Source organism: Agrobacterium sp. CNPSo 3708 (assembly GCF_028674915.1).
In the GTDB taxonomy this organism is placed as follows: Bacteria; Pseudomonadota; Alphaproteobacteria; order Rhizobiales; family Rhizobiaceae; genus Agrobacterium; species Agrobacterium cavarae.
This window is the reverse complement of record NZ_JAQZSF010000005.1, coordinates 288,049-345,719: the sequence shown is the minus strand read 5'-3', so window position 1 is coordinate 345,719 and position 57,671 is coordinate 288,049. Positions and strand designations below refer to the sequence as shown.

The window sequence follows — 57,671 nt, the reverse complement described above, 5'->3', positions numbered from 1 at the left end:
TGAGGAAGAACGCCTCCACCTGGGGTTCAGCGCAGAGATTGAGTTTTGACCCCGATCACTCAGAACAGAACCCTGTCCTGTTTCAGGCGCCTGACGGACGGCTTATTCTTTTCCACACCTCACAGCCCTCTGGCAATCAGGACGAATGCCGTATTCGCATGGCCGAGCTTGTGGTTGACCCTGCTGATCCAACACGGCTTTTCTCTTCGGAAGGCCAATATCTTGACCTTCCCCGTGGATGCTTTGTGCGCGCACCACTTATGATCAGACGCGATGGCGCGTGGCTGCTTCCGATCTTTCGTTGCGTTCAGCGTCCCGGCCAAAAATGGAATGGCAGTCATGATACCGCTGCCGTCGGGGTCAGCCACGACAACGGCCAGACATGGCGCCTGGAAGAGCTGTCGCAATCGACCGGCTGCGTTCACATGTCGCCGGTGTCGATCGGCAACGGCGCGTCTGCCGCCTTCTTCCGCCGACGCCAGGCTGATTTCGTTTTCCGTACTGAAAGCACTGATGAAGGCCGTAGCTGGACTGTGCCGGCGCCCACCGACCTCCCCAACAACAACTCCTCGATCGCAGCAATTACGTTTTCGGATGGACGGATCGCGTTAATCTGTAACCCCGTCAATCACGAGGCGTCGAGCGATCGCCGGGCTTCGCTCTACGACGAACTCGGGGAAGACGACGGGCGACCGGACGCGGACCCGACAGGCGGCATCGTTCCGGTCTGGGGCGTTCCTCGCGCGCCGGTCAGCGTGTGCCTCTCGACCGATGGTGGCAAGACCTTTCCCCAGCGCATCCTGATAGAGGACGGCTCCGGCACCTGCCTGTCGAACGACTCCATTGATGGACGCAACTTGGAAATGTCCTATCCGTGGCTCCTGTCGGATCCGGATGGAAGCCTGCACATCGCCTACACCTATCATCGACGCGCGATCAAATATGTCCACCTGCCCGCAGGCTGGGACCGCACCGGCACAGGAGACTGACATGAGCGACATTATTGGCATCACCATGGGCGACCCCTGCGGAGTGGGTCCTGAGATTTCGGTTCGAGCCTTGGCAGAGATGTCGGCGCAAGATCGCGCAGCCACACGTATTTACGGCAATCTCGCCACACTTGAAGCCGCACGCAAGGCACTGGGCCTTTCCATCGACTTGACCCCGCATGTGATCGATATCGATGTAGAGGGCGCGCCTCTTCCCTGGGGTAAACTCAGTCCAGCGGCAGGCGACGCCGCTTTCCGCTTCATCGAAAAGGCCGTCCGCGACGCGGAAGCCGGTTCGATTGGCTGCATCGTCACGGCTCCGATCAACAAGGAGGCGCTCAACGCTGCAGGTCATCACTACGATGGCCACACAGGCATGTTGCGCAGCCTGACTGGCTCCAGTGCGGCCTATATGTTGCTCGCTTCCGAGCGCCTGAAAGTAATCCATGTTTCCACCCATGTTTCGCTGCAGGAGGCGATCCGCCGCTCGACGACGGAACGCGTGCTTGCCACCATTCGGGCCGGCGACAAACACCTCAAGCGCATCGGTTATGAAAGCCCCCGCATTGCGGTGGCCGGGATCAACCCGCATTGTGGAGAGAACGGCCTCTTCGGGACCGAAGACGACGACCAGATCGCGCCAGCAGTTGCTGCGGCTAAGACCGAAGGCATCAATGTCGAAGGACCGATTTCCGCAGATACCGTCTTTCATCGCGCCTATTCCGGCGCCTTCGATCTGGTAGTCGCCCAATATCATGACCAGGGTCACATCCCGATCAAGCTTGTGGCCTTCGACACGGCGGTCAACGTTTCCGTTGAACTGCCAATCGATCGCACATCGGTTGACCACGGCACCGCCTTCGACATTGCCGGCAAGGGTATCGCCAATCATGGCAACATGAACTCCGCCATCGCCTATGCCCGCAAGCTGGTTGCTGGCCGAGCCCATCAAGGATAACGCCGATGACAGCTTTCATCACTCTTCACCAGCCACGTCGCCTGCTGGTTGGCGCGGGTACGATTGGGCAAGTCGGCGGGCTCGTCGGCGATGCTCAAGCAACACTCGTGATTGCGACGGCCATCACCGCCGGCTTTATCGATCGTCTACAATTGCGTGGGAAAGTCGAAATCTTCGACGCGATCCCGGGCGAACCCGAGGTGGCAACGCTTGAGGCTGCGATTGCGATTGCGCGCAAAGTCAAGCCGAATGTGGTCATCGGGCTCGGAGGCGGATCCGTCCTTGACGTGGCAAAGCTGGTTGCAGCGTTGTGGGACAGCGAGCAGACGCTTACAGATGTGGCGGGTCCAAACCGCGTCGCCGCCCGAAACACACAGCTCGTCCAAATCGCCACCACGGCGGGCACAGGATCGGAAGCAGGAATTCGTTCGCTGATCACCGATCCGGTCAAAGGCGCAAAGATCGCGGTCGAAAGCCCGCATATGATTGCCGACATCGCGGTTCTGGATCCTGAACTCACCTTCAGCGTGCCGCCAGCCGTGACGGCAGCAACGGGCGTGGACGCCATGGCGCATTGCGTGGAAGCTTTTACCAACAAGCGCGCTCACCCAATGATAGACGGCTTTGCGCGCATGGGCTTTCGCCTCGTTGGAAAATACCTTGCACGCGCCGTCAAGGATGGGTCCGACACTGAAGCTCGCGAAGCCATGATGCTTGCTTCCTACTACGGCGGCATCTGCCTCGGCCCGGTCAATACTGCCGCAGGACATGCCATCGCCTACCCGCTCGGCACTCGGCTTGGCCTTCCCCACGGACTTGCCAATGCCATCGTCTTTCCACACGTGCTCGCCTTCAACCAGCCCGTCGTTCGCGACAAAACGGCAGAAGTGGCAGAGGCCCTCGGTTTCGTAGCAAGTTCGCCGGAAGCAATCTTGGAGAATGGACGGCGCTTCTGCACCGATCTCAACATCGAGATGCAGCTTTCACGTCACGGCGCCAAGGACGACGCTCTCGCCGCTTACGCGACCGAAGCACACTCCAATCGCCGTCTGATGGACAACAATCCGGCTGACATGAGCGTTGACGACGTTCTTTCGATCTACAAAGCGGCCTACTAAAAAATATATTTACTGAAGAAAAAGGGGCTTTGCGAGCCCCTTTTTTATTTCTCGCGATAGCCCCGACCGTTTCAGTCATCCCTCCGCCAACGCTGCGAGAGACGCGCTCGTTTGAAACAAACGAGCCCTCGACCCGGTCAGATGCATGTGCATCAGCTCTTTTGCCTTCGCGCCTTCACCCGTCGCGATAGCATTGGCAATCGCCTCATGTTCAGCAAACACGCGAGAAAGGCCGGCATTGTCACGTTTGACCGATACGCCATGAAAACGCATGCCGACAGCGATATGGTCTTTCAGTGCTTCCATCGCAGTCGAGAAATATGTGTTGTTCGCGGCCCGCGCGATAGCAAGGTGGAACTGGAAATCAGCGTCCTCCCGGTGGGCCTGACGATTGGTAGCGTCACGCATCAGTTCAAGGGCCTCGCGGATCGCGCCGAGCGTTGCTGGCGTGTGACGTGTCGCAGCGGCTTCCGCAGCTGCCGGCTCGAGCGTCAGACGAAACTCGTAGCAGCTCAAGAGATCGGCGACATTTTCGAGCTGCCCGAAGCCGAGCGGTTGTTTCATGCCAACAGAGCGAACGAAGCTTCCTGCACCACGGCGCGAGTAAATCAACCCTTGATCCCGTAGACGCCGCAGCGCCTCGCGTATGATCGGGCGCGATACCTCGAATTCGATCGCCAGATCGTGCTCTGTCGGCAACCTCTCGTCTGGTTGGTAAGAGCCGGACTTGATCGCTCTATGCATACGCTCAAAGACAAGGTCCGCGAGGCTTTTGCGCGCCGTTCCGCTTTGCAGTCCCATTCTTTAGCTCCTGCCGTGAACAATTTGCCTAGCCAGTTTTGCGAGAGTGTCAGGCTCTCCAAAGCCACCAGATTTCAAAATTATACATTGGCCGTTGGCATATGCCAGGCCAAGACCGGGCATACACTCGCCTTCTAGCCGGAAGTGTGTCACGCCCATCGCGGCAAGAGCCGCCTCTGCCGTTGCCCCGCCGCACAGAAGCAGAGTGGACGCCTCGCTGGTTAAACGGGGATGTACACTGTGCGCAAGGCTTCTCGAGACCTCCTCGGACGATAAGCCTAACTCCCCCTCGGTTGCCTGCACCAGCAGCAAGGACGCTGGCGTGATTGGCCCCTCCGGCAAGGTGCCGTTCGGTGCAGGATGGTAGGCAACGCCATCGCACTGGCGGAGCTCTTTCACCTGATCGAGAGTAATCCTGTCACGCGAGCCTATGACAAAGAGGCCCCGACCGACCGGCGGAGATACCTGCCGTCCCCTGGATACCTTTGTCATCTTGCGCGCCAGCGCCTCGGCAAGACCTCGTGCGCCGACAAGCAGATCGACATCGATTTCTTCGGCTCGTTGCAAGGCTGCGTCTAGTTCATTCTCTGTCACCGTGTCAGGAATTGTTGCACGGTGCGCGTGATGTTTCAGGGCGCTGGCGACGGAGAGCGGCTCTGCTACCCCGAAACCTTCCACATTCCCGTTGCGCACTACCCGGCCGAATGTTGGGATCGCGGGAGCCACTAATGCACGAACAAAGGAAACAGCATCGAGTTCCGATGCGATGTGACCTTTCAGCCTTGAGTCCACCTTCTTGAACATGCGGGTGTTGGAGGGAAGACGTCCGACAAGCTCTTGCATCAAGTCAAAGGCATCTTCTGAAGATCCATCGCGAGATGCCAGATTGATCGAGAGAACATCCGGGAAAAGTGCTACGCCCTTGGCGACATCATTCGCTTGCAGGACCACTTCGGTGTGAAGCCCTCGTGCCGCGAAAGGGGCAGCCGTATCAAGTGCGCCGGTAAGATCGTCGGCAACGATGACGAGCACAAATACCATCCTTGTTGTTATCTTTTCGGAATAAATATGGCTTTCTTTTCAGTTCAATGCAATTGAAAGCTTACAACATATCGCTTCTAAAGACAGACTTGTTCCTGGGATCAGGCCTGATTCATCCACTGCTACCATCTGATCGCCGAGCATGATGCGACCGGGAGGAAGAGTGCCGCAAAGGGGCGACTAAGAAAACTTTCGAAGCAATCGGAATCTGCAGCAAATGGGTGCGCCGCTCTTGTTAGAAATGGAGCCGGAAGCCCTTAGGTCTCGTGGAGAATGAGCGCTAAGATGCCCTAACAGGTTGCGGCGGGATTGCGTGATCAAACGCAAGATCTTTGATCGGGGGGGTGTCTGAAAAAGACTTGTAAAAGCCGTGCTTTTACAAAGGATTCTAATTTCTAACTGAAATTTACCTTCGAGAGCAGACGGATGACATTGCGGACGTAGCCCGGCACGCTCAGTTTCAGTCTCGAGGTGTTTTCAACTGCGTGTTCACCGATGCCGAAACTTGCTCTTGAGCCATAAAAGCATCGACGAAGTGCCCGCTAGCAGTGACCCGCCATCAACGGGAACGCCGCCTGTGAATACCTACGAAGCCGTAATGGTCCCCTGCCTCTGCCAGAATAACGGCAATGGCCTTTTCGGCGGCGAGATCTGCTTTGGATGCATAGCCTCCCAAAGCTTTTCGTTGAACACCGTCGCGCGAAACATCGCCGAAATGCGCCTTCAACTCGGCGCCTCCTGCTAGGGCTGCAGACGACGCAAGCTGCATCAATTCTCTAAGTCTCAGGTCGGCCAGGGAAACTCTACATCTGACGTCATCGATTGCGACGGTAGATACTATTATTCGCTCCGCTGTCAGCCCAGTCCCGACCGTTTTCGCGGCGCCAGTCGCAAATCCCGGCATAGGGGTGGGATATATCATTTTCACCATTGCCGCATGACCGGTTTTGGCCCGCGCCCGCAGAATACCCAGTCCCGCGGTAGCCGCGATCGTCTACGCAACCGCTTAGAATGCCGCCAGACAATATGCAAATCACCGCGCTGAAAATCTTCATAACTTTGTCTCCAAGTGAACGAGACTAACCATCTTTGTCGTTCCCAGTTCCATCTTCGCCAATCGGCAAACGTCAGAATACTGGAATGCCAGTCACCGAAAATCTACACCCAAGGAAAGAGCCATACGCAGCCGCCGTAATGCGGGAAACCAATAGCAGTGGGTTCAGGGCGTATTCGGTTCACGCTTCAAGGCTGCTTCAGCAACACCAGCGCTTTTCAAAATCACGAGGACCGCGTTCTTGCTTTGCCAACCACTCAACAAGAAAGACACCCAAGCTATTCTCGGCCCACCCTCTAATGAGCAGTTGGATATATTCCCGACGTAAAACGCAAGTCGGATTGCTTAGTGGTCACTTTCATTTTTTGGACGCAGGATCTTTTGGCGCAAACTCTGAGTGCGTGAAAGATCAACAACATTATCGAGGTCCAGCGCTGGCCGACCTGCAAACAGGCGCTCAAATTCCGCTTTGGCCTCAAGAAAAAAGGCAATTTTCAAGAAATTTTAAAGGGAAAATTTGACGGTTTCTTCAGCTCACCTCAGAGACCCGTAGGAAGCTTTAAATCCTGCAACCGAACGCACTGGGTCGATTCATACTCGATCCGTCGACGTTTTACTCCGTCCGCCTTATCAGTTTGTCTCCACACGAGACGGTGGCTGTCTCATCGAACTTCTACTGAGGCTGTGGTTGCGCGGATCTCACGATCCCAACATAACCCGGAAAAACTTGAAGTTCAGCCTGATAGGCGATATTGCGGTAACCTCGTGATCAACATACGAGGACATCATGGCAACCGGCACAGTTAAATTTTTCGCACAGGATAAGGGCTTTGGCTTCATCACACCAGACAACGGCGGCCCAGACGTCTTCGTTCACATCTCCGCGGTCAGCTTCGGCGGCGCTCTGACCGACGGTCAGAAGGTTAGCTACGATGTCGGCCAGGATCGCAAGACCGGCAAATCGAAGGCCGAAAACGTTACTGTTCTGTGAAAGAGAAATGGCCCCGTCAACCTTGTCGGGGCCACCCGTTTCTGGTCGATTGGTGCCTAATCCAACCGCTCCACGCGGTTAGTAATTGCGTGTATGCCGCCGGAGCACTTATCGTAGCACCAAAGGCCAGCAGCGCTCCTGCGCACGACGCTGTTCTAGGCTCGTTGCAAAATTCGTTTTAGTTAAGCACCGACTGCCGTCGCTAGCCTTCTTCATTAGCTGTATCAGCAACGAACGCGCCACGCTCCAGCGTGGGCTTGGGCACGCCAGTCGTTGGATCCTTTCACGTTTGATGCTCAAGCTCGGCGTCGATTTCAGCGCCAACCATCAAATAACGACTGAAATCCACACTCGGACGATTAGAACGATCAGAACACCGAGGGTGCCGTAGAAACGCCAACCCCACTTCTTGCCATCCGCGCGTCAAAGCAGAACGAGCGACGCCAGCGACATAATGAGTGCCGGGAACATCACGACCGTACCGAGCTTCAGAAATTTCCAGCTACTGATATCGAGACCCTCACGACGAAGGGCCGACAGCCACAGGATCGTCGCCAGTGAGCCTGTGACCGAAAGGTTGGGGCCGAGATCAACGCCAATCAAAATCGCACCTGCGACCTTGTCCGAGACGTGCGCTGCCTGAACCACACTTCCGGCGAGCAAGCCGGCTGGCAGATTGTTGACGAGATTACAGATGACAGCGACAAACGTCCCGGCCACGCCAACGGCATAACCATCAGACACCGAAGCCAAAGACACCAATTGATTGGCCAGAATGGTCGTCACACCCGTGCGGTCAAGCGCTTCGACGATGACGAACAACCCTGCCACCAACGGCAGGACGCTCCAGCTGACACCCTTTATCGTCTCTGCGGGGCTCTGCCGTGTCAGCAAAAGAACGAGGATAGTCGTGATCATCCCGGCAACAAAGGTAGGAACACCGAGGTCAGCATGCAGGGCAGATGCAACGATCAGGACGATCGCGGTGATCACGATGCCCCATCCTGCAAGGCTGGCGCTACGGCTAAGGACTGGTCGGTCCGCAGCGGCAGCGAGGCTCTCTTCCGACAAGGCACGCCTTTGCGTCCAATAGAGGCATATGAATGTTACGACGATGGAAACGACCGATGGCAGCAAGAACGTTGCCAACCAGCGCGACAGAGGCGGCATTTCGCCGCCAGCGAAGATCACGAGATTGGCAGGATTGGAGATCGGCAACACAAAGCTCGCAGCATTGGCGATAAAGGCGCAGATCAAGAGGTAAGGCATCGGATCGCGAACCCGGCTCGCACGGCAGGCTGCATAGACGGCTGGCGTCAGCACGACCGCAGTGGCGTCGTTCGACAGAAACACCGTCACGAAAAGGCCGACCATATAGACGAGCACAAAGAGGCGCTTGGGCGAACCCTTGGCATAGGACGTCGCAATCGCAGCAATCCAATCGAAAAGGCCCTCTTTGCGAGCCAACTCGGACAAAAGCATCATGCCGATCAGGAAGAGATAGACGTCAATCCCTTTAGCAACACCTGCGAGCGCATCGGCAGGCCCAATCAGTTGGAAAAGGAGAAGGAGAACAGCACCAACTACCGCCCAAACGGCCTCCGGCCAACGGAACGGCCTGGTAATCACACCAGCCGCTGTCAGCCCCGCGATACCCCATACGATCGCATTCTGAGTCAAAGGATTCGTCCTTGATATTAGTGAGGCGCAACTGCCAAATAGTGCGAGAATCTGGATCTTCCAGCCGACCCCGATACATCACATCTTCATCATCAGCAACAGGTTCCGCCGACTGCGAGAACAGCCGAAACCCTTCATTAGGCTTGCCTTGAAAACGCGTTAGGTTCAAAAGCAATCTACAACATGATACCGAGCAGGCGCTTTGAACCGCGCTGGATCCTAAAGCCACGAGTCACATCGCCACATAGCGCAATTGGTAATAAGGTTCCGATTTCGCTGATGAACGGCTCATTGGCACCCCCACCGACCTGGGCCAAAACCCCGTAAAATTTCAGCTCACGCTGGCCCAAAATCGGAGAGCACCTTACTGTGCCCAAGCGGGTGAGAGCAGTAGCGCTATAGGCTCAGCCTTCCACATCAAATGCTCCAGGTCGAGGCCCGGGAAGACATCCTCCCCTACCCAATCCACATTTCAGCCATCACGGGGCCGGCTGCCATAAGCAATCAGAAAAGAATCGCTGCCTGCTTATCGTCATGATGGCAGCGCGCTTCGTCGGCAGATCGACGCTTTTTATATGGGAAAAGCCAGACTTCTGCAGATTTCTCAGTTGCCGCTCATGGTCGCTGCTCGGCTCCTGCACGATGCGCTCGGTGCGCGGATCATCAAGAAACATGTAATGTAGAAGCGAAGGCAGCCAGGCCGTGAACCAATCGCGGCCACGGCATGCCTCGTCACCCACGATCACGTGGCAACCACGGTCGTAGTCGCCCGCATCACAGAAGGTGCCGACAACATCTTCCTTTGCCCAGTAAACCTCGAAATATGAAAATGCTCTGCCATCGAAGCGGCCTATCAGTGGCATGATATGCGCGTCGGCGAACATGCCGTTCAGATATCGCCTGTGCTTGTCTTCATCTCCTGCTTCGTGCCAGAACTTGTCCACCCGAGGGCAGTTCATCCAGCGATGCACATCTGGCAGGTCGTTCAAGGTCGCCACATCCAGAGAGAGGACGCCGCCGAGCCAAGGGATGAAACGGGCATAAACCGTTCCCACCGGTTTTGGCGCACGCAAGGGGTGAGACACCCTGCCGTCGTAGACATCGCAACGAGGGAAAGAGCCGTAAGCAGGGGCACTCCAGAGACCTGTGGTCTGCCAGAACATTTCTGCCGACACGACGGGCTGGTCGGAGTTGGACATCAGGTGCATGTAAAGCCCATGGGCCGTGAACTCGTCTTCCAGCTCCGTCCAACGATCGCCCGACAGGGTTATCGATCGAAGGGCTGGTAACGTGGAAAACAAGTATTCGAACGCTGCGGAGGCAAGACGCCAGCGACCTGCCGGCACGGTGGACAGGCTGGCAGACTCAATCTTGCCAGCAGCGCCTTCCGCGAAAAAACGGAAAGCCGCCGTTGTCCCATCAGAATCAGAAATCAGGAGTTGCGTGCCTTGGCGACAAACTTCGACGGGACCGCCTCCATGGAGATTAAAGGCGTGATAGAGGTCTGGCGCAGACCTTCCGGCCAGTCGGTATGGTGCGGCCGCTGTGATCACTTCCTGACGCATATCGCCCTGATGATCCATCAGAAAACTTTCGTCAGCGAAACGGCGAACGTGCGTCCGCGCCCCTTGTAATCGAACACGGCCGCATTTGCCCCGCCCCCGTAAAGGGCGTTGGCACGTGCAGACCATATGGTCGTGTACTCCTTGTCGAACAGGTTCATCACGCCGAACCGAAGCGTCGTTTCCTGCGCCTCGAAACGATAAGCACCGGTAAGATCAAACAGAGTGTAGCCATCGATCTCGCGATTACTATTGTCACTGAGGTTGAAAACATGTTGGCCGGCAAGCTTGACGTTGAAGTTATCCTTCGTCCAGCCGACATAACCGCCTAGCTTGGAAACACTGGCCGTGCCGATGCCTTCCTTTTTCCAGCTTCCATCCGACTTGATCTCGGACTTCACCCAATGCGCCGAAGTGCCAACATCAAAACCATAATCCAGCTTGGCACTGGCACTGGCTTCGATGCCATAGACGCGTCGCTCACGATCGACGACATCGACGGCAAGGGTTGTGTTGTTAAACACGATGGACCGGTCGGAGAGTGAGTAATAGCCCGCCGTCTCGAAGCTGTATGTATCATCGTTGAAGCGGTAACCGACTTCAAACGAGTCTGTCTTGATCGCCTGAAGCGCGGAGTCGGCGACATTAACGCTGTTCAGAAGCACGTAACGCTCACCGACAAGGCGGTAATTTCCGACCCCATAATATTTTGCGGGGTCCGGAAGCTCGAAGCCCTGGCTAAAATTGGCATAGACCTGCTGGGTGTCGGTCAGCTCATAGGTCGCGCCTGCGTTAAACAGGGCAGCGTCGTAGCTGACGTCTCCGCCCGGGATGCTGTCGATGGAGGATCCAACTCCGTTAAGAACGGCAACCTGCTGCGCCGCACCGGCAAAGCTCGAAACGTCGGTTGTGACATATTGATAACGCACACCACCGTTGATCGTCAGCCGGTCCGTCGCTTCATATGATCCCTGAATGAAGCCAGCCAGGGTCGAGACATCGATATCGGGATAAAGCCCGGTAATGCCGATCGTCGTGAAGTCCATTGCGCCTGTTGTCGAGACAGTCGACAAATCGAAGACATTCTGCTTGGAACTTAGAGAATCCCGGTCGGCATCGATGCCGTATGTGACCTTCAGTCCGTCCAGCGGCTCCGAAATCATCGACGCCTTCAGGCTGTAATAATCAGTGTCCTGCGAACTGCCGCCGAAATAGACGAACGGCGAGGTAACGGGGAACGGGTGGAAGCGAATTTCTTCTCTGCGGAAGCTGCCCTGCAGAAGGAGTTCCTGCCCCAGAAAATCATCGTCGGTGTAGGTCGCGTTCACCATAGTGCGGCGTGTGCGAGGATTGAAATCCGACCGGTAGCCATCGCGGGTTTCGACCAAATTTGGATCTCTTATACCCGCGAGTCCAGCTCCGAGATAAAGTCCAAAAGGAGAGTCCTGCGCACTGTCGTAAAATTGGCCCGATAACTCGAAGCGCCTGTTGTCATCGATTTGTACGCCGACAGATCCCATAAGATCGATGCGCTTGTTGAAGGCGGTCGAGGTCTGGGTGATATCAGGCGTCAGCATCGTGCCGGACCCATCGTAAAAGGCTCCGGTCTGGTTTCCGGCAATAGCGAAACGTGCATCCCAGTTTTCGCTGTTATAGGTAACGGCGCCCGCACCATTGCGGTCAATATCGCGGGTGCGGCCAAAGCCGCTGCCAAGGCCAGCTGTTACTTCGCCATGCAGACCCTCCGGCGCATCCTTGCCTTTCTTCGTGATGATGTTGATGACACCACCTGTCGCGTTGCCACCGTAGATCGCTGTAGCGCCGGACAGAACCTCGACGCGCTCGATGTTGAACGGATCGATGGAATCAAACTGACGGCTGAGCCCGCGCGCCGAGTTCATCGAAACACCATCGATGAGAATAAGTGCCGTGCGTCCCCGCAAATTCTGGCCGTAAGCCGTGCGCGCGCCTTCGCTGGCCGGATCGAAGCTGGGAACTTTCTCAGCAAGAATCTGCTGAAGTGACTTGCCGGACCGGGCTTCGGCCTCGATGGCCTCCGCATCAACGACATAGATGGTTCGCGCTGTTCGAGATATCTCCTGGGGTATACGGCTGCCGGTTATCACAATCGGCTCCAACACGGTCGGGCCACTGCTGGACTGCGCGTTCTGTGCCTGCGCGACGTTATTGCCACCTACCGCAACGGCGATAGTCATAAGACTAACGCCGACATTCAATTTTCCGATCATGTCGCCCCCAATGCGCAAAAAATCTCCCGGTTCGCCCAACCGGTAAATACAAGACTATTTTTATCATGTTTTATGCGCTAGGAAGCGGCTGGGCTTGGATGATGACGAACCCGACTTGGATAGAAGCGAACATCAACAGAAAACAAAGGTTTGATTTTTCATGGAAGTGATCCGACCCTTGAAACTTGGAACCCTGTCCCTGCCTGATTCAGAAAGCAGGCTCATGTGCCGAACGATCCTTCTGGATATGCTGGGAGAAGCAACGATCAGCGTTGGGGACGGTGATCTATCGGGCGTGACCGGCCTCGTCTGGAAACATAAAAACCTGTCGCTAGCCACCGTCTATATGCCGAGAACGTCGCTGCGACTGACAGCGCACGGCGTCGGTACGCCGGATATTGTGATACTAAGGGCAGCAGACGGGCCGCTGCTGGTCCATCATCGAAAGCAGAGCTTCGAGATGGCGCCGCGCGACGTGATCCTTATTCCCTCCGACACGATGTCGGAAATCGTTCTGCCCGAGGGCGGGCGCCTCGACTGCGCCCATCTTCCTCACGCCGCTATCACGCTTGCACGAGAGTCCGTCGAGCAGATTTTGTTGCAGCCTTTTTCAGCGGAATGCCTGCCGTTGCAGCTCCTCACCAACTATGCGGGTTACCTGCTGCGTCAGGACCATCAGGACAAAGAGCATGCCAGCATGATGGTGGCGCACTTTTACTCCTTGCTTCCTGTCCTGGTGCAATACGTCGCAAAGGGCGCCCCTTCAGCGGTCCCGCAAAGTCGTCTTGAGGCGATCAAGGCGATGATCGAGGAAAACCTGGCCGATGGCTCGTTTTCCATCGCAGATGTGGCACAGGTTGAAGGGATTACACCGCGGGCGATCCAGAAGCTTTTCAGCCGGGCGGGAACGACCTTCTCACGCTACGTTCTGGAAAGGCGGCTGGTGCTGGCCAAGAACCTTATTCTTGCCGACCACGCCGCAAAGCCAATCAGCCAGATCGTTTACACCGTCGGCTTCAACGATCTGTCCTATTTCAACCGCACATTCCGCAGCCGCTACGGTATACGCCCGACGGATTTGCGCCGTATGTCGGCGCAAATCCCTTGATCATTCCGATGCAAATGATGGGTGGAGATGGCGCGGCTTCTCAAGCCGCATCTCTCTTCCGGTCGAAGTGGACGAGAGGATTGTCGACCATGCCTTGGAAATCCGGTACCGGTCGCTCGTCATCGTCAGCATAACCGTGCGTGAATAGCCGCACGCGGTTAAGGCAAAGGCGGGGATATTCGTCCGCGAAAAGATCGAAGATCGCAAATCGCTCAGCCATGTCGGGGAAGCGAGCCTGATAGCGTCGAATGCTCTCCCCTGCCAAAGCCCAGAAAGCGGCCTCAGACACGCCCGACCGCTTGTCCAGCAGCACGGACATGTAACGGAAAACGCAAATGAACAACGTCGTCTGGATGAAGTGCATCAGGAAATCTGCAGGCAGGCGCAACAGCACATCCTTAACCTCTTCTGGCAGGCTTTCGCTCTCCGGGAAATTGAGGTCGCAGACGATCACATCGTCGATGAAGTCGCGCAGCGCCAACCGCACCGGTAAACCGTCTTTCAGGATCACCGTCGCATTCTGCCCGTGGGCGGAAAAGGCCAACCCGTGACGGGCGAGAAGGTGATAGACGGGAGGCAGGACGACATCAAAGAAACGCGCCAGCCAACCTTCGACGCTGACACCTGCTTTTTCGGCCAACGCCTGCACCACGGGCTTGCCATCGCTACCGGCATGCATGAATGCAGCAAGCGGCATGCCGGTTTCGCCGGGCTTCAGATGTCCCCCGAGGCTATCGCGCCACAGGCATCCAAGCATCTCGTTGAACTGGTAGGGCGCACCTGCAATTGTTGAGAACTGTGGATGCTCATAGTGCATGCCCGCTCGCTCTCCCAGAAGGGCCAACTCGCACTCGTTCGAAAGGAAGGTGTCACTTTCTACAAGTTCGTCCAGCCAGCCGGTGAACGGCGCCGCCGTGAGCGCCCGCTTACCGGGAATGCCGCGATACACTGCGGTGTTCAGGATCGTCATGCACAGTTTCAGCGTCGACTTTGAAGGTTTGCTGACATTGGAGAGGGTGCGGACAGATTGCTGTGGAAGATACAGGTCTTCGCCCTCACCCAGGAAAACGATATGCCCTGAAGAAATGTCGGCGGCAAAGTGCGGCGCAATCATGTGGTCCCACTGCCAGGGGTGAACGGGCATGATGTGGTGCGTTTCAGCAGAGCAGCCAGCGGAATTCAGCTTGCCGACAAATGACGTATAGAGCCGCTCGCCAAGAGCCTCGGTGACCAGTCGCTCATTCGTCAGTCCCGCTTCGCCAACGAACGACGCCCGCTCGCGACTGACCCCGATCCAGACAATCGTCAATGCTGATCGATTTTCCGGTGTGTAGGCGAGGTAATCCGTGTAACCAAGGCCGATACGCCCTTTACTCACCGTGACCCACGGGTGCCCGGTCATCTCGCCTTCCATTTGGATATCGTCGAGTTCGGCAAGCTCCGCACCGGTTTTGTCAGCTCTCGCGGCGGTGTGAGCATCTGAGACAAGAGTGTTGCCAAGTTCCCGGATGAAGTGCGCAACTGTCATCGGCTTGACGCCAAGCTCCGGCAGGATTTCCGCGCAGAAGGCCAGCGGATCGTGAACCGGCGTGCTGACGTGGTCGACGTGCCTGACGATACTCTCAGGCTCGACCGAGAGATTATCAAATACGTATTTCCTGGCCCTGAAACTGTACGACGCCGTCGAAAAGTCGATCCGGTAATGGCCCGGCTTTTCTGACGTTACCGGGAAAACACGCTCATAGGCGAACTCTTCGATCACCTTTGCCAGCAGCCGGCGGGACGTCTCTTTCCAGAGGGCTGGCGCAAAGGCGGGCTCATAAAGCTTTTCAGACGGCGCGGGCATAGACATCTCCTGCGAATGTTGAGGACGGGGCGTGGTCTTGCGGAATTCCGAAATCCTGGAAGGCAGATCGCGCGTTGACCCGGTAGTATTCTGTCTTAAGCAACTGATTGATGATGACAGCGTTGCGGAAAGCACCCAGACCAAGGTCTGGCGCGCCGACGCCGTGCTGGAAGGTTTCGGCATTTTGCACGAAGATCGCGCCCGCGCCGCCGTCGCGACGTCTGGCGCGGAAGTCTGCGTCAACGATCAAATCGCCACGGTCGCACGTTTCCAGTATCTGCTCCTTCAACGCGTCGAGCCATTGTGGCCACGCATGGCGATAGCCCGTAGCCGAGATCACCGCGTCAGCCTCGACGGTGCTTTGCTGACCAGAGAGATTGTGCCGAAGACCGATTTTCAGTCCGCCGGTGAACCCGCTTGATTGGATATCGGTCACGTCGCAGTTGGGCACCAATGTCAGCCCCGGGTCACGACCGCCGATTGATCGCTCGTAGAGCAGATCGAAGATGTCCCCGATCGTCGAAAAACTGATCCCCTTGTAGAGCAATCCCTGATCGGCAACGGTCTGCCGCCGTTTCTCGCGCGGCAGCTTGTGGAATTCGCGCATATAATCGGGCGTGAAGTATTCCAAACCAAGTTTTGAATATTCCATTGGGAAGAAGCCCGCGGAGCGCGTGATCCAGCGAATGGATGCACCTGCCGCCACCTTTTGTGGCGTCAATTCGCTGAAGAGCGCCAATACACATTCAGCGGCACTCTGGCCGGACCCTATCACCGTGACACGACGGGCTTTCGTCAATTCCGCCCTCCGCTTGGCAAATTCAGCGGAATGGAAAACCGGGGCGTTGGTTTGCAGGCACTGCCATTTCGGCAGATAGGGCGACGTTCCGATCCCTACCGCAATATTCCGGCTGCGATAGCTGCGTGTGGCGCCGCTTGCAGAGGAGGTTTTGGTCACGAAAGTGTCGGTCGCAGCATCGTGCTCCACATCCACGACGCTTTCGCCGAACCGGCAGCTATCGAGCTGCTGCGAGGCCCAACGGCAATAATCGTCATACTCCTGTCGGGGGATCAGGAAATTCTCATAGAAGTAGAATTTGTAGAGACGGTCATGAGCAGCCAGATAATTGAGGAAGCTCAGGCGATGCGTCGGGTCAGCCATTGAAACGAGGTCAGCAAGAAACGGCACCTGCAGCGTCGTTCCCGGCAAGATCAGGCCCTCATGCCAACGGAAACCAGGTTTACGCTCCAGGAAGGCCGCTGACACCTGGGGGTGGGAGGACAGAAGGGAGGCGAGGCCAAGATTGAACGGTCCGATACCGATTCCGGCAAGATCGAGTGTGGTCATGGTCAAAGTCCAAATTGTTCGATGAAGCGCTGTCGATGGCAGAACATCAATTTCGCGCGTTTGTCCGGCAGGTCGATTTCCCCCTGCTCCTCAAAGGCGCAGACCGGCGCATAACGCAGCAGACGGCGCGCTTCGACACTCGGTTCGCCCACCACCTTTTCCGTGGCGAGGTCATCGAGGAAAAGGAAGCGGGTAAACGCCCTTATCACCGCTGGAGCGATACCTCTGCCAAAGAACGAGGGCTCCCCCACCAGCATATGCCAGCCGCGATCCTTGTCGGCGGCGGGATAATGGCGGCCGAGAATGTCGTCCTTCGCCCAATAGGCCTCCCAGTAGCTCATGGGCGCACCATCGATGAAACCGATATATGGATCCTGATGCGGGTCAGCCAGATTGACGTCGATATAGGCAGCGATATGGTCTTTCGGCTTTGCCATTTTCCATTGCGGTACGACGTGGGGCTGGTTCATCCAGCGCCACAGGAGATCGAGGTCACGCCCCTTGTCCAGCAGCCGGAAGCTGATTGTCTTGCCGATGTCCGGATCATACCGAGAATAGGCAAAACCGGCGCCAATGGTCAGGTTATCCATGGGCTTGGGCCCGCGCGCTCTGGAACAAGGGATTGTCGATTTGAAGATAAACCGATTGCGTCTCCAGCGGACCGACCAACTCATCCATCTGCGCCAGTCGCGTCTTGAGGTTAGCCTTGCACCGTAGAACGGGTGCGAGCACCTTCTCGACCAAACGCGATTGCCCGCCCTCCTCTGCATTCAGTTTGGTGAGTGCTGCCCGCAACTGCGAAATCAACGCCTCTTCCGCTATCAGACCCTCCCGGCCCAACGCGCCGATCATCCCAAGAATAGAATTGATGAAGGCGTAATAGAGGATTCGCTCATCCACTGGCTCTTCACCGAAAACGGATTCGCTTCGGATTCCGATCCCCGGGATCGCTTCATTCAACGCCGGATGACCGCGCTCGTGGTGGAAGAAGCCCTGGTTGTCACGATAGAAGGCGGCGACCGGATAACCATCAGCGAGTTCGATCAGGATATTCTGCTGGTGCGCCTCCATTGCAATGCCGTGCCGCAGATAGAGAGCAAATACTGGGGTCATCAAAACTGTAAGGAACCGTGAGAACCAGTCTGCGGCCACGGCGTCGACCGAGCGTCCCTCTATGTCGGCCTGCCGCCTGATCAACGCCCCTAGCCTGCTGCCACGCTCCGGCAGATGCTCGCAGAGGGAAGCCAGAAGCGTGACATTGCGATCGGCGTCAGGGCCATAAAACGGGTTCTCGCGCATTGTTACGGAAAGACCGTCAATCACGTTGCCATTGACCGCAACACCCATATAGGCCGGGTCTGGCATAAGGTTCAGGCCGGCATATTGCTGTTCAAGATTGTGCCATAGTTGACTTGCCCGGAAGCGATACATGTCATCGCCCCGCAAAAGTTCGCGGGCGAGATTGATGCGAACGGAATTCGTGATGCCGATACCGAGCGAGAGCTTCAGCATAAAGGGTGCATCGGGCCGGTAAAGCGTACGCACAGAGGATGTGGGAAACCAGGGCTTGCCTACCTCTCCGCAATCCACGATTTTCCCGGCGGCAACCAGGATCACCACATCCGCCTGCTTCAGCATGACGTCCGCCTGCCAAGGGTGTACCGGCAGGAAGGCGAAGTCGCTATCGGGGAGGCCCTTGCGAAGGGTATCCAAGCTTTCGCTTTCCACGGCATCAAGCCACTGCTCGGCAGCGGGAGAACCTTCCGAGTGGCCGGTGTGATAGACCTCGCGCGAAACGGCGAACCAGCGCAGCGGGAAGCTTGCGGCAAATTCCGGCGAGTACCGTTTGCCCTCTTCTTCCGTCATGCCCTCCCGACTTTTTGGGCAAGGGTGTATACCATGACCTGCAATCAGCCCTTGCTCCGCTTCAATGAATGAAACTTTCTCGCCAAGCAGCGTCGCAAGATCGTTCTCGCGGGCCTGAAGGGCCGCCTCGACCAAGAGACGGCTCGAATGAGCACGGGCTTGCAGGTCAGTGCGGCCATCTTCGGACGCTGTTGCCTCAATGCGCCGGATGATGATGTCGATCGCACTTTCCGGGCTGACCGTGTTGGTACCGGCTCCATCGCTCAGCACCAAGGGCTCACCGAAAAGATGATGCCCGGTTGCGGACCGATACAGCACCGGCACTCTCAGGCTGCCGCCATTTTCGGGGAAATTCAGCGTCAGTTTTTGCTTGGCTGCATCGTGCCCCCACGCACATAGCTCCGCATATTCGCGGGCCACGCAATTGAGCAGCGATCGAAGCGCAAGCGTTGCAGCTTTACGAGCGTACATGGTCGTTCTCCAGTTGACGCGCCATCTCTCCAACCGCGTCCAGCACACGGTCAATGACGTCGGGTGTGGAATGGGGGTTGAGAAGCGTCAGTTTAAAGTGGAGCCGTCCACCAAGGACGGTGGTTGCTAGAGCGGCAATACCGCTTCGGAAAAGTTCTGCGCGAATGGCGAGCGTCAGTTCGTCAGATCGTTCTGGCCCCTGTGGCGAAACATAACGAAACAGGACAGTCGACAACTCCGGAAGTTGGGCGAGATGCAGGTAATCACGCTTACGCACAGCCCCAGCCGCCGCCCTAGCGTTATCGAGCGTCTTGGAGATCAGTGCGTCGAGGCCATCACGGCCGATTGAGCGCAACGTCATCAGCACCTTCAGTGCATCACTGCGTCGCGTCGTCTGGATCGACGATTCCACGTAGTTGGGTACATCACCGAAGATCGAAACTTCCGGATTGAGGTAATCCGCCTTCATCGCAAGCGGTGAGAAGTGCCTACGATCACCAAGAAGCAAAGCGCCACAGCTGATCGGCTGGAACAGCATCTTGTGAAAATCAAGGGCAATGGAATCTGCCCGCTCTATTCCACGCAGACGGTGACGATGCTTTGAAAACAACAGGCCGCCACCATAGGCCGCATCCACATGCAGCCACACCCCGTGCATCTTCGCCAGATCGGCGATGCCCGCCAGTGGATCGATGGCGCCAAGGTCCGTTGTGCCAGCGGTTGCCACTATCGCAACCGTCGGCCGACCCTTCGCCAACGCGTCAACGATTGCGCCTTGCAAGTCAGGCACGGACATGCGGCCCGCCTCATCCGTCGCAATGGTCACGACGGCGTCTTTGGCGAAACCGAGGAGAGACGCACTTTTTTGGATACTGAAATGGGACTGTTCCGAGGTAAAGATGACGCCGTTGCCTCGCACTGCCAGCCCCTGTCTCTCTACAGCAAGGTAAAGGGCCGTCATATTCGACTGACTGCCGCCACTGGTGAAACTACCACTCGCCGTGTCCGGCATTCCGGTAAAGCCTGTCAGCCATGAGAGCACCCGTTCTTCGACCAACGTCGCGAACGGTGACTGGTCCCAGGAATCGAGCGACTGGTTGGTGGCGGAAATCAGCACTTCCGCCGCAAGTGCCGGTACAGCCACCGGGCAATGAAGATGCGCCATGGTCGCGGGATTGCCAACGTCCAGCGCATGCTGCACCGCCGGAACGCCGACTTCCTCCAGCGCTGCGAAGACGCCGGTTCCCTGCTCCGGGCAGACATCAAGCGTCGCCAGGAAGCCGCGCATCGCATCAGAATCGACACCGGAGTGAATTTCGGTCCGGACCGCGTTTTCGTTAATCATTGCCACCGCAGCCATCATCGCCTGACGATAAGCCGCACGTGCTGCGCCCCCCGGGCCGAGGATCGCAGCGGACAAGGCGTCGTCCGCCATCTCGACCTGCTTGCTATGCAACAAGGTGACATTCATGCCGCGTTGCGTCCAAGGCGCAGGAAGGCGTCGGAGAGGATGTTGGAGGCCTGATCGATCTGTGCGTCGGAAATCGTCAAGGGAGGGAGCAACCTCAAAACGCTGCCATACCGACCGCCGGTTTCCAGGATCAAACCCTCGCGGAATGCGCTGCTCTGGATCGCTTTGGCAATATCGCCGCCATGGGGTGGATGGCCGAAGCTGTCCCCTTTGCGGGTGGGGTCGATTACCTCCACGCCAAGCATCAGGCCTTCTCCACGGACCTCGCCAATATAGGGCGTATGGCTCTGGATGCGCTCCAGATTTGCCCGCAGCCTGCGGCCTGCAATCGCTGCGCGTTCGACGAGCCCATCGCGCTTGATGATTTCTAGGGTTTTTGATCCGGCTGCCATGGCTAGCTGATTGCCTCGGAATGTACCGGCATGCGCACCTGGCTTCCACACATCGAGCCCTTCGCGATAAATCATGACCGACATCGGCAGACCACCGCCAATCGCCTTTGAAAGGACGATGACATCGGGCACGATGCCCGCTTTCTGGAAGGCGTAGAATGTCCCGGTGCGCCCGACGCCGCTCTGTACTTCGTCAAGAATGAGCGGAATGCCGAGTTCGCTTGTCACAGCACGGATCTTGCGTAGCCATTCGGCAGGTGCCGGGATAACACCACCCTCGCCCTGAACCGCCTCGAGAATAACCGCCGCAGGAAGATTTATACCGCCTTCGGGGTCGCGTAGCGCCTTTTCGAAGTAGTCTGCCGCGAGCGTCGCGGTCTCATCGCCGCCACGTCCGAAGGGGCATCGGTAGGCATAGGGGTAGGGAAAGAAGTGCGTTCCCGGCACCAGTTGGCCGATGGCGGCCTTTGGTCCAAGCGATCCCATCAAAGACAGCGACCCTTGAGACATACCGTGATAGGCGCCACGAAACGCTATGACATCCGTGCGCCCCGTGGCGGTCTTGGCAAGTTTGATCGCCGCCTCCACCGCATCCGTTCCGCTCGGTGAGCAGAACTGAATTTTCGCCTGCTCTCGAAGGCCGGAGGGCAAGGTTTCGAAAATATCGGAAACGAACTTGTCTTTGATCGGGGTCACAAGATCGAGTGTGTGTAACGGCAGGCCAGAGGCCAGCACATCCTGGAGGCTGGCAATGACTTCAGGATGGTTGTGTCCAAGCGCAAGGGTCCCGGCACCGGCGAGGCAATCGAGATAGGTGCGTCCTTCCACATCAGTTACGAGGCACCCCGAGGCTGATTTCAGCGCAAGGGGAAACCGTCGCGGATAGCTGCGTGCGTTGGATTCACGACGTGCCTGACGCTTGAGGTAAAAATCGTTATCGTGCCGTGGGAACGGGTCCATTATATCAACTCCAATGGAATTGTTGTGGATTCGCGTCCGTATCAGGCACCTGCCGTGACAGGTGCCCTCGGACAGCGCCCGAGCTTTCGAAGGAACCAGACCGATAGTCCCATTCCCGCAAGCGACAACACCGTTGCCATCGAGAATAGAGCCGAGTAACCCATCCGGTCGGCGATAAAGCCAGCTGCAGACGCCCCCGCCATGTAAACGATCAGTTCAGCGCAGGTGAGAATGGTGAAATCCGTCCCCGGTTGATCATCCGATGAGTTCTTCATGAAGAAGGAATAAATGGCCACCAGCTCCATGTAACGGATCAGCGTCTGGAATGCCGAGGCCGACATTGCGACCCACATACCGGGCCACACGCCGAATGCGTTCAGGGCAAAGGCGAGGAAGCAAAGGCTTCTGAGGCCGCCCAGCAGGATAAGTGTTGTTGTCAGGCCAAACTTGCGGATGATGAAAGCAGCGATCGCCACACCAATCAGGCCCGCAGTGGCTGCCGCTCCACCGGAAAGGTAACCGATCCAGTCGGTCGGAACCTTGCTGTCAACCAGATAGGTGCCTTCCATACCTCTAACGAGACCTTCACTTGCCCGGTATGTCAGAGCAAAACCAAGGATCAACCAGGCATTAGGGCGACGGAAGAACCCGGCTAGGCTGGCGCGCTTCTTCTCTTTAGCCGCGGGCGCTTCGGGCTGCATCGCCATGGCGGCCAGGAGCGGCAACAACGATAGCGCGGCGACCAGCAGGATCATCGTGCGCCATCCCGCAACATGAAAGACGACGAGCGCCGCCGTGCCACCGATGATAACGCCGAGCGCAACGGCCCCCGCCTGGACGGCGTTACCCATCGAGCGGTTCCGATCCGTCAGCCGTCTGACAGCGTAACCGTCCGTCGCAATGTCCTGCACGGAAGACACGAGCGTAATCGATATGCAGATTGCGAACAGAACGGCAGCGTCGCGCGGCTCCACCAGCGCCATCGAAGCAATCCCCGCGCTGACGAGCAGCTGTGTTGGGACCACCCAGCCGCGGCGATGGCCGAGCTTAGGAAACGGAGACCACCGATCTACCAAAGGCGCAACCGCAAATTTCAAGATAAGCGGCAACATCAACAACGAGAACAGCCCGATAGCTGTGCGCGATGCTCCGCTTTCACGCATGATCGGTGGCAATGCCACGAGAAGCAGATAGGTTGGTATCCCCTGAGCAAGGTAAAGCCCTCCCAGCACAACCATTAACCGCCGCTCGAAAGAAGATGTCGGGGTAGCGTCACCGGAGATCGCGTCGTCGATTTGGGCCATGCAAGAACCGCATTGATGAGCCAGGAACACCGCAGACCGTTGAAGTTTTTCAGCGTCTTAAACGCCGGTCTGTTCCAAAGCATTTAAACAGGAGTATTTTGATCATCTTTATATCATCTTCAAGGACATGCTTGGATATGAACGAACTTGTTTAGGACAATTGCGAACAGGTTTCGACGTGTCAGAACTGAAGCTGGCAGTTCAACAACAATTGCGTCTATGGACAGATTTGCGTCCTCCGTCAGGCTCTTATCTCGATCGCGTGAAGTCTTGTTCCACTAATTTCTAGAGCACGGTGACCCGCTTCGACCCGGGCCTAAAGGAGGATGCGGTCGCCCGCTCTCGCGAATTGGAGATTGCTGCCAAATCGAGAACTTGATACTGAGACACAAGTTTTATCCTGGAGCACAACCAGCAGCGGATGGAAAACAGGCTCGAAGATTTCTCTGGTGTGGGCGTACTGCGTTGTCGTTACCGCGGGTCCGGCGTCATGGTCTCAGTGCTCAGGCGAGTGCGGATCGTTTTCTGTTGTTACAAGAAGCTGCTTGACCTCTTCGCCGCGCCGATCGGAGGACCTTATTTTCTCTGGTTACTGGGACGAAAGGGAACATTTTCCTGATGGCAGACCGTTGTGTACCGTCAAAGGCCACCACATGGTCGTCGACTCCCGGCACGAAGGAAGAATTCCTTCAGCGTGCGCTTGCTGCGCAAGCGGCATATCTTCCTGAGGTCCGCGCAGAGATCGGACCGGAAAGTGCCGAATGGATCAGCGCCCAAACATTTTTCTCCGACCAAACAGCCATCAAGGAGTTTATCCTTTTCGAACAATCGCGATATGCAGGCGTCGATCTCAAGACAGCCGGGGCGCTGATGATGAACGATTACAGCTACATCCTGGCCGCTGCAACCGTTCCGCTATTCACCGGTTTCGGCCTTATTCCCGACCTCTCACCCACATTTGTCGGACTTCGTTTTTATACGACCGAAAAACTGCATGAAGGAAAGATATACCGTGCTCGACGTGCCCACGTTCAGTTAGTCGAATCGCTCTTTTGGTACGGTCAGTTGGACAATGACATTGATGGCGAGAGGTTCAGAACCGAGCTTGAGAAGCATTTTCATCCCGTTGTCGAGCAGATCCATACGAAGACGGGGCTTTCACGTGCCGCACTTTGGCGCTTAGCGGGCGACGCGATCGCCTACATCTTTCTGGACACGGGACGCCGGTTTGACACCGTCAAAACGGCGAAGGCAGCGGCGATGCGCATTCTCAAAGTTTCTGGCTCGTCGTTAGCCAATCGCGAGCTTCATTACTTCGAGTTGGCAGAATTCGACAAACATCAACTGGAGGTTCGCGAAACTTTCCTGCAGCGCGGTGGCTGCTGCCGATTTTATCAGGTGGAAGGCGGCGCATATTGTTCTACCTGTGTCTTGAAAACTCCCGCAGACCGAGACGATGAACTTCGTCGCGCCTTCCGCAACCAACTTGGCATTGCCTAATCGATCCATTGCACCACCCGTCACGACGCCAGCGACCACCACCAACCCGGCCTTCCACGAATTTTCTTGCGCCCACCGCATCGGATCACTCCCTAGCGAAGCTGGCTCCTTTGCCGGTGAAGCAGCAGTCACCTGGGCCGGCGCGCTTCCCCCTCAGCCTGAGCAATCGCTAACGCAGCGCAGATGACGCTAGAGCTCACTCCACACCACAGTCCCATCTCGCTTCCTAATAAGCCGGAAATCCCAGACCTTTAACCCCGCTCTTGCCGCGGGAGAACCTCTGCGCAGCACCTTTCAAAAGATGGGCATGCGTGTGCTACTCTCGCATTGGGCGCTTGCGTCTCGAAGTTATTTTACAGGCCGGCCAGGATGAAGCGCATCCACATATCGAAATGTTGTCGCGATGCGCAATACCCCTAAACGATAGTGGCAATGGCTTCGTCATATTGGACTACGGTCGATCAATCAAAGCGCCTAATCCAACTCAACGTCTCTTCCATGTTGTCATATGGCTCGGGCAAGGCAATCAATCCGAGCTTGTAGACTTCGAACCGCACCATTTTCAGCGCTCCCGAAACTCGACGATAGTAATCGAGGACGATCCTGCGGTCGTTGTCTCCCAGTCACGGTTCGTCTCTCGCCTGGACTATCACGCCGCCGTTGAAGTCAAAAACCGGGCACGAGCTTCCTAATTTAGCTTCGAGTACCTGCCTTCCGCCAAGGCGCTCGATAATTTTATCGGACAGAATGGTCAGCCAGTTGATCGATTTGATATGAAGACCATCGCTACAAGCGGCCTCGACCCGAAACAAATTGGGGTCAGAAAAATCCAGGCCGGGAAATCGTCTCAGAGCCGGTAAGGTAGCCGCTCCCCAGAACTCCCGGAAAAGAAGCCGTGTTCGAACAGAACGCTAAAGCCGGCACCGCCGTGAACGGCATCGACCATAGAGCACCAGCGGCCAACGAGATCGCGAAAATAATGATATCCTTTTTCAACGATGAAGGAGCATGGAAAGTAAGCGCAAATGCTGGAATTTCCGTGCGGAAAAAGACGCTCGGGACCGCTCGCCGTGAATGAAATCGCCAAAGCCTGGGGCTTATCGACAATCTTCTTGTCAGGATAACCGAACACCATCGCGTCCATTGGCTCATCAGGTGAAATAGTGCTGGCCTTCTCGTCAAAATAATCGAGATAGGCCTCACCATCGATCATTGTCAGCCGGTTCGCGTCGACCTTGAGATAGTGCGATAACTGACCATGGAATAGGGCATGGTACTCCCTCAGTATTTTGCAAAGCGCCAGACGCGTCGCTACCGCTTGGCTATTCGAAAGGTAGAGCTCGAAAGCAAAACCCACTTTCGCGACAACGACGCCGTTGTTAAGCAACCCGACTTCATCAAGCCTTTTTGCATGATCAGATGTTAACTGTATCTCACTCATCGTTTCATCTCTCTAGGCGCGGCGATCAGGGCGGGCCGTGCCGGCCACGCAGGAGATAGAGTTCCAGCGCGAAAGAGATTTGAGAAATGACGGTGCTGCCAGCTCGACTTGTCCAGTTCTCTCACGATCTCAGATGAAATTTACATTTCGCCCATGACTAAACAAACGGCGATTTTTAAGCTGATATTTTTAAGATCCATCAATCGAACCGTTTGACCCAATTGATTGTCTCCTCCAAGGAATCTAGAGGCGGTGGCGCGTCGATCAACGGACGCTGGTGTTCGTTAAAGCGTATAGGCTGCATTACTCGGGAAACGTGTTGATACGCTTTCGGTATCACCCCCCTATTCACATCGCCCAATTCCGGTCTCTCACCCGCCTGAACAATAATTCCGCCGCTGTAAGGGTAAATAGGACATGATTTCCCCAAATCTTCTACAAGTTTCGCTTGTCCGCCAAGTTCGCTTACCAAACCGTTGTCAATAAACGTTAACCAATTTATGGTTCTTATAGCTCGTTTCCGTAGACGGTTCATGCGAACGTACCAACGAGAATGTTCGGGTACATCAAAACCAGGAAACCGTTTCGCAATCGGAAATGCAATTAGACGATCAGAAAGTCCCTGCCGTCCTTCGTTGAGCAGGATCGAAAGACCGGCGGTGCCATATGCGGGTTTCAGCTTTTCGCACCAACTGCCGATGAGCGATCGATAATGTTCATAACCAACTGCTTCTGGCCAGCTGGCGGGCATGTAAATGCTGATGCTTGAAAACTCTCGGGTTTCGGTTTCTCCGATAGCTTCAGCGTAATAGAGGGTGGGATCGTCGAGATCGCCTCCGTAGGGATACCCGAACAATGTGGCTTCGAAACCATCATCATTCTTCACATCGTCCGGCTTGCGTGCGAGTTCCCTAATATAGCTATCATAATCGACGCCACGCAAAGTACTCAGCTTGCGTCCATTATGTGGAATGTAGTGGGTCAGCTTCTCATTGAATATTTGTTTGTACTCGAGGATGACGTCCGCCATGGCCTCGCGCATTTCGAGGCTGGTTGCCTTTTGCAACGCAAAATCGATGTAGTGCCCGAACCGCAGCACGGGAACACCACGATCGGATGCGATGCCGACGGTGTCTAAAAAACTCCAGTCTCGGGCATCTGCGCTAAGCGCTCTTTCATCTGTCATTATTGCTTTCGCCTCACTAACGCTATTCGATCTGAAACTAGTATTCAATGGGCTGCAGCGGCCCGAAGCCGACAGGATCGGGAAGCGGTCCCTCGTTGATCGGCCTTTCCGGGTATTCTATGGGCGGCATGTCAATCTCCGACCCAGAGGCAAGCCGCGGCCACTTTGCAGTCCAACTCTTACCGATCGGACTTACCGAATGCGCTGGCCCATCCGGACTGACTAGATCAGCACCGCCTTAGGCTATTGCGCCAGCTCAGCTGGCAGGAACGGAAGGCTTTGTCCCTATCCAGCTTCAGAACCTTTCCCTGCACTCGAAGTCGTCTAGTGCCGAATGCAACAGCAAGCTTGGAACGGCCAGCGAGCTCAAATCCGACCTGAACTTTTTGACCGATCGCTCGTGGGCCGCGGTATTCCGACTGTGTAACACAAAGTAGACACACGGACTAAACGGCGAGAAGTCAGCCTAACTTACCAATTCTTCCGCGCGGTCATCGCCATAATCGGGACGGACGCTGATATCGCCTTGGCTTCGGAAATCCGGCTGAAACCGTCTTCTGCTATTGCAAATCGCGCACGCACGGCCACCAACCATAATCCAGGCCGCCTCTGTCACGCACGAACTATCCTAGCTCCGCAAATTGACCACGCTTGTCGATCTCCCACGTGGCTACCCCTGAGTTCAGATCGACCATGGCCGCTTCGAGACTGATGTGACGTTCGGCCGTTTGTATTATTCTCACTCCCCGCACAGTGACCCGGCCATCCAACCGCAAAACAAGCGATGACTTACCATTCCTGATCGTCATCGCGCCTGTGGCCTGATCTATCTCGATCATCGCCGCCAGCGCCATCATCTTTTTCCACGCATTCGTATCACCAAGCGTCTGGCGCGAAGCGTACGTCTTCCTGTCGGGTATCTCGGTCATGGCTTTGACATCCTAATCGTCGAGTTGAAGGGATGTTCAGTGTAAGTGGTGAAGGATCGACTGCATCACGAGATCGTAGCCCGTGATGCCGCCAAGCCGGGCGAAGAATTGCTCCGTCTCATCAACCTTTGGGGAGTAATGAGTCACCATCAGCACGGAATAGCGGACACCACCAGATGCGAACAGGCTGAGACGGATTTGTGCCTGGCCGCCACCGCCTGCCAGCTTATCAACGATGTAGGCGTAGGAACGCCCTATGCCGCCGCTGCCAAGCCCAGCCAGATCACCCTTCGTGGCAAGAGCCGGATTGGCAAACAATTTTTCGTTTTGTTTTAGCCAACCGCCAATGAGTTGATCGGCAACGGAATCGACCGCCTCGGCATTAGGTGGCGCAGAGCCTGCAGATGCCGCAATTATGATTACCGGCAGAGGATCATCGTCGCTATCCTGCTGGAGTTGCAACGTCCCCGGGAGGTCTCCCTTGAAATTATTGGAGGCAACGGAAAATTCTGACGGATAGTCCAGCGCAATGGTCCCTCTTGAGCCCAGCGGAAGATCAACCGCTTCAATCTGGCTTGACGCGAAACCTTCCTCTGGTCCCTCATCGAAGCCAAGTGAATTCGCCATGATCTCCGCCTGATTGGCGAACTGATCTCCATATTCAGTATCGCCTTCCATGAAGAAGCAGATCAGCATGTCTTGCCGAACCTGGCAGAGCGAACGCGCCGTCCTCTGCACCTTGCTTTGGTCCAGCGTCTGGCCACGAGCATCCGCGGAGGTTAAGGACGCATGATCCGCGTCGGTGATGCCATACCCATTTTCCATCAGCAACTGCTCGCTGACAGAAGGAGCCTCAGCGGCGAAACCAGGCCTCAGCACCGAGACCGTAACCTCGAAATTGTCACGCTCGTCGGGAACAAAAACCTGCGCCAGTTCGGCGCGTCCCGGAGCCTTGACGGCGTCGATTTTGCCCTGGAGCGTCGTGAGCGAATTTTCCTTAACTAGGAATGAAACCTTGACACCATTGCCCAGATCCAATGGCAGTCTGACATAACCAAGTTGTCTTGCGTCCTGATCGTCCAAGGTCCTTGGCCCGTCCAGTTGCTGTTGCTTTGCTTGTGCCTGCTCGGCGCCGGCGTGTGAAAAAAAAGAAGGGATTGTGAAAAGCGTGATCAGATATCTCGTTAGCACTCGACGCGGCAGCATCACCATCCAAATCTGGCCTTTCTTTTAACACATCCACCGAGACCGGGCGCAACTTCGAAGATGTAGAGTTCGCCACACTCAAACGGTTAGCCTCGTTCAATAACAGGCGGATTGTCGAGCCCATCGGAAACATTCCACCCCCGCCGAGGCCAAAGAACGATACGGTGCCTGAATAGCCCCGAGATTTGTAGACGCTTTCTTTCCTAAATTGAGTCAAGAAGCATCATGAGCAAATCGAATTTCAGCGAAGAGTTGAAGCGCGACGCGGTGCGCCAGACACCTTTTCTGAGCGGACAATCGCACAGCCTTCCATCTGAAGGCATTCAAGCTGCGCCTGCAAATCCTGACCAATTGTACTCACGCGGGCGTAACCGATGCGGGCCATGGTAACCTCAAGCTTTAGGCCCTAGGCTACCTTGTCACAAATATGCGCTGTCAACCCAGATGTTACAGCGCAAAGTGTCACACCGCTGGCGTAACACGGGGGGTATACCTCGATGTAACAGCTAGTTACTCAAGCGCCTGCCCTGAAAGATCAACGGCTATTCGAACGTAAGCCAAGGAACACCTTGCACTAGTTTTCCTCCGTGCGCGCATGAGTCGCCCATTCGGGCAACCTTTTTGCCCTCTATGCGGGCGACTGAAGAGCCTTCCGTGATCTTGTCAGATGTCGTCGGCACACCGCTACACAGACAGGAGTCGCCTACCGTGGCTACAGGAACACCATCAACGCTAACAAAACTTTGCTGGGTTGAAACGACAGGGCCGCCGATATGCGGTCTTGGCCCCGGATCAACCATGGGGCACACATGCATATGGCCCTTCAAAGTGACCGCACGGGAAACCATGTAAACTTCCTTTTCTAAATGTTCGCTCCAACGGCATGATTTAAGCGCGAAGCCGCTGGGGAGGCATTTAAACGGTGTTAGCATCAGCCCCCGATGGAACGGACCGACTGGGGCGGGTAGGCGGCATCATCCATAAGCTGTAATTCATGTGCTTGCGCCAAAATCGCCATGTGTGGCACGGCGTCATATATTGAGAGACTAGTTATGTCCCTGCTCCCTCCTAGTGCGAGAACAGGCTTGAAACCGTAAACTTGATCTATGCCGAGCTTGCCTAGTTTTGAACGGGCTCGTTTGAACAATTTTTTCACGTCGGCATCGTACTCATCAAAGCTCGGATCATCGAGCATCATTAGTTGGCTAGTAACAGAAAGGTTCGGGTCATGAGATTTCCCATTCACTAGAGCCGGACACGAAACTCTGCCTTTCACGAGATCGATGATTACGTCTTGATGCGCTTCATTCCAAGCAATGATTGTCCCGAAGGCACCGAAACCGAGAGTGTATGTTTGCTCAGCACGTATTTCTGGATCATTATCGAATACCAGCTTTAGAATACCGCTATATCGGTTAGGATCGCAAAACTGGAAATATCCATCTAGAACGATGCCTGTTCCGTTTTGTTGCCAGAATTCCACCATTGCGTCAGGAACTTTCCCACGATAATCTTCGGCATTAATAGTCTCGCCGCCTTGCGGAGCGCCGAAATCAGCGACAATCGAAGCTAGTCTGGTCTGATAATCTTTCACGGAACCTCCAGATAATAGAATTGCCAAAATACTATGACGTCGGTACGCCGCCGGGGCTTCCCTGACCCTCATCGGCGCCGCTATTAGCACCACCAGATTGTCTATTTGAGTTCGGCGTTTTTTCGTCTTCACATATTTTTAGATCTGCGTTGGTTTTTTGACCTTTCTCTTTCGCATTGTTCGCATGGTCCTTTAGTTGTTGTAGTCGTGTTTTATCAGAACCCTTTGCCGTTTTGGACCATTGCGAGCCTATCGAGCGATTTGCTGACCGCGGACCCATACCACCATTTTCTGGTGAAATTCGTCCAGTACCTCCCGCAGAAAGATCCGGCGTATGGATCACGTCCATCGTCTTAATATCGTTTGCGGCGGCGGTCCTGGCAGCTTCTCTCGTCATTTCGCCGTTTTGCTTGAGTATTTCAGTCGCTCTATTTCTAATCCATGCTTCACGAGCGTTAGCTCGATCTAATGCGTCCTGCGTACCACGACCAATTTTCTCGTAATTATCCATATTTTTGATAAGTTGGTCGGGAGGAATATCGTTTATCGCATCTCGCTGTTCTTCGAGTTGTCGCTTGAATTCTTTAATCTCATCCGGTGTCGAGCCTGGAGGCGGATTGAAGCAATCGATCTCACCACAATCAACGCAGGGCTTAGCTACGGCTTGATTTTGAGTGTCTGCCTCAGCGGCCGCGTCTGCATCCTCCATGTAACTAGCCAACGCTTCGGCAGCCGCACGTCCCGCGTAGCCGCCAACCCTTGACCCCACTGCACGCCCAATCCAAGCTCCTACAGGGCCGCCAAATACACCGCCGATAACACCACCTAGAGCGCCGCCAGCAAGTTGGCCGCCTGCTTGTCCAATCGTTCCAGCAACGGCGCTCATGTTACGGCACCTATGATATGAGTGTTAGACGCAGTCGCTTTATTCTTTGGTGATAAAGTTCTCACATCTGGACAGTCGACATTTTTAGCAATTAATTTTTTGACAGGGTCAAGTGGATAAGAAACATCCATGATCTTGCTTTCCAAATCGGCAAATGTCGAACGAGGCAGTCTTCATAGTCTAGAAAGCACTATTTCGGACTTGATTTCGCTCATCTATTTGCGCGTCAGATTGCTGCTCTATTAGAACGTCCTCACAGAGGAACGAGATATTGCCGCCATAGCTGCAACTGATTGAAACTAGTTTCCCCGTGTTCATATAGCGTTGATATCTGGCAATCTGGGCGACGACTTCCTCTCGATCACTGATCCTTCCTTCGAAAAGGTGCGACCAACCTACTTCGGAGTTAGAAATGTATCGATCCGGAACCTTATCGAAATCCCATACGAACACGTTTGAAACGATCGAGCCTTCCCATAGGCCGGACACGTTTAGCATATGCAGGCTGGACGTTTTGATGATCGTGTTCATGCCGCCGGACTTAAGCTTGAACAAAAGAGTTTTTGCCGCACCACTCAATGTAAGGTCAGCGACTAGACTGTCATGGATTCCACTTAGTGCCAGTCTCCCCGATGCATCTGTCTCTAAAGCCATTGTAATCTCCTGAATTTATGAGCTAGGAATATCGCGCCAAGGAACCGGTGGGTCGCCAGCGTGGGGGGGGCGAGCAAACCCTCGATCTGTATGACTTGGTGGCCCGCCGCCCGGTGGTCTTCCCCAGTCATGCGAATGATCACCAGCACCTATACCAGACTCATTAGGGTGGCCAGCGTCTCGGTCGGTTAGTGGGAAGCCGTCGTCGCCATAAGTGCGGCTGTTGTCGGGGCCGTGTACGGTAGAGCCGGGTTTCCCTTTAAATGGTGGATTTTTTTCACTCTTTTCGACCTCTTCGCAATCTTCACAGGGTTTTGCCGCCTCTTGATCCTGAGTTTCTTTGTCGGCGGCTTCGTTAGCGCTCTCCATGTAGCTGGCAAGAGCTTCGCCAGCCACACGACCCGCCATGCCACCAACTTTCGAACCAATGGCACGGCCTATCCATGTTCCAATCGGCCCAAAAACGCTGCCAATGGCTCCTCCTAGTATACCACCACCAATCTGACCGCCCGTTTGTCCGATAGTTCCAGCAGTGCTCAAACGGCGGCATCCTTTATGATCCCAGAGCGCAGCGCGTCTACCGTATGCCCTATAAGCGCTTTGACTTGGTTATCTGGCGTAGTTTCTTTTTGTTGAATAAAGCTCCTGACCTCTGGTAGCTCTGCTGCTCTGCCATCCGACAGCACCATCACAGATGCCCACCGGGCTCGGCCACGCTCGGTTTTGATGCCGAGGTCGTCAGCCGGCACCTCGCTTGCGAGAGTAGCACCCCAGAAGAAATCGTCGTTTAGGCCGGCAAAATGCGGAGGCGGATTTGCTTTTAAAAACCGGGCTATCCTCAGCCGGGAAGAGTGCAGCATTGCAGCTTTCAGCTTTTCCATTTGATCCTGTTCAATGCGCAATGGGCCGGACGGGGCAGCGGGCAGGTCTGCTGGCGCTTTTACTCTTTTTACCCCGCCATAATCTGGTGCGTTCAACACGACGCAATCTGCTGGACCGAGGAATCTGGCAAGCTGCGGCCTCGTCAGAATTGGGAGAAGAGCACCGAGAACGTTAGGGTCCCAATGGCGGAACAACACGCGTTCGTACTGAGATAAGTTTGTTGTAGGCAGATCGCCACCGGTCTGCTCCAGTGGGATCAAGACCTCATTGAGAGTGCGAAGATGGCGATAGAGCACTTCTATTCCTGAGGAGCATGACCAATAGACAGCACACGCGTGTTTTGAATCCAACCAGCCGATGTAAGAGCGAACCGGGATAGCCGCGAGATCAACCAACCATGGCCCTGCCAAACGAAAATCGGCTGACGCACCTTCGAGAAACAATGACCGGGCAACGATATTTTCGTCTTGGAGCATGCGCGGTAGATTATCGAATGCGCCCCCATCGAGAACGACGGAAACTGGTCCCGTCATAGTCTCCACGGCTTGTCGTGTTAGCTCAGCGGTTTCGTTCGGATTTGGGAGATCAATTATAGGAGTATCAGTCATCATCAGATCCTTACGAATGGAGTGGAGTTCCTAGACATTGACTTCAAGCAGGAGCCGCCTTCACCCGGTCCGCCTTTCCTGAAGTTGATCTGGTTGCCCTCAATATCGATCTTCAGCGCGAAGAGTTTGATGCCACTTTTCGTGAGAGAGATGTAGCCGCCCGGCGTGGAGAGCCTAATTTCGTCATCCCCGAATATCTCCCAGATATTTGCTTCACCGTGATACTTTTCCTCAGACACAAGATTGTAGAGCTTGCCGACATTGACGGTGATCTTCTCACCGACACGCGTATACTGGCCCTTTCCAACCTCGACATATTGCTCATTGCCGATAGTCAGGTTCTGCTGTTTTCCAACCTGCCGGACTTCGGTCTGGCCGATATTTGTCACCTTGCTGACGCCGATTTGCTCAGCCTTGGCTACACCAACCGACGTGGATTGAAACGCTCCGATGATCGTGTTCATAATGCCGGGCAGCGGGAACAGGCCTGAAGCATCGCTGCCGACGCCTGTACCTGACCCGGCAAGAGCGGTACCTGCGTCGGCCCTTGGGCTTGGCCCCGATACGACACCCTCGCGCGAAGACAAGCCTCCGGCTCCAAGGAAGCCAAGCGCCGATGAGGCAAGCGTGGTGGCAAAGGCCGCAACACCCGGACCACCGCCACCCGCTATCTGCGCCGCCTGACTGAGTAACCCCGCCGTCTGCCCAGACAGCGCCTGCACACCCGCCATAGCCATCATCGCCATCGGCCCTGTGCCACCAACGACGGTGTTTACCGATCCACCGATCTCGTGCTTCTGGTTGCCCGATACCTCCACCGCCCGGTTGCCACCGATGGAAGCGACCTCATGCCGGTCGATGCGTTTGGTGCGGTCGTTCAGAACACGAGTGGTCTGATCCTTCTGGGCATGGAAGAACTGGTTCTCCCTTCCCGCCTCATCCTCGAAGGTGATCTCGTTGAAGCCCTGGCCCTTGTGCGTGTTGGAGCGCAGCACCATGCGGGTTTTGTTGGCGGGAAGGTCGTAAGGCACGGAGTTGGCAGGGTTGTTGACCACGCCTGTCACCAGCGGTCGATCAGGGTCGCCATCGACGAAGGCAACCATCACCTCCATGCCGATGCGCGGGATGACCTGCGCACCCCAAGTGCCGCCGCCCCAGGCCTGGCTAACACGCACCCAGCACGTATCTGTCCCATCCTTCTTGGCCTTGCGGTCCCATGGGAACCACAGCTTGATGCGGCCATATTGGTCCGGGTGGATTTCCTCTCCCGCCGGGCCTGCAACGATCGCTACCTGTGTCCCCTCGATCCGTGGGCGCTTGGTCTGTCGATGCGGAGTCAGCGGCACGCGCGACGGGATGGCTTCGAAGCTGTTGCGGTATTCGGGCTCGTTGCCGTTTGTCTCATAGGAGCGATCGACGATGGTGTGGGTCGCCTTGATGATCACATGCTCTTCATACTCATGCTCGGGATGGGCTACTTCATAAGGCGTAAAGCGTCGTCCGGCTTCGAGGATGCGGGAGGTGGATGCGCCGAAGACGCGGTCGTGGTCGGCTTCGATCGCCTGGGTTCGAAGCTTCTGGGCGCGTTCGGCTTCTGCCACCGTCTTGATGCGGGAGGGATACTCGTAAAGCTCGCGCTTGGTCGCACCCGGCATCTGCACCAGAGATGGCGTCATCGTTCCCGGCACCATCGAAGGTGTCTCGAAGTTCCAGTCGGCACCGGCACGCTGGCCCGGCACGTAGAAGAAGCGGCGCGCCCAGTCATTGATGTGGTTGCGGTCCGAAGAGCCCTGCGCCAGCCTCACTCTGCCTTCACCTTGAGCGGAAGGAGATGGTCCAAGCCAACCATTGGCGCTATCGGCCACATGCAGCTTGTGGGAGCCATCCTCATGGCTGAACCAGTAAAACAGCCCGTCCTCTTCGAAGCGTCGCAGGAGGTAATCGAGGTCCGTTTCGTTCCATTGAACGCTGTAATGCTGCGGTGGCGGCGGTGTGATGATGCCGGATGTGTCGGGTGCAGGAATGCCGTGTTCGGAAAACAGCGTCTCGGCAATCTCAACCACCGTCTTGTCCATCCAGATACGGCAGTCGGAGCGGCGCGAGAGCAGCCACATTTGCGGGCGGATGGTCATGGCGTAGGAGCGAAGGCCGCGAGTGATGGGCGGGCCTTCATGCAGCTCCGTCACCAGACCGTTGAATGGTCGGCGCACTCCGCTTCCTTCTTCGCCATCGCCCTGTTGCACCTCCACAGAAACATCGATCAGACGGCCGATCAGTTCCTCGGGCTTGACTGACTCCTTCTTGGCGCGGACGCTGAGGTTGATCTCAAAGAGTTGCGATACGCCTTCCTGGATCACCATGCGTTCGGGAAGAAGCTGGTCTTCACCCAGCGGGGACTTGACCTTCAGAACGCGGCTCGCCTGGATAAAGTCAGACGATGAGGGCTGGTCGGTCATGGTCTCTCTCCGCGATCAATCAAATGAGAAGCGACACGCATGGACTGTGGCTTTCACTATGACCTGTTGTGAAGCAAAGCGGCTCAACCCTGCTTCCAATACCTGGAACTGCCTGTTCGCCATCGAACGAGCTCACACAATTTGCTCAAACACCGCGGTAGCGTCCGTCAACGACGTTCCCCTACGAGATATGCGTATTTGAATTTCGTCGCGTTGTTTGGAATGGCATCCGCTTTGGGCCCAAACATCACGTCCGAGGTGAGAACGGTACCAATCTCCTTTGTCGTGGGCGCGGTGCCAAGAAGATATATATCCCTCGACAAGAACATCTGATTGCCGAAAGAGTTTGCAACAGCATAGTTTACTTGAAGGGCGAATGCGCTGTGCCCGTGCTGAAGGAGAGCCTGGCTGATCTTTGCTTCATTGGCCCGTATCCACTTCCGCAACCACACGGAAATCGCACCTTCGTTCAGAGCAGCTGCAGCCTGGCTGAAGACGGCAGCAGCAGCCCCGCCAACTGCGGCCCGCTGATTGAATTGTCTAGGGCCGTCCGGGAGGCTCATATAGGAGAGATCTGGTCCCCTACCCATTTTTTGAGGGGCAAGGACCTCATCTTGCCGAACCGGCCGGACGATGAAATTATCTGTAGAAACGGAAAAATTGGGCATTCAAGACGCCTCCCTTGTGGACGGTACAACCGATTTACGCGGCTCCATCAGCGCTTTAGCGCTATTGGCCCGCATGGCCCGGATGGGGTGATCCGGTGCCCTGTGGAAGGGCACCGGATCAGTTTCCTCAGGCGGCCTTGGTCGTCGCCAGATCGTAAGATGCGATCATTGGAGACTGCGGCGAGTTGTTTTCGTCTGCAGGCGTATACTTCACCTCGATCTTCGTGAAGTTCAGCTTGATCGTCTCGACGGGACGGTCACCGCTGGAATCGACCGAATAGCTGGCGATCAGCGTATTGGTAAGGAGATACTGAATATAGGTATTGCCGGGATCCCCAGTCGTTACCAAATGAATGGTAGCAGTTTTACCCTGGCGGCCAGCGCATGCTTCTTGAAACAGCTTGGTGGAGGAGGAGTCGCTGACCTTCGTGAGAATGACTTCCGAAATGGTCGGCTCGGATGCTTCTCGATTTGCTGCAGAGCCCGCAGCGGTGTTCATGTTTCGCGTCACATTCCAGTGGATGGCTTCGATGTCCATCCACTTGCGATGTTCCTGATGAGTCGCATCACCCTGAATACCGTCCAACTGCAGATAAATTGGCATGCTGTAAGCTCCTGTTTGAAACGACCTCTTGCTCCGAGGCCCTGTTACCTTTCAACCTGACGCCGCACACGCCGGGTTGCCCCTTTGGATGCGACAACTTCATCCACCCCGGCAGCATCTGCCGAAGCGAAATCGCCCGTTTCCCCAGCCGCTTCGGCATGAACGCCGAACCGCGTACCGTCAAAATCGACAGTGACCATGCCTACCTTTTCACCGGCAACAACCCTCTCAAGGAAGAAGCTGGAAAGGGGTGGCAGGAGGTCCTTGCCCATCATGATTTCGATTGCGCGTGCTCCGATGTCGCTGGAGCCCGCCTTATTGACCAATGCCGCCCGCGCCGTTTCGGAGAGCGACAACTCCGCGCCGTAGGTCGCCCTGACCCGATCGCGGACTTTTTCGATCTGAATGTCGACAATCCTTGAGAGCTGTTCGGCTCCCAGGGGCATGAATGGCAGAATGATCGTGCGACCAAGGAAGGCTGGCTTGAACTGCTTCGTCAGTTCCGGCATCAGCAGCGCTTCTAGGGCCTCGCCTTCGGGCATCGTCTCAGGATCCGCAGCGAGCGCCGACAACAATTCCGATCCGGTATTGGCGGTCAAAACGATTGTCGTGTTCTTGAAATCCACATCGCGGCCTTCGCCGTCTCGAAGAACACCTTTGTCGAAGACCTGGTAGAAGATATCCTGAACACCCGCATGCGCCTTGTCGATTTCGTCGAGCAGAAGAACGCCAAAAGGACGACGTCTCACGGCCTCTGTCAGCACACCTCCCTCACCATATCCCACATAACCGGGAGGCGAGCCGAGGAGCAGCGAGACTTTGTGCTCCTCTTTGAACTCAGACATGTTGATGGTCGTGAGGTGGTTGCTGCCGCCGTAGAGGAAATCGGCCAGTGACAACGCTGTCTCCGTCTTGCCGGTACCCGACATGCCGACCAGGAAGAAAACCGCGGGGGGACGTCGTGGATCGGATAATCCTGCGCGTGCAGCACGCATGGCGTCGGCAATTCTATTGATTGCCGCGTCTTGTCCAATGACCCGCTGCTTCATCCGATCATCGAGTGTTCGCGCACTTTCGATCTGGTCTGCAAGCAGCTTGCCAAGCGGAATGCCTGTCCAGCGCGATACCACCGATGCTATGACCTCACGGTCGACCACGGTGGGGACAAGTCTATCGGCCTCAGACTTAGAAGAGGCAAGCCTTAGAGGCGCCACGTTCGACTGGGTAAGCTTCTCATCTGTTTCTCCCGATGCAAGAAGTTCCCGCATCTCAAGATCATAGCGCGCCTGCAATTCGTCGATTTGCTGCCCGACAGAAGCGATCGTCTCCTCTATGGCTACCATACGCGCAGCCAATTCATGACTGGCTGGTTCACGCTTCAGCCAATCCAGCTCAATCATGAGAAGGCTTTGCTCGCTTGTCAGGGCGCGCAGCTTCTCCGGCAAGGTTTGCCGGGCGAGAGAAACCGCCGCTGCAGCCGTATCCAGCAGGCTGACCGCCTTGTCGGGGAGCTGACGCGCAGGCAGATACCGCGCTGAGAGCTGCACCGCCGCAACGATCGCATCGTCTCGAACAATCACGCCATGATGTTTGACGAAGGTGTCCGCCACACCTCTCAACATGCGGATGGCTGTCGCTTCATCCGGCTCGCGAACATGCACGGGTTGGAAACGCCGGGTCAAGGCAGCGTCTTTCTCGAAATACTTCTTGAATTCGCTCCACGTAGTAGCGGCAATCGTTCTCACCTCTCCACGCGCAAGCGCGGGCTTGAGAATATTGGCTGCATCGCCTTGTCCTGCAGCACCGCCGGCGCCAATGAGCCCATGCGCTTCGTCGATGAATAAGATGATTGGCTCAACCGATTTCTTAACCGCGTCGATCACGCCGTGGAGCCGACGCTCAAATTCGCCTTTGACGCCCGCTCCTGCCTGAAGGAGCGAAAGATCAAGCGTCAGCAGCCTGACGTTCTTCAGCTTTTCGGGGACATTGCCGGAAACGATCTCAAGTGCGAGGGCTTCCGCCACAGCCGTCTTTCCAACGCCCGCCTCGCCAACAAGGATGGGATTGTTCTGCCTGCGCCGCGTGAGGATATCCACAATCTGGCGCAGCTCATCATCCCGCCCGATGACCGGATCAATCCGGCCACCTTGTGCGTCAGCAGTCATGTCCTGAGTATAGAGACGCAGGAACTCGTTCTGCTCGGCAGAGCGCACCTTACCGTCCTCAAGCAGTTCTGCCTTGCCTATGGGAGCGTCGTCCTCGGCACTCCGCAGTCTCTGAAGAGCGTTGCGATCCATGCTTTTTAAAGATGGCAAAGTGGACCGAACGAGGGTTCTAAGCGATTCCTCCTCGTTGAGTGCCAAAAGAAGATCGGCCAGAACGACGTGCTTACGGCCAGCCTCAAGCGACGCTAGCAGCCAAGCTTCTCGACCCGCTGCGAGCACGTTCTGCGACAGCGAGAGATCCTCTCCATTGCCGACAACGGCGTCCTCAAGGCTACGATCGATCTCCGCCAGAAGACGCTGACGCGGAATGCTCAACTCGTCGAGGACACCAACAAATTTCTCAGATTCTACAACCGATTTCAGCCAATGAGGAACGTCGACGTAACGGTGACCCATCCTCACTGCAACCGAAGCAGCAGCTTCCAAGGCTACGCGCAGCTCAGGCTCAAGCGCTCCGATGAGGCGATTGAGATCGATATGCGACATGCAAGTGCCTCCTGCCCTTGGTCAATCCACAACGTTGCGTAGTACAATTAAGATGATGAAACCGGCTTGTCTAGCCAGAAGTTGATTTTTTTATTTCGCAGCTTAAAACGTAGATGCCGCAATTTAGACACATTTTGAAGAAGTCTGTCTAAAGTCTGATTGATGAATATCCTTACGTTACGGAAGATGGTGTCATAAAACTATTACATTTACTAGAGGAAAAACTGCATTTGGACGCGACATCGGACATAGGTACTTTAGAGTTTTCGGGAGATTGCGAAGAAAATATTCGCGTCAATACGAGAACTCGTGAACTATATTACAAGATAAAGGACGAAAGAAACCAAGCGCGTGCAGAAGAACGTACTGTATCGCCTCAAGAGGTTTTGAAAGTCTCCAGTAACTGGGAGAACGTAAACAATCTTGGATTGCAGATTATATATTCGGAAAGCCTCGATGTTGAGATCTTGGCCTGGCTGATGGAAGCAAAGCTGAGGCTCGAGGGCTTCGCTGGTTTGCGTCAGGTTTACGAGATATGCGAGCATATTTTTCACAACCATTGGGAAAATATTTATTCGATCGACGACGATAGCGAGGAAGACAAGTTTGCTCCCTTTGCCGGATTAAACGGTATCGGGAGCGAGGGCTCACTCGTTCAACCGTTGCGGCTCACGTCCCTCGTTCCGGGAAAAAAGTTTGGCGAAAACAGCCTGTGGGACTTTCAGCTTGCTCAGCGACCAAATGAAACGGCGCTTAAAGAAGAGCTTTATCGGGCCGCCACGGAAGCAGGGAGCACCGCGATGACGGCTCATCTTGCGGAGGTAAATGGCTGCCTTTCGGTCTTCGACCGGTTGATGCGGCTTTTGACGGAGCGTTGTGGTCAGTACGCGCCGCCAAGCTCTAATATCCGCAATGTGCTGATCGAAGCGGCAGCCGCTATCCGTGCTCTTGGTGGCCGCGATGCAGATCAAACCCAGATCGATGGGACGGAGCCCGCGGCAATCAACGACGATGCATCCGCCCCCATCGCAACACGCCCCTCGCCTTCTCTCAACCCAGAGGGCATTGGGTCTCGCGATGAGGCGTTTGAAACTCTTCTTATGGTTGCGCGTTATTTCCGTCGAACTGAACCGCATTCACCAATTTCGTTGGCAATCGAGACATTGGTTCGCAGGGGGCGCATGGATTTTTCAGAACTGCTCGCCGAACTTCTTCCCGAAGCTCAGGCCCGCAATGCTGTTCTCACCGCAGCAGGCATCAAGCCTGGCGGTGAGAGCAATGGGAACCAATGAACCGGGTACAGATGCTGTGCTCTTCTCAATCAACCATGCGGATACGCATGAAGGAGGTCTAGATGGCAAGTGTTCATGAAAAGCTGGAGCGAGTTCGTAAGCCGCGCGTCCACATCAAATATGAGGTGGAAACGGAAGGCGCCATGGTGGTCAAGGAGTTGCCCTTCGTCGTGGGTGTCCTCGGCGATTTTTCGGGCAATCCCACTCAGCCACTCAAACCTTTTGGCGAGCGCAAGTTCGTCCAGGTCGATCGGGATAATTTCGACGAGGTGATGCGTCGCATGACGCCCGGCCTGAATATCTCGGTTCCCAACACATTGGAGAAGGATGGTAGCGACATTCAGGTCAATCTGAAGTTCGAAAGCATGGAAGACTTCGAACCCGGCTCCATTGTTCAACAGGTGCCGGCACTAAAGGCGCTTCTGGATGCCAGAAACGAACTTCGCGATCTCCTGTCAAAGGCCGATCGCTCCGAAGATCTTGAGCGCATGCTGGAAGACATCCTGCAGAACAAGACAGACCTGGCAAAGCTGGTTTCGGAACTGAAGGAAAAGAACGGTGCTGCTGAGTAATCGCGCGCCATCAGAATTTTCGAACAGCCCCACGACCGGGGATTTGAACGGTTCAAGCGGCGGCATCGGCCGCAAGTGGAAGGATTGAGATATGAGCGCCGAAAGCCTGCTGAAAAACGAAACACAGGCCACAACCGCCGAAGACCACGGACTGCTGTCCAAAGTCGTTGCCGCCACCAGGCAAACCGAACCGGACCGCGCGCAAAATCTGCTGCGCACACTGACCGACCAAGCCTTGAAGGGAACGGTCAAATACGACCGCAATCTGACGGTCACGCTAAATCACGCGATTGCCGAACTCGACAAAACAATTTCGGAGCAATTAGCGGCGATCATGCAGGCACCGGAATTCGCCAAACTGGAGGGCACTTGGCGCGGGCTGAACTACCTGGTCAAGAATTCCGAGACGAGCGTAAATCTCAAGATCCGCGTGATGAATGCCGGTAAACGGGAAATCTCCCGGGACCTGGAAAAGGCAGTGGAGTTTGATCAGTCGCGCCTCTTCAAATCGATCTATGAAGACGAGTTCGGTACGCCGGGCGGCGAGCCGATCGGCGCTATCATCGGCGACTACGAGTTTGACAACTCCTTTGATGATGTCCAAACGCTTCAAGGTGTGTCCGCCATTGCGGCCGCGGCATTCGCGCCTTTCATCTCGGCCGCGAGCCCGCGAATGTTCGGCTTCGAGGACTATCGCGATCTCGCGCGTCCACGTGATCTGGAAAAGATTTTCGACACAGTGGAATATGCAAAATGGCGCAGCTTCCGTGAAAGCGACGATTCCCGCTTCGTGACGCTCGCCCTGCCCCGCGTGCTGGCGCGCATGCCCTATGGCCCAAAGACTAACCCGGTTGACGAGTTCAACTACGACGAAACAAGAGGAGCGCCGAATGGCGACCTGAAACACGACGAATATTGCTGGATGAATGCCGCTTACGTCATGGGGACCAAGCTGACCGATGCTTTTGCCAAGCATGGCTGGTGCACGGCGATCCGCGGTGCGGAAAATGGCGGCAAGGTTGAAAATCTGCCCATGCATGTGTTCTCCAGTGATGACGGCGATCTGGACCTCAAATGCCCGACCGAAGTAGGCATTACCGACCGTCGCGATGCCGAACTGGGCAAGCTCGGCTTCCTGCCGCTCTGCCACTACAAGAACACCGATTATGCCGTGTTCTTTGGCGCCCAGACGGCCCATAAGCCGAAGCTTTACGACCGGCCGGAGGCAACTGCCAATGCCGCCGTGTCGGCTCGTCTGCCCTATATCATGGCGACCTCTCGTTTCGCCCATTATCTCAAGGTCATGGGTCGCGACAAGATCGGCTCCTTCATGGAAGCTTCCGATTGTGAAGTCTGGCTCAATCGCTGGATTTCCAATTACGTCAATGCCAACGAGCAGGCGGGCGAGGAGAGCCGTGCCAAATATCCGCTGCGTGAGGCAAAGGTGACCGTTCAGGAAGTTCCAGGCAAACCGGGTGCCTATAACGCGGTGGCGTGGATGCGCCCATGGTTGCAGATGGAAGAACTCACGACCTCGCTTCGCATGGTCGCCCGCATTCCGTCCAAGAACTGAACCAGGCTGGACATATGCCTGCCATATGTCCACAGCATTCCTCGGAGCGTTGCTCATGGCGCCAAGGTCCTTCACGGACACCCGCAGTCTGATCGATCAGCTCATCGCCTTTATTGACGAGGCGCTGAACGAGCAGGTCAATGCGATTTTGCACCATCGCGAGTTCCAAGCGATGGAAGCCAGATGGCGCGGGCTTGCCATGATCGTGCGTGAGGCATCGCGCAGCGATGAGGTAAAGGTCAAGCTGTTGAATGCCAGCTGGAGGGAGCTTGCCCGCAATCTCGAAAAGGCAACCGACTTCGACCAGAGCCAGTTGTTCGAGATCGTCTACAACCGGGAATTCGGCATGCCGGGTGGCGAGCCGATCGGCCTGTTGATCGGAGATTACGCCTTCTCGCCGGATACCAGGGACGGTGTCGACTGCGTGACGGCACTTTCGCAGATCGGCATGGTCGCAGCCGCTGCCTTCTGCCCCTTCATCGCCGCCGCTTCTCCCGAAGCCGTCGGATTGCAGGATTTCTCAGAGATGAGCAGGGTCCATGATTTTTCCTGGCTTCGACAGGAAAAATCCCGGCTGAGGTGGAACGCGCTGCGTGCCCGTGACGACTCCCGCTTCATCGGCCTCGTCGCCCCGCGCATTCTGTTGCGATCGCCCTATCGGCCTTTTTCGCGACGCCGCAGCGATCCCTTCCCGTTCCAGGAACAAATCGCCGAGGACGGCGCGACACTTCTGTGGGGCAATCCAGCCTTCGCCTTCGGCACGGTCGTCGTGCGAAACTTCATCGATAGCGGCTGGTTTGCCGACATACGTGGTGTCACGCAGGACACGGTTGATGGAGGAATGCTATCCCCCTACCAACTGCCACCGCTCGACTTCGGGCTGGAAAGCAATGGGCTCTCCGCGCAGCCACCGGTCGAGGTGCAACTGTCGACGGGCCAGGAGCAGCAATTTTCCGATCTCGGACTCGTCCCGATCTCCACCACGTATTTGTCCAGCGTGGCAATCTTCAATGCCAACCAATCGCTGCATGCGCCAGGGCATTACTCAAGCGAAAGCGCACGACAGAACGCCCGCATTGCCGCCATGCTGCAATATGTGCTCTGTGCCTCCCGCTTCTCGCATTATCTCAAAGTCATCATGCGTGACGATATCGGTCAACTTAGCGACGCAACCGCGATCGAACGCAAACTCGAAACCTGGCTGTCATCCTACACGCTCGGAAACGATGATGCTGAGGTGGCGCTGAGAACACGTTACCCACTTCGCTCGGCTGGCATCAGCGTCTTCGAGATCCCCGGCAAACCCGGAAGTTTCTCCTGTACCGTGCGTATCCAGCCGCACTTCCAGCTGGATGATGTTTCCACCAGCTTCCATCTGATCGCCGAGACGGCGGTACCGTCTGCGTCCCCATCGTGGACACCGGCCGAGCCTAAGAGGATCTCCGCATGACATTGCGCGCCGACATTTCCGATCTTCTTGACGAGAACCAGGTCGCGACCGCCCTTGAACTCGCGAGGGATAAGGTCAAATCGTCACCGTCCGACAAGGAGGCCAGACACCTCTACATCGATCTTTTAATTCTGGTCCGCGATTACGAAAAGGCCGACGCGCAGTGTAACCTGGCTGCGACCTTCTCGCCGCAGGACAGTGTCGGATTTTCGCTGTTGCGCCAGCAGTTGCGCGCCATGGCGGCGCGGGAGGCGTGGTTCGAAAACGCCGCCGTACCGGAATTCCCTGGCGGACCAAGTGAACTCGATCAACTGGCGATTAAGGCGAATATCGCCGCACGTGAGAGCAACATTATCGAAGCCGCTGACGCCTTGAGCGAGCTGGATGAGAAACGAGGCGACGTATCGATCGTCGTCAATGGCAAAAAGGCCAGTGATATCCGTGACCTTGACGATCGTGTTCCGCATGCACTTGAAGTTCTGACCAATGGCGGCAGGTATCTGTGGATCGGGTTTGACCGCATTGAAACTCTCACGATCGGGCCGATGACGCGTCCGCGCGACCTCGCTTATCGCGATGGCGAGCTGACGCTCAAGGATGGAGCCGTGGCATCGGTGCTTTTGCCCGCGATCTATCACGGGGCGGACAAGGCGGCTGTTCTGCTGCTTGGCCGAGAGACACGCTGGGACGAGGAAAGCAGCCCACTTGTCACGGGTGAGGGTCAGAGATGCCTGTTGATCGGCGACGACCTCGTGCCATTCCACGAAATCACAAGAATTTCCGCGGCACGCCAGTCAAGTGAAAGGAAATCCGCGCGTGGTTGATCCGCTGGAGCAATATCGGCCGAAGCAGAGAACCCTATCTCGCTCCGTGCTGGACAGGCTGCTGGACGATGCGCCCGACATGGAGGCCGATCCGCTTGTCAGCCTCTCGGATCAAGTCAGGGAGATGCGTGAAGTGATACGCCGCGACCTTGAGGCACTTCTCAACACCCGCCGAAGTCCCTCGGGCCCACCGGGCGCGCTTAAAGAACTTAATGATGCGCTGGTTTCCTATGGCATGGACGGCGTCTTGTCGGCGAATCTTGTGACGGATGCGTCCAAGGATAAGCTTGCGCAAAGCATCGAGCGTCGCATTTCCATGTTCGAGACCCGCCTCTCCGATGTACGGGTTACGATCCTAAAGAACCGTATGGAGGGCGAGCGCGCCTTGCGCATGAGGATCCAGGCGACGTTTCGGCTGCATGAGGGGATGCCTCCAATCAGCTTTGAATCGAAAATCGATCCATCGACACAGCGTTTCCTCGTGGAGACCACCAATGGCTGATGGTTTTCTCGACAAATACAACGATGAGCTCTACGCACTGAGAAAGCGGGCATCACGCTTTGCGGCGGCCTTTCCCAAAATCGCCGGACGGCTGCGCATGACAGGAGATGTCGCCGACGATCCCCATGTCGAGCGTTTGATCCAAAGCTTTGCCTATTCCGCCGCGCGCGTGCGCCAAAAGCTGGATGATGAATTTCCTGAGCTTTCCGACAGTCTGCTCGAAACGCTTTACCCCCATTATTTGGCGCCGCTGCCGTCCATGAGCGTCGTACAGTTCGAGCCAGGCGCTACACTTGCGACGGTTCAGAGGCTCGCGCGCCATAGTGAGATTCTGGCAGAGCCCATTAATGGCGAAAGCTGCCGCTTCCGCACCACGCAGGATGTTGAAATCACGCCTCTTGCCATCTCTGGAGCAACGCTTTCCGGCCAACCTATCGATGCGCCGTTTTCAACCGCGTCGGCAGGTGCAGCGAGCTGCTTGCGGATCTCACTGCGTACCACCTCTCCGAGGCCCTCTACATTTCAGGAAATGGGGCTCGCGAAGCTACAACTGTTCATTTCCTCGGCTTGGCAACAAGCGACAGCGCTCTATGAATTGCTCGCCAATAATTGCGTCGGAATGGCGCTGGCACGCCATGCGGATGATCCGCAGGCGGTTTTCCTTCCTGCGAACAATCTAAAACCTTCCGGCTTTGCGCGCGACCAAGCCATGCTGCCCTATCCCCCAAACAGCTTTGATGGTTACCGTCTCCTCACGGAATTCTTTGCGCTACCGCAAAAGTTCCTTTTCATAGACATTGACGGGCTCGACCGCTGGCCCGGTGGCGACTGCGAGCTCTACATCTATTTGAAGACCGCAGATGCTAGGCTTGAACGCATGGTCTCGGCCAAGGATCTGGTGCTGAACGCATCGCCAGTCATCAATCTCTTTCAGCAAAGCTGTGAGCCTTTGAGCCTGGACGGTACGAGGACGGAGTATCGGCTCTTGCCGGACGCGCGCCGTCAGCGCACGCGCGAAATCTACTCGGTCGAGAATGTTCAACTCACAACCCGCGACGGGCAGGTCGAGAAGACATCACCGTTCTTTGGCCGCACGCAGAAAAGCAACGGTTCGAATGTCTTCTGGCAAACCTACCGCCGTTTCGATGAGGATGATGCTTCTTCCGACACCGATATTGCCTTTGTCGACGAGAAGCGCGGACCGCTAGGGCCAATCGATATTGTCGCCAGTGTCGATACGCTGTGCATCAACCGCGAACTGCCGAGCCAGTTGCCCTTCGGCGGCGGACACCCCTACTTGCAACTCTCTGCAGGTAACGAGGCAGTTCAGTCGATCCATGCGCTGATGCCGCCGACACCCGCCATCCGCATGAACGAGCGGACCGCTCGCGAATGGCGCCTGATCTCTCACCTCCTGCTGAACCACCTCTCTCTGTTCGACAATGGCGGTGCGCCGCTAAAAGACATTCTGTCGCTCTATGCCTTTCGGGATTCGCCCGAAACCCGTCAGCTGGTCGATTCAATTTCCAACGTCGAGGCGCAAAATTCCCACGCGCGACTTGGTTCCGCTATGGTGCCCGGAACGGATGTCACGGTGGAGTTTGATCCATCGCTGATCGACAGGGCAGCAGCCTATGTCTTTGCCAATGTTCTTAACCATTTCTTTGGCCTCTATACCTCCATCAACAGCTTCACGCGCCTGACCGTGACCATGCGTGGCCATTCCGAGCCGATTGCCCGATGGCCTGCGCGGGCGGCAGATCGCCCGCTGCTTTAGGAGAGCCCGTGCAAACCCAAGCTGAAAGCCTCAAGCAAAAACAGGAAGCGCTCCTCAGCCGCGATCCCGGTCGTTTCGATCCACCCACGGCGTTTCGTGTGGCACAGCACATCGCCGACGGCGATAAACTGACTGTCGGCGCGCACGGCGGGACGAGCCCGATCACGGCTTTCGTCGGTGGCTTCCGCAAAAAGGGTGCGGATGCGGACCTGCGCTCCGCACTTGCTCCTATCGTCGGACCGCTCGGCTCATTGCCTCCGGCCTATAACGAACTCCTTCAGCGAGAAGAGCGCAATCGCTCCAAGGCGCTTGCAAGCTTCTTCAACCTGTTTGCTACCCGTTTCAGTGAACTCTTTGTTTCTGCGACGGAAAAATACCGGCTGGCACGCGGACTTCGCTGGTCGGACAATCACAAAGCAAATGCATTTCGCAGGACGCTACTGTCCCTGACGGGCTTCGGCACAATGGGTACTGCACAAAAAGCCGGCGTGAAGCAGGATGTGCTGCTTCGCTTCAGCGGCCTGCTTGCTAACCGCACCAGAAATGCAACGGGGCTGACCTCGATGCTTTGTGAGTTCACGGGGCTACCTGTTAAGGTCAAACAGTTCCGGCGCCGGTGGGTATCGATTCCAGGCCATGAGCAGAGCCAGTTGGGCCAGCACGGCGGGCTCCTTTTGGGGCAGAACACGACAGCCGGAAGCAGCATTGAGGACTTTGCCGGTGGTTTCCGGATCGTCATCGGGCCGGTCGGCTACGCCGATTATCTGGCGCTATCGCCCGGCTCCCACCGTCTCTCGGAAATCTTCGCGTTGACGCGGCTTTTCACCGGCAGCGCACTCGAGTTCGATGTGCAGGTGATCCTGAGAAAAGAAGATATCCCCTTTTGTCAGCTCGGCCAGACAGAGACGCCCGCACGGCTTGGCTGGAATAGCTGGGCGCGCATAGCGCCTGCGGACAAAGACAGCGCAGATGCGATCGTGACCGAACGCGAGGGTATTGCGCTCCATCGTTTGGGGGCTAAAGCATGAAACTGGTGCTGAAGGAAAAGCAACCGGATGGCCGCTTCCAGCCGTCGCGCTGGAGTTTCGAACACGGCAAGCGCATGCTCGGCCGATCCAACGACTGCGACTGGCAAATCGTTGATGGCGAACGGCGCGTCTCCAAGCTTCACTGCACCCTGATGCGCGAGGGGCAGCGCTTCTCCATCATCGATCAGAGCGCGAATGGCACAATGGTCGATGGTCGATTGCTGCTCGAAGGCCAATCGGCGCCCTTAAACAACGGCTCGCGGATCGATATCGGCAGCCAAACCTTCGAAGTCGCCATTATGGGCGAACCGGACATGGATTTCGGCGATCCTGACCAGGCGTTGAGGGTCAGCGACGAACAATTGACGATCTCCGCCATTCTTTCCGATATCGCGCCGGCGGGGCGCTCGGCCAGCGGAGTGCTTGGTAACGCTATCGCCAATGACGACTGGCAGGATGACATCAATCACAGCGTCCCCAAAAAGGGGAAATCGATCTCCCGCAATGTGGAGATCGGCTGGAGCGGGCCGCCCTCGTCTACGGGCATTGGAGCCATCCTGCCGGACGATTGGAATGAAGCGCCGGCGGAAAGCAGCAGGCACGAGCATACGGATGCCCTGAACACTCCGGTGAAGGTTTCACGGCCCGTCACCCAAGAGCGTGACGACTTCGACACCATTTTTACCGAGCCTGATCAGGTGCTCTGTGCCGAACCCGTGGAGTCCGTTGCCTTACCGTCAGACAGCGGTCTCACTGAACTCATCTCACAACTGGAGCTGGCGTGTGCAGACAGCCTCGCAGCCCTCGGCATTGAGGATGAGCTGGATGGCCACGTGGAACATACCAGTGTGGCTGCACGGCTCGAGACACTGGTGCGACAACAGAGACTTCTTTCAACCTCACTGGACAATCTGATGCGTGTCTCCACGCAAAGGCTGGAACCGAGATTGGTGGAGGCGAAAGCCGATCTCGGCAATGATCTACGCTCGAAGATCGAGCGCAAAGACTGGCGAGGCATTCTTTCCGGGCCAGACTATTGGGCCTTTTACAAAAAGCAATTCGAAGAAAACGGACGCCAGTTGTCGGTCCGGCAATTCCTACAGCGCGCCGCGCTTGGAGAGGCCATGGAGCTGGACGATACGACGAGCAAAAAATCACAGTATCAGGGGGTGAGCAAGCAAGATGAGGCATGAGAACCGCGTTGCCTGGAGCGAAGGAATGTTCCTTCGCGTTCAACACTTCCAGCAGTCCGATCGCTGGACCGAGCGATTGGTGCGCAACACGACGCGCAACCTTTCAGCCTATCCCTGGGGCGTCGCGGAAGTCGGCGTGGACCGCAGCGCGCTTGCGATCGGCCAGTTCGCGCTTTCGAATATTCGAGGGATACTACCTGACGGCACACCATTCGAAGCTCCGGGAGATACCGACCTTCCTCCTCCCCTGGAATTGGACGAGACGGTCAAGAACGCCACCCTTTACCTCGCGCTTCCGGCCCGCCGACCTGGTAAGGCCGATATGTCGTCGATTCCGAGGCCTGAGACCAACAGTGTTCGTTTCGTCGCCTCGAGCTACGAGGCGACGGACGCCAATGTGGATACCGATTTCGTCGCGCCGATCGATGTCGGTCGCCTCAGCCTGAAATTCCTCAAGACCGGCGACGATGTCTCCGGCTATGATCTGATAGGACTGGCGCGCGTCATCGAAGTGCGATCCGATCTTGCCGTCATTCTTGATCCAGATTTTATCCCGCCTAGCCTCAATTGCGCAGCGTCATCCCGCCTGAATGAGTTGATGACGGAGCTTCTCGGCATCGTTCGCCATCGCGCCCAGGCAATCTCCGAACGGATCGGCGACCCAACGATCCGTGGCACAGCGGAAGTCGGCGATTACTTTCTACTGCAAATCCTGAATCGCGCCGATCCGCTGCTGGCCCATCTTGCGGCTAACGCCACGCGTATGCATCCGATCCGCTTCTACGAAGAGTGCCTCCAGCTCGCCGGCGAGCTTGCCACCTTCACAACGGAGAAGAAGCGCGCCACGGATTTTCTGCCCTACCGCCATGACGATCTGAAAGCCAGTTTTGCCGCTGTCTTCGATGACCTGCGAGCATCGCTCTCTGCGGTACTCGAACAGGCCGCCGTCGCAATCGAGCTCGTCGAGCGTCGCCATGGCGTACGGGTTGGAACGATCCACGACCGCGGGCTTCTCCGCGATGCAGGCTTCGTGCTTGCGGTGCGGGCCGACATGCCAGCAGAAGACATTCGCCGCCGGCTGCCAGCGCAGATCAAGGTCGGGCCGGTCGAGCGGATCTCGGAGCTGGTCAATGTTGCGCTGCCCGGTATTCCGGTGCGCTCGCTGCCGGTCCTGCCACGCCAGCTCCCTTATCGCTCCGGTACCATCTATTTCGAAATCGATACCAAGGCACCCTTGTGGAAACAACTCGAGACATCCGGCGCAATCGCTCTGCATCTGGCAGGCGATTTCCCCGGACTTGAGATGGAAATGTGGGCGTTACGCGAATGAGTGACCAAAAGTCCTCCTCATGGCAGGATCTGCCAACGGTGGTGGAAATCACCGAGGAAAGCCGTCAACGCAATCAGAATTCCCGCAATATGGCGGCGTTGCTTGACGACATCATCGAGCCCACCGACCCGGCCGAGCGACCGCACGGCGAAAAGGGCGCATTGCCGATCGATTCTCTGCTGTCGAACTTCCGTTTCGGCGGAGAGGAGGTGCCGACGCTGGTGCAATCTGCCGCGCCACTCCTCAACCTCGCCCACGTGCTTCGTTTCAGCGATGTGCAGCCCGATCCGGACCATCTTCGTCGCGCTTGCCTCGAAGCCATTACGCGCTATGAACGCGACCTTGCGTCTGCTCGGATCAGCCCTGAGCGTGCCAGAGCCGCCCACTATGTCGTCTGCGCCACTGTGGACGACGTGATCCTCAGCAAGCCCTGGGGTGTCAGGGCTGGTTGGGCGCGCTCAGGCCTCGTCTCCACCTTCCACAACGACGTGACGGGCGGCGATCGGGTCTTCGATATTCTGGATCACTTCCATCAGTCGCCTGGCGCCAACAAGGACCTGCTGCTGCTGATCTATCTGTGCCTTTCGCTTGCATTCGAAGGACGCACCCGTGTTTCTCCCAAAGGCGCACTGGAACTCGCCCGCATCCGTGACAGTCTCTATAAGACCCTGATCGGCCAATATGGCGTGTTCGAACGCGAACTTTCCCCCCACTGGCAGGGCGTAGAAGCGCGGCATACGCCCTTGAAAACCATGTCGGCGCTGTGGACCTTGCTTTCACTTTTGGCACTCGCCTTTGCACTTGGCTATCTCTTCTTCACGCTGTCACTCAACGACGCCTCCGATGCGACATTCGAGCGCCTTGCCAAGCTACCGCCAACCCAAACACCGAGCGTGCTGATTGCAGCACCGCCTGCCCCGCCCGAACCGCCTCAGGCTAAGGAGGAAGCACCGAAGGTCGCCGAAGCACCGCCAGTGATAAAGCCGCCTGAGCCAACTAGGCTACAAAAGCTGATGGAGTTCCTCGAGCCGGAAGTCCAGCAGAAGCTGGTGACGCTGGCCGAAGTGAACGGACGTCTGAGGGTTCGCATCAACAATTCCGGCCTCTTCGAGACGGGCAGCGCCGAGGTGAGCCCGAAGTTCCGCGATCTGATCCAGCGCATCGGCGGGGCATTGTCGGCCGAGAAATTCCGCGCCGTGGTCATCGGCTACACGGATAATGTGCCAATCAAAACCGTTCAGTTCCCGTCCAACTGGCACCTATCCGAAGCGCGCGCAAAAGCCGTCGGCGATCTTCTTGCCCAATTTACCGGCCCGGAAGCAATCCTGACCGAGGGACGCGCAGACAGCGATCCGATCGCGGACAACAATACGTCCGAGGGACGGGAGATGAACCGCCGCACTGAAATCATGGTGCTGACCAATCCAGACGAGAAACTGAGCGACGCCGGCATTCTCTCGCCAACCATCACCACGACACCGGGACAGCAGCCAGGAGCCCAGCAATGAATCCGCTGAGTTACTTTTATACAATCCGGGCTTATGTCGAAAGCTATGCCTCGCTCGTCGGGCGTCGCTTCATCTCGCTTCTGTGGGCCATTGCCCTTTGCGTCGTCATCTGGTTCTACGGCTATCTTGTCGCCTTCGGCAATTTCAAACCGTTCGGCACGACGCAGGCGCGGCTTATCGCCATCGGCGTCATTCTCCTCATCTGGGTCGTATATATCACCATTGCTCTGTTGCGCGCCCGCAAACAGGACAAGGAACTGATCGACAGTCTCGAGCAGGAGGCGTTGGCCAATCGCAACGCAGAAGTCGGCGAAATCCAGACGCGGCTTAAGGAAGCGCTGGCGCTTCTACGCCGCATCACCAAAAAGCGCTTCGGCTATATCTACGATCTCCCTTGGTATGTGATCTTTGGTGCTCCGGGCTCAGGCAAGACCACAGCACTGACAAATTCCGGCCTGCAATTTCCCTTGGGTGACGCAATTGGAGAAAACGCGGTCCGGGGCGTTGGCGGAACGCGAAACTGCAATTGGTGGTTCTCCGACGAAGCGATCCTGATCGACACCGCCGGTCGCTATACGACGCAGGATGATCTGGATGGGTCTTCAAAAGCCGGCTGGGAGGGGTTCCTCAATCTGCTTCGTCGCTACCGCCGTTCGCAGCCGATCAACGGCGCATTGGTGACGCTATCGATCCACGATCTTCTGACCCGCGATCCGGAAGAACAGCGGCAGGAACTTCGTTCGCTGCGCCAGCGCCTGTCCGAGCTCGACGAATATCTCCATGCGCGCGTCCCTGTTTATCTCGTGCTGACCAAGGCCGACCTTCTGGATGGTTTCGTCGAATTCTTCGATGGCTTCAACAAGACTGACCGCCAGCAGGTATGGGGCACGACCTTCAAGCTGGACGAGAGCTACACGTCTCAGTCTCTGCCCCAACGCTTCCTGGAAGAATTCGAGCTTCTTCAACAGCGTGTGGATGCCATGCTCATCGAGCGGCTGCAGCAGGAGCAGAATACAGAGATCCGCGGGCGCATCTTCCGCTTCCCGGCAGAACTTGCCAAGTTGAAGGATCGCTTGCACGAGGCATTGACTGAACTTTGTGCCAGTTCCCCCCTCATCGAGGCACCGCTTCTGCGTGGCATCTATTTTGCTTCGGGCACCCAAGAAGAGACGGACATCGCAACGACGCGGACGCGACGAAGCTACTTCCTGTCACGCCTGTTCAAGGATGTTATCTTCCCGGAAGCAGCGCTCGTCATGCGCGACAAGCGCCTGTCGGGGCGCCAGCATCTGGTTCGGCGTCTGGCCTATGGTGCAGCAGCAATTGTCGCCGCGATCGTCTTTACTGGTTGGATCAGTACCTATTACTCAAACACCCAGGCGCTTGCCGAAGCGGATCAGAAGCTCGACACCTATGAACGGCTGGTGCAGGGCATTCCGGTGCGGGATGTGTCCGACGCGGATTTTCTGCGCATCATGCCCGCTTTGGACAATCTGCGGGATGCCAGCTCTGGCTTTTCCAAGGACCGTCTGTGGAATATCAGCTTTGGCCTCGATCAGAAGGACAAGATCGCCGGACGCCAGAGGGATGCCTATCAACGCGCCCTCAACGCCCTTCTTCTGCCGCGCATGATCGTGCAATTGCAGAAGCAGTTGGAGGACGAGAAGGATGTCACGCGAACATTCAATTCGCTGAAACTGTACGGCATGCTGGGCGGGATTGGCGGTCTGGATCGCGATTTCATGACGATGCAGGCTGAAGACATGTTTGCTTCTCTTTATCCTGGCGACGGGAGAGCGGCAGCGCGCGCCTCCCTTAATGATCATGCCCGCGCCCTCGCCAATGGGAATCTCGCTCCCATCGAACTCGATGCCCGATTGATTGCGAAGGCACGTGAGACGATCAAGGACCAGGGCGTCAGCGCACGTGCTTACGACATCCTCGCAGGCTTGCCGCAAGCGCGGGCTCTGCCGGAGTGGACACCAGCCGCAGCTTTCGGGCCGCTCGGAGAGCGCGCCTTCGAGCGCCGCAGCAAGACACCCATGGTGGACGGCATCGAAGGTCTGTTCACGGCGGATGGCTATCGCAATGTGGTAATCCCGCAAGTAGCCTATGCCTCGCGCGTGGCGCTCTCCGAAGCCTGGGTTCGAGGCTCGGATGACGCCGTGCGTGGCGCGACTGTGGAACAGGTGGCTGAGGCCGCGTTGCAGATCTACTTCGACCGTTTTGAAAAGCGCTGGGCGGATGTGCTCTCGGACATCCGGGTGAAGCCATCGCAAACGCTGGGTGATGCCGTGGAGACCACGCGGATTTTGGCAAACGACCGGAATATCGTCGTGGAGGCAGCCAAGTCCATTGCCGATGCAACCGATCTACGGCCGAATGCCGGCGCGAACCTTACCACGCTCGCCTCCACTGCCGATGGCGACGCAACGGCGACGATCCTTTCGGCGACGGTCAATGCCGTCGATCCCTATGCGCGGCTGCGGGATATGCTGGCTGAAAAATCTGCGGCCTCGGTAGCGGACGCACAGTCGGCAGAGAACAAGACAGCCGGTACTCCATCCGAACAACTTCTCGCCAATCTGAAGACACTCAACGAACAGCTGGCACGCTCTTCCACCACCTCGGACGAGGTGGCGAAGGTCTTCGATGTTGACAGTCAATTGACCAAGTCCAATCAGGACCTGCTGCAACAGGCGCGGCAACTGCCTGCCCCGCTAGACGTCTGGATCGCTGGCATCGCGGCAGATGTGGGATCACTTGCGGTGAAATCCGCACGCAGCCGCATCGCCGATCTTTGGGCTTCGGACTCTGCGTCGCTGTGCTCGTCGGTCGTTGCCGGACGATACCCATTTGACCGGGCATCCTCGAGAGATGTGGCGATGGCGGACTTTACCAGGCTTTTCGGACCGAAGGGTGTCTTCCAGACTTTCTTCAAGCAGCGGATGGAGCCCTTCGTCGACAAGACAACGGCGCCGTGGAGCTGGAAGGGCACCTTTGGCTCGGCGGGGATTCCAAGTGAAGCCATCGCCCAGTTCGAAAATGCCGACAAAATTTCTCGGGCATTTTTCCCGAATGGCAGCGAGGTGCCCGTGGTTTCGATCAATGTGAAGCCGGTCTCGCTCAGCGAGCAGTCCAGTGCTGTCATGCTGGAAATTGAAGGAGAGCGGGTGGTTTACTACCACGGTCCAATCCAGGCAAAATCGATCCACTGGCCTTCTCAGGAGAATTCCGCCAACCTGTCTCGCATCGCATTTCAGCCAGGCGGCTGGCAGCAGGCGAAGACCGAAAATGGCGATTGGTCTCCCTTCCGGCTGTTCGATGATGCGACAATCGAGCCCCAGACGGGCGACATCCTCCGGGCGCGCTTCGAAAATGAAGGGCAGACCGCGGAGTTCGACATTCAGTTCGGATCTGTCCTTAACCCCTTCAGGTTGGATGCGCTGTCGCAATTTTCCTGCCCGACGCAATTTTGACCAGAGGTGAGAAGACCAATCAAGGAGAGGAACTTCATGCGCAATGACGGCAACAACCGAAGACAGATCACGCCTGGCTGATGACTAAGCCAGATCCAAAGCCGGCCGTTGCGGCGTCGGACAGCGACCGTATCGGCTTTTTCGGCAAAGTACCAAGCCACGGAGATTTCATTTCCGAGGGCCTGGACCGTGAGTTCATAACAAGACTGGATGAGTGGCTAAGAGCTGGCATGCACGCATGCGCCGACCAATACGGTGCGCGTTGGTCCTCCGTTTTTTCCAACGCGCCGCCGACGCGATTTATCTCCGAAATCGGCGTGTGGGGCGATGCCGCCTATGTCGGCGTCTTGCTGCCGAGCCGGGACCGCGTCGGTCGAAGATATCCGCTGGTGGTTCTGGCGCAACTTACCAGATTTCGACTGCACCCAAGAACGCTTTATCTCGACGAAACCTGGTTCATGGCTGCAGAGGCTCTGGCTGAAACCTCGATGTCCGAGGATTTCGACATGAACCGCTTCACCACAGCGATAAAGCGGCTTCGCCTCCCCAAACCCAAGGAGGACGATGATGCTCCAGTTCCGACACACAACCGCGACAGACCGACGAGCC

At 56.5% G+C, this 57,671-nt stretch carries 46 protein-coding genes and 1 pseudogene (2 of these 47 only partly in view); 19 read left to right on the top strand and 28 right to left on the bottom strand.

Annotated features, from left to right (window positions below; genetic code table 11):
• The 3 genes in view from PVA19_RS13420 to PVA19_RS13410 are tightly spaced (at most 5 nt apart) and all read left to right on the top strand, a layout consistent with a single transcriptional unit that may run on beyond the window.
• Nucleotides 1-989, top strand: the 3' portion of a protein-coding gene (locus PVA19_RS13420; protein ID WP_274102884.1) for a sialidase family protein. Its footprint begins 202 nt before the window's first position; only the last 989 of its 1,191 coding nucleotides appear in the window; the start codon falls outside the window, past its left edge; the stop codon is at nucleotides 987-989.
• 1 nt (nucleotide 990) lies between these two features.
• The gene (gene pdxA, locus PVA19_RS13415; RefSeq protein ID WP_274102883.1) at nucleotides 991-1,947 is read left to right on the top strand and encodes a 4-hydroxythreonine-4-phosphate dehydrogenase PdxA; all 957 of its coding nucleotides are present in this window, start codon (nucleotides 991-993) and stop codon (nucleotides 1,945-1,947) included.
• A gap of 5 nt (nucleotides 1,948-1,952) precedes the next feature.
• Nucleotides 1,953-3,065: an iron-containing alcohol dehydrogenase gene (locus PVA19_RS13410; protein WP_274102882.1), complete on the top strand. Its 1,113-nt coding sequence runs from the start codon at nucleotides 1,953-1,955 to the stop codon at nucleotides 3,063-3,065.
• Nucleotides 3,066-3,140: 75 nt separating this feature from the next.
• Here the strand turns inward: PVA19_RS13410 and PVA19_RS13405 are convergent, their stop codons facing one another.
• The 3 genes from PVA19_RS13405 to PVA19_RS13395 form a co-directional block, all read right to left on the bottom strand.
• Nucleotides 3,141-3,866, bottom strand: coding sequence for a FadR/GntR family transcriptional regulator (locus tag PVA19_RS13405; protein WP_062426885.1), 726 nt, complete (start codon nucleotides 3,864-3,866; stop codon nucleotides 3,141-3,143).
• A gap of 3 nt (nucleotides 3,867-3,869) precedes the next feature.
• Nucleotides 3,870-4,898 (bottom strand): four-carbon acid sugar kinase family protein, encoded by a 1,029-nt coding sequence (locus PVA19_RS13400; protein WP_274102881.1) that lies wholly within the window; start codon nucleotides 4,896-4,898, stop codon nucleotides 3,870-3,872.
• 568 nt (nucleotides 4,899-5,466) lie between these two features.
• Nucleotides 5,467-5,634 (bottom strand): hypothetical protein, encoded by a 168-nt coding sequence (locus tag PVA19_RS13395; RefSeq protein WP_274102880.1) that lies wholly within the window; start codon nucleotides 5,632-5,634, stop codon nucleotides 5,467-5,469.
• Between the two features lie 1,114 nt (nucleotides 5,635-6,748).
• On the opposite strand from PVA19_RS13395, the gene PVA19_RS13390 reads away from it, so the two are divergent.
• Nucleotides 6,749-6,952, top strand: a complete 204-nt coding sequence (locus PVA19_RS13390) for a cold-shock protein (RefSeq protein ID WP_062426870.1) — start codon at nucleotides 6,749-6,751, stop codon at nucleotides 6,950-6,952.
• A 423-nt stretch (nucleotides 6,953-7,375) separates the two neighbouring features.
• Here the strand turns inward: PVA19_RS13390 and PVA19_RS13385 are convergent, their stop codons facing one another.
• From PVA19_RS13385 to PVA19_RS13375, 3 genes are all read right to left on the bottom strand, one after another.
• Entirely contained in the window at nucleotides 7,376-8,632 is a 1,257-nt protein-coding gene (locus tag PVA19_RS13385; protein ID WP_274102879.1) for an arsenic transporter, read from the bottom strand.
• 479 nt (nucleotides 8,633-9,111) lie between these two features.
• Complete coding sequence (locus PVA19_RS13380; RefSeq protein ID WP_274102878.1) at nucleotides 9,112-10,215, bottom strand: GNAT family N-acetyltransferase; 1,104 nt, start codon at nucleotides 10,213-10,215, stop codon at nucleotides 9,112-9,114.
• Entirely contained in the window at nucleotides 10,215-12,443 is a 2,229-nt protein-coding gene (locus PVA19_RS13375) for a TonB-dependent receptor (protein WP_274102877.1), read from the bottom strand. The genes PVA19_RS13380 and PVA19_RS13375 overlap by 1 nt, the downstream gene beginning before the upstream one ends.
• Nucleotides 12,444-12,666: 223 nt before the next feature.
• On the opposite strand from PVA19_RS13375, the gene PVA19_RS13370 reads away from it, so the two are divergent.
• Entirely contained in the window at nucleotides 12,667-13,551 is an 885-nt protein-coding gene (locus tag PVA19_RS13370; RefSeq protein ID WP_274102876.1) for a helix-turn-helix transcriptional regulator, read from the top strand.
• A 40-nt stretch (nucleotides 13,552-13,591) separates the two neighbouring features.
• Here PVA19_RS13370 and PVA19_RS13365 read toward each other — a convergent pair whose 3' ends face one another.
• From PVA19_RS13365 to PVA19_RS13335, 7 genes are read right to left on the bottom strand one after another with little or no spacing between them, the layout of a single operon-like run.
• Nucleotides 13,592-15,397, bottom strand: a complete 1,806-nt coding sequence (locus PVA19_RS13365) for an IucA/IucC family protein (RefSeq protein ID WP_274102875.1) — start codon at nucleotides 15,395-15,397, stop codon at nucleotides 13,592-13,594.
• On the bottom strand, nucleotides 15,381-16,745 hold the full coding sequence (gene basC / locus PVA19_RS13360; protein WP_274102874.1) for a putative histamine N-monooxygenase: 1,365 nt from the start codon (nucleotides 16,743-16,745) through the stop codon (nucleotides 15,381-15,383). Before basC ends, PVA19_RS13365 begins: the two co-directional genes overlap by 17 nt.
• Nucleotides 16,746-16,747: 2 nt before the next feature.
• Nucleotides 16,748-17,335 (bottom strand): GNAT family N-acetyltransferase, encoded by a 588-nt coding sequence (locus PVA19_RS13355; RefSeq protein ID WP_274102873.1) that lies wholly within the window; start codon nucleotides 17,333-17,335, stop codon nucleotides 16,748-16,750.
• Complete coding sequence (locus PVA19_RS13350) at nucleotides 17,328-19,082, bottom strand: IucA/IucC family protein (protein ID WP_274102872.1); 1,755 nt, start codon at nucleotides 19,080-19,082, stop codon at nucleotides 17,328-17,330. The genes PVA19_RS13355 and PVA19_RS13350 overlap by 8 nt, the downstream gene beginning before the upstream one ends.
• Nucleotides 19,069-20,553, bottom strand: coding sequence for a pyridoxal phosphate-dependent decarboxylase family protein (locus PVA19_RS13345; protein WP_274102871.1), 1,485 nt, complete (start codon nucleotides 20,551-20,553; stop codon nucleotides 19,069-19,071). Before PVA19_RS13345 ends, PVA19_RS13350 begins: the two co-directional genes overlap by 14 nt.
• On the bottom strand, nucleotides 20,550-21,905 hold the full coding sequence (locus tag PVA19_RS13340) for a diaminobutyrate--2-oxoglutarate transaminase (RefSeq protein ID WP_274102870.1): 1,356 nt from the start codon (nucleotides 21,903-21,905) through the stop codon (nucleotides 20,550-20,552). The genes PVA19_RS13345 and PVA19_RS13340 overlap by 4 nt, the downstream gene beginning before the upstream one ends.
• Before the next feature lie 41 nt (nucleotides 21,906-21,946).
• Nucleotides 21,947-23,209, bottom strand: coding sequence for a RhtX/FptX family siderophore transporter (locus tag PVA19_RS13335; protein WP_274102869.1), 1,263 nt, complete (start codon nucleotides 23,207-23,209; stop codon nucleotides 21,947-21,949).
• Nucleotides 23,210-23,827: 618 nt separating this feature from the next.
• Between PVA19_RS13335 and PVA19_RS13330 the strand changes: the two genes are divergently transcribed.
• A complete protein-coding gene (locus tag PVA19_RS13330; RefSeq protein WP_274102868.1) occupies nucleotides 23,828-24,709 on the top strand; it encodes a (2Fe-2S)-binding protein in 882 nt (293 codons plus the stop codon).
• A 623-nt stretch (nucleotides 24,710-25,332) separates the two neighbouring features.
• Here PVA19_RS13330 and PVA19_RS22430 read toward each other — a convergent pair.
• The 15 genes and pseudogenes from PVA19_RS22430 to tssH all read right to left on the bottom strand — a co-directional run bounded on the left by PVA19_RS22430 (nucleotide 25,333) and on the right by tssH (nucleotide 40,534).
• Nucleotides 25,333-25,521: a type VI immunity family protein gene (locus PVA19_RS22430; RefSeq protein ID WP_443111637.1), complete on the bottom strand. Its 189-nt coding sequence runs from the start codon at nucleotides 25,519-25,521 to the stop codon at nucleotides 25,333-25,335.
• Between the two features lie 35 nt (nucleotides 25,522-25,556).
• Entirely contained in the window at nucleotides 25,557-26,150 is a 594-nt protein-coding gene (locus PVA19_RS13325; protein WP_274102867.1) for a hypothetical protein, read from the bottom strand.
• A 199-nt stretch (nucleotides 26,151-26,349) separates the two neighbouring features.
• Nucleotides 26,350-27,336: a type VI immunity family protein gene (locus tag PVA19_RS13320; RefSeq protein ID WP_274102866.1), complete on the bottom strand. Its 987-nt coding sequence runs from the start codon at nucleotides 27,334-27,336 to the stop codon at nucleotides 26,350-26,352.
• A 623-nt stretch (nucleotides 27,337-27,959) separates the two neighbouring features.
• On the bottom strand, nucleotides 27,960-28,265 hold the full coding sequence (locus PVA19_RS13315) for a hypothetical protein (protein ID WP_274102864.1): 306 nt from the start codon (nucleotides 28,263-28,265) through the stop codon (nucleotides 27,960-27,962).
• A gap of 36 nt (nucleotides 28,266-28,301) precedes the next feature.
• Nucleotides 28,302-29,477 carry a hypothetical protein gene (locus PVA19_RS13310; protein ID WP_274102863.1) on the bottom strand — a complete coding sequence of 392 codons (1,176 nt, stop codon included), beginning with the start codon at nucleotides 29,475-29,477 and terminating at the stop codon, nucleotides 28,302-28,304.
• Nucleotides 29,478-29,733: 256 nt separating this feature from the next.
• Nucleotides 29,734-29,856, bottom strand: a pseudogene (locus PVA19_RS13305) (recombinase family protein); the annotation flags it as partial.
• A gap of 157 nt (nucleotides 29,857-30,013) precedes the next feature.
• The gene (locus PVA19_RS13300; RefSeq protein ID WP_274102861.1) at nucleotides 30,014-30,319 is read right to left on the bottom strand and encodes a PAAR domain-containing protein; all 306 of its coding nucleotides are present in this window, start codon (nucleotides 30,317-30,319) and stop codon (nucleotides 30,014-30,016) included.
• 83 nt (nucleotides 30,320-30,402) lie between these two features.
• On the bottom strand, nucleotides 30,403-31,065 hold the full coding sequence (locus PVA19_RS13295) for a GAD-like domain-containing protein (protein WP_274102860.1): 663 nt from the start codon (nucleotides 31,063-31,065) through the stop codon (nucleotides 30,403-30,405).
• Nucleotides 31,066-31,096: 31 nt separating this feature from the next.
• Nucleotides 31,097-31,951 carry a polymorphic toxin type 15 domain-containing protein gene (locus PVA19_RS13290; protein WP_274102859.1) on the bottom strand — a complete coding sequence of 285 codons (855 nt, stop codon included), beginning with the start codon at nucleotides 31,949-31,951 and terminating at the stop codon, nucleotides 31,097-31,099.
• A gap of 180 nt (nucleotides 31,952-32,131) precedes the next feature.
• The gene (locus PVA19_RS13285) at nucleotides 32,132-32,605 is read right to left on the bottom strand and encodes a hypothetical protein (RefSeq protein WP_274102858.1); all 474 of its coding nucleotides are present in this window, start codon (nucleotides 32,603-32,605) and stop codon (nucleotides 32,132-32,134) included.
• 536 nt (nucleotides 32,606-33,141) lie between these two features.
• Complete coding sequence (locus PVA19_RS13280) at nucleotides 33,142-34,095, bottom strand: DUF4123 domain-containing protein (RefSeq protein WP_274102857.1); 954 nt, start codon at nucleotides 34,093-34,095, stop codon at nucleotides 33,142-33,144.
• A 2-nt stretch (nucleotides 34,096-34,097) separates the two neighbouring features.
• Complete coding sequence (gene tssI / locus PVA19_RS13275) at nucleotides 34,098-36,551, bottom strand: type VI secretion system tip protein TssI/VgrG (RefSeq protein ID WP_274102856.1); 2,454 nt, start codon at nucleotides 36,549-36,551, stop codon at nucleotides 34,098-34,100.
• A gap of 167 nt (nucleotides 36,552-36,718) precedes the next feature.
• Nucleotides 36,719-37,219 carry a hypothetical protein gene (locus PVA19_RS13270; RefSeq protein WP_113189914.1) on the bottom strand — a complete coding sequence of 167 codons (501 nt, stop codon included), beginning with the start codon at nucleotides 37,217-37,219 and terminating at the stop codon, nucleotides 36,719-36,721.
• Between the two features lie 127 nt (nucleotides 37,220-37,346).
• Nucleotides 37,347-37,823 carry an Hcp family type VI secretion system effector gene (locus PVA19_RS13265; RefSeq protein WP_062426859.1) on the bottom strand — a complete coding sequence of 159 codons (477 nt, stop codon included), beginning with the start codon at nucleotides 37,821-37,823 and terminating at the stop codon, nucleotides 37,347-37,349.
• A gap of 44 nt (nucleotides 37,824-37,867) precedes the next feature.
• Complete coding sequence (gene tssH / locus PVA19_RS13260; RefSeq protein WP_274102854.1) at nucleotides 37,868-40,534, bottom strand: type VI secretion system ATPase TssH; 2,667 nt, start codon at nucleotides 40,532-40,534, stop codon at nucleotides 37,868-37,870.
• Nucleotides 40,535-40,764: 230 nt separating this feature from the next.
• On the opposite strand from tssH, the gene tssA reads away from it, so the two are divergent.
• From tssA to tagF, 13 genes are all read left to right on the top strand, one after another.
• Nucleotides 40,765-41,826 (top strand): type VI secretion system protein TssA, encoded by a 1,062-nt coding sequence (gene tssA / locus PVA19_RS13255; RefSeq protein ID WP_274102853.1) that lies wholly within the window; start codon nucleotides 40,765-40,767, stop codon nucleotides 41,824-41,826.
• Between the two features lie 62 nt (nucleotides 41,827-41,888).
• Nucleotides 41,889-42,398 (top strand): type VI secretion system contractile sheath small subunit, encoded by a 510-nt coding sequence (gene tssB / locus PVA19_RS13250; RefSeq protein WP_062426856.1) that lies wholly within the window; start codon nucleotides 41,889-41,891, stop codon nucleotides 42,396-42,398.
• Nucleotides 42,399-42,489: 91 nt separating this feature from the next.
• A complete protein-coding gene (gene tssC, locus PVA19_RS13245; RefSeq protein ID WP_062442626.1) occupies nucleotides 42,490-43,971 on the top strand; it encodes a type VI secretion system contractile sheath large subunit in 1,482 nt (493 codons plus the stop codon).
• A 55-nt stretch (nucleotides 43,972-44,026) separates the two neighbouring features.
• Nucleotides 44,027-45,421 carry a type VI secretion system contractile sheath large subunit gene (tssC, locus tag PVA19_RS13240; RefSeq protein ID WP_274102852.1) on the top strand — a complete coding sequence of 465 codons (1,395 nt, stop codon included), beginning with the start codon at nucleotides 44,027-44,029 and terminating at the stop codon, nucleotides 45,419-45,421.
• Complete coding sequence (locus tag PVA19_RS13235) at nucleotides 45,418-46,245, top strand: type VI secretion system accessory protein TagJ (RefSeq protein WP_274102851.1); 828 nt, start codon at nucleotides 45,418-45,420, stop codon at nucleotides 46,243-46,245. Before tssC (PVA19_RS13240) ends, PVA19_RS13235 begins: the two co-directional genes overlap by 4 nt.
• On the top strand, nucleotides 46,238-46,747 hold the full coding sequence (tssE, locus tag PVA19_RS13230) for a type VI secretion system baseplate subunit TssE (protein WP_062426852.1): 510 nt from the start codon (nucleotides 46,238-46,240) through the stop codon (nucleotides 46,745-46,747). The genes PVA19_RS13235 and tssE overlap by 8 nt, the downstream gene beginning before the upstream one ends.
• Complete coding sequence (tssF, locus tag PVA19_RS13225; protein WP_274102849.1) at nucleotides 46,740-48,524, top strand: type VI secretion system baseplate subunit TssF; 1,785 nt, start codon at nucleotides 46,740-46,742, stop codon at nucleotides 48,522-48,524. Before tssE ends, tssF begins: the two co-directional genes overlap by 8 nt.
• A gap of 8 nt (nucleotides 48,525-48,532) precedes the next feature.
• Entirely contained in the window at nucleotides 48,533-49,552 is a 1,020-nt protein-coding gene (gene tssG / locus PVA19_RS13220) for a type VI secretion system baseplate subunit TssG (RefSeq protein WP_274102848.1), read from the top strand.
• On the top strand, nucleotides 49,549-50,745 hold the full coding sequence (locus PVA19_RS13215) for an FHA domain-containing protein (RefSeq protein WP_274102846.1): 1,197 nt from the start codon (nucleotides 49,549-49,551) through the stop codon (nucleotides 50,743-50,745). The genes tssG and PVA19_RS13215 overlap by 4 nt, the downstream gene beginning before the upstream one ends.
• Entirely contained in the window at nucleotides 50,735-52,075 is a 1,341-nt protein-coding gene (gene tssK, locus PVA19_RS13210) for a type VI secretion system baseplate subunit TssK (RefSeq protein ID WP_274102845.1), read from the top strand. Before PVA19_RS13215 ends, tssK begins: the two co-directional genes overlap by 11 nt.
• The gene (gene tssL, locus PVA19_RS13205) at nucleotides 52,072-53,583 is read left to right on the top strand and encodes a type VI secretion system protein TssL, long form (protein ID WP_062597846.1); all 1,512 of its coding nucleotides are present in this window, start codon (nucleotides 52,072-52,074) and stop codon (nucleotides 53,581-53,583) included. The genes tssK and tssL overlap by 4 nt, the downstream gene beginning before the upstream one ends.
• Nucleotides 53,580-57,062 carry a type VI secretion system membrane subunit TssM gene (tssM, locus tag PVA19_RS13200; RefSeq protein WP_274102843.1) on the top strand — a complete coding sequence of 1,161 codons (3,483 nt, stop codon included), beginning with the start codon at nucleotides 53,580-53,582 and terminating at the stop codon, nucleotides 57,060-57,062. Before tssL ends, tssM begins: the two co-directional genes overlap by 4 nt.
• A gap of 80 nt (nucleotides 57,063-57,142) precedes the next feature.
• Nucleotides 57,143-57,671, top strand: the start of a protein-coding gene (tagF, locus tag PVA19_RS13195) for a type VI secretion system-associated protein TagF (RefSeq protein ID WP_274102841.1). It continues 893 nt past the right edge of the window; only the first 529 of its 1,422 coding nucleotides appear in the window; the start codon lies at nucleotides 57,143-57,145; its stop codon lies off the right edge, out of view.

Excerpts from the sequence above, each read along its gene's own strand:
- PVA19_RS13320 (WP_274102866.1), bottom strand. The coding sequence starts at position 27,336 with ATGACAGATGAAAGAGCGCTTAGCGCAGATGCCCGAGACTGGAGTTTT.
- pdxA (WP_274102883.1), top strand. The coding sequence starts at position 991 with ATGAGCGACATTATTGGCATCACCATGGGCGACCCCTGCGGAGTGGGT.
- PVA19_RS13215 (WP_274102846.1), top strand. The coding sequence starts at position 49,549 with ATGAAACTGGTGCTGAAGGAAAAGCAACCGGATGGCCGCTTCCAGCCG.
- PVA19_RS13265 (WP_062426859.1), bottom strand. The coding sequence starts at position 37,823 with ATGCCAATTTATCTGCAGTTGGACGGTATTCAGGGTGATGCGACTCAT.
- PVA19_RS13390 (WP_062426870.1), top strand. The coding sequence starts at position 6,749 with ATGGCAACCGGCACAGTTAAATTTTTCGCACAGGATAAGGGCTTTGGC.
- PVA19_RS13290 (WP_274102859.1), bottom strand. The coding sequence starts at position 31,951 with ATGAGCGCCGTTGCTGGAACGATTGGACAAGCAGGCGGCCAACTTGCT.
- PVA19_RS13410 (WP_274102882.1), top strand. The coding sequence starts at position 1,953 with ATGACAGCTTTCATCACTCTTCACCAGCCACGTCGCCTGCTGGTTGGC.
- PVA19_RS13405 (WP_062426885.1), bottom strand. The coding sequence starts at position 3,866 with ATGGGACTGCAAAGCGGAACGGCGCGCAAAAGCCTCGCGGACCTTGTC.
- PVA19_RS13280 (WP_274102857.1), bottom strand. The coding sequence starts at position 34,095 with ATGACTGATACTCCTATAATTGATCTCCCAAATCCGAACGAAACCGCT.
- tssC (WP_062442626.1), top strand. The coding sequence starts at position 42,490 with ATGAGCGCCGAAAGCCTGCTGAAAAACGAAACACAGGCCACAACCGCC.
- PVA19_RS13315 (WP_274102864.1), bottom strand. The coding sequence starts at position 28,265 with ATGACCGAGATACCCGACAGGAAGACGTACGCTTCGCGCCAGACGCTT.
- PVA19_RS13310 (WP_274102863.1), bottom strand. The coding sequence starts at position 29,477 with ATGGTGATGCTGCCGCGTCGAGTGCTAACGAGATATCTGATCACGCTT.
- PVA19_RS13330 (WP_274102868.1), top strand. The coding sequence starts at position 23,828 with ATGGCAGACCGTTGTGTACCGTCAAAGGCCACCACATGGTCGTCGACT.
- tssC (WP_274102852.1), top strand. The coding sequence starts at position 44,027 with ATGGCGCCAAGGTCCTTCACGGACACCCGCAGTCTGATCGATCAGCTC.
- tssL (WP_062597846.1), top strand. The coding sequence starts at position 52,072 with ATGAGTGACCAAAAGTCCTCCTCATGGCAGGATCTGCCAACGGTGGTG.
- PVA19_RS13370 (WP_274102876.1), top strand. The coding sequence starts at position 12,667 with ATGTGCCGAACGATCCTTCTGGATATGCTGGGAGAAGCAACGATCAGC.
- basC (WP_274102874.1), bottom strand. The coding sequence starts at position 16,745 with ATGACCACACTCGATCTTGCCGGAATCGGTATCGGACCGTTCAATCTT.
- PVA19_RS13340 (WP_274102870.1), bottom strand. The coding sequence starts at position 21,905 with ATGGACCCGTTCCCACGGCACGATAACGATTTTTACCTCAAGCGTCAG.
- PVA19_RS13350 (WP_274102872.1), bottom strand. The coding sequence starts at position 19,082 with ATGTACGCTCGTAAAGCTGCAACGCTTGCGCTTCGATCGCTGCTCAAT.
- PVA19_RS13355 (WP_274102873.1), bottom strand. The coding sequence starts at position 17,335 with ATGGATAACCTGACCATTGGCGCCGGTTTTGCCTATTCTCGGTATGAT.
- tssF (WP_274102849.1), top strand. The coding sequence starts at position 46,740 with ATGGCTGATGGTTTTCTCGACAAATACAACGATGAGCTCTACGCACTG.
- tssH (WP_274102854.1), bottom strand. The coding sequence starts at position 40,534 with ATGTCGCATATCGATCTCAATCGCCTCATCGGAGCGCTTGAGCCTGAG.
- PVA19_RS13235 (WP_274102851.1), top strand. The coding sequence starts at position 45,418 with ATGACATTGCGCGCCGACATTTCCGATCTTCTTGACGAGAACCAGGTC.
- tssK (WP_274102845.1), top strand. The coding sequence starts at position 50,735 with ATGAGGCATGAGAACCGCGTTGCCTGGAGCGAAGGAATGTTCCTTCGC.
- tssB (WP_062426856.1), top strand. The coding sequence starts at position 41,889 with ATGGCAAGTGTTCATGAAAAGCTGGAGCGAGTTCGTAAGCCGCGCGTC.
- tssM (WP_274102843.1), top strand. The coding sequence starts at position 53,580 with ATGAATCCGCTGAGTTACTTTTATACAATCCGGGCTTATGTCGAAAGC.
- PVA19_RS13325 (WP_274102867.1), bottom strand. The coding sequence starts at position 26,150 with ATGAGTGAGATACAGTTAACATCTGATCATGCAAAAAGGCTTGATGAA.
- PVA19_RS13345 (WP_274102871.1), bottom strand. The coding sequence starts at position 20,553 with ATGAATGTCACCTTGTTGCATAGCAAGCAGGTCGAGATGGCGGACGAC.
- PVA19_RS13365 (WP_274102875.1), bottom strand. The coding sequence starts at position 15,397 with ATGCCCGCGCCGTCTGAAAAGCTTTATGAGCCCGCCTTTGCGCCAGCC.
- PVA19_RS13375 (WP_274102877.1), bottom strand. The coding sequence starts at position 12,443 with ATGATCGGAAAATTGAATGTCGGCGTTAGTCTTATGACTATCGCCGTT.
- PVA19_RS13300 (WP_274102861.1), bottom strand. The coding sequence starts at position 30,319 with ATGGTTTCCCGTGCGGTCACTTTGAAGGGCCATATGCATGTGTGCCCC.
- PVA19_RS13335 (WP_274102869.1), bottom strand. The coding sequence starts at position 23,209 with ATGGCCCAAATCGACGACGCGATCTCCGGTGACGCTACCCCGACATCT.
- PVA19_RS13270 (WP_113189914.1), bottom strand. The coding sequence starts at position 37,219 with ATGCCCAATTTTTCCGTTTCTACAGATAATTTCATCGTCCGGCCGGTT.
- PVA19_RS13380 (WP_274102878.1), bottom strand. The coding sequence starts at position 10,215 with ATGGATCATCAGGGCGATATGCGTCAGGAAGTGATCACAGCGGCCGCA.
- tssI (WP_274102856.1), bottom strand. The coding sequence starts at position 36,551 with ATGACCGACCAGCCCTCATCGTCTGACTTTATCCAGGCGAGCCGCGTT.
- PVA19_RS13285 (WP_274102858.1), bottom strand. The coding sequence starts at position 32,605 with ATGGCTTTAGAGACAGATGCATCGGGGAGACTGGCACTAAGTGGAATC.